The organism is Frankia sp. CcI156 (assembly GCF_001983015.1).
Taxonomy (GTDB): Bacteria; Actinomycetota; Actinomycetes; order Frankiales; family Frankiaceae; genus Frankia; species Frankia casuarinae.
This window is the reverse complement of record NZ_MOMD01000041.1, coordinates 1-57671: the sequence shown is the minus strand read 5'-3', so window position 1 is coordinate 57671 and position 57671 is coordinate 1. Positions and strand designations below refer to the sequence as shown.

Annotated in this window: 44 protein-coding genes and 4 pseudogenes (1 of these 48 running past the window's edge); 22 read left to right on the top strand and 26 right to left on the bottom strand. The window is 69.8% G+C overall.

Annotation, left to right across the window (positions count from 1 at the left end; translation table 11 throughout):
• Positions 1-1921, top strand: the 3' portion of a protein-coding gene (locus CcI156_RS15710) for an ATP-binding protein (protein ID WP_076806501.1). Its footprint begins 644 nt before the window's first position; the window shows 1921 of its 2565 coding nt (coding positions 645-2565); its start codon lies off the left edge, out of view; it ends in the stop codon at positions 1919-1921.
• An 86-nt stretch (positions 1922-2007) separates the two neighbouring features.
• On the opposite strand, the gene CcI156_RS15705 is transcribed toward CcI156_RS15710, so the two are convergent.
• The 7 genes from CcI156_RS15705 to CcI156_RS15675 all read right to left on the bottom strand — a co-directional run bounded on the left by CcI156_RS15705 (position 2008) and on the right by CcI156_RS15675 (position 9927).
• A complete protein-coding gene (locus CcI156_RS15705) occupies positions 2008-2706 on the bottom strand; it encodes a response regulator (protein WP_076806499.1) in 699 nt (232 codons plus the stop codon).
• A 208-nt stretch (positions 2707-2914) separates the two neighbouring features.
• Positions 2915-3811 (bottom strand): potassium-transporting ATPase subunit C, encoded by an 897-nt coding sequence (locus CcI156_RS15700; RefSeq protein WP_011437669.1) that lies wholly within the window; start codon positions 3809-3811, stop codon positions 2915-2917.
• Positions 3812-3813: 2 nt separating this feature from the next.
• The gene (gene kdpB / locus CcI156_RS15695) at positions 3814-5976 is read right to left on the bottom strand and encodes a potassium-transporting ATPase subunit KdpB (RefSeq protein ID WP_076806497.1); all 2163 of its coding nucleotides are present in this window, start codon (positions 5974-5976) and stop codon (positions 3814-3816) included.
• Positions 5977-7638, bottom strand: a complete 1662-nt coding sequence (gene kdpA, locus CcI156_RS15690) for a potassium-transporting ATPase subunit KdpA (protein ID WP_076806490.1) — start codon at positions 7636-7638, stop codon at positions 5977-5979.
• On the bottom strand, positions 7639-7728 hold the full coding sequence (gene kdpF / locus CcI156_RS15685) for a K(+)-transporting ATPase subunit F (protein WP_023840421.1): 90 nt from the start codon (positions 7726-7728) through the stop codon (positions 7639-7641). It lies immediately after the preceding gene.
• A gap of 486 nt (positions 7729-8214) precedes the next feature.
• Complete coding sequence (locus CcI156_RS15680) at positions 8215-8979, bottom strand: response regulator (RefSeq protein ID WP_035733253.1); 765 nt, start codon at positions 8977-8979, stop codon at positions 8215-8217.
• A 96-nt stretch (positions 8980-9075) separates the two neighbouring features.
• Positions 9076-9927: a DUF72 domain-containing protein gene (locus tag CcI156_RS15675; protein WP_011437673.1), complete on the bottom strand. Its 852-nt coding sequence runs from the start codon at positions 9925-9927 to the stop codon at positions 9076-9078.
• Positions 9928-10979: 1052 nt separating this feature from the next.
• Between CcI156_RS15675 and CcI156_RS15665 the strand changes: the two genes are divergently transcribed.
• Both CcI156_RS15665 and CcI156_RS15660 read left to right on the top strand, forming a co-directional pair.
• Positions 10980-11216: an AbrB/MazE/SpoVT family DNA-binding domain-containing protein gene (locus tag CcI156_RS15665; protein ID WP_035733247.1), complete on the top strand. Its 237-nt coding sequence runs from the start codon at positions 10980-10982 to the stop codon at positions 11214-11216.
• On the top strand, positions 11213-11620 hold the full coding sequence (locus CcI156_RS15660; RefSeq protein WP_011437676.1) for a type II toxin-antitoxin system VapC family toxin: 408 nt from the start codon (positions 11213-11215) through the stop codon (positions 11618-11620). Before CcI156_RS15665 ends, CcI156_RS15660 begins: the two co-directional genes overlap by 4 nt.
• A 388-nt stretch (positions 11621-12008) precedes the next feature.
• Here the strand turns inward: CcI156_RS15660 and CcI156_RS15650 are convergent, their stop codons facing one another.
• On the bottom strand, positions 12009-12368 hold the full coding sequence (locus CcI156_RS15650) for a helix-turn-helix domain-containing protein (RefSeq protein ID WP_076806488.1): 360 nt from the start codon (positions 12366-12368) through the stop codon (positions 12009-12011).
• A gap of 143 nt (positions 12369-12511) precedes the next feature.
• Between CcI156_RS15650 and CcI156_RS15645 the strand changes: the two genes are divergently transcribed.
• From CcI156_RS15645 to CcI156_RS27805, 6 genes and pseudogenes are all read left to right on the top strand, one after another.
• A complete protein-coding gene (locus tag CcI156_RS15645) occupies positions 12512-12907 on the top strand; it encodes an NAD(P)-binding domain-containing protein (RefSeq protein WP_076806486.1) in 396 nt (131 codons plus the stop codon).
• The gene (locus CcI156_RS15640) at positions 12904-13812 is read left to right on the top strand and encodes an NAD(P)-dependent oxidoreductase (RefSeq protein ID WP_076806485.1); all 909 of its coding nucleotides are present in this window, start codon (positions 12904-12906) and stop codon (positions 13810-13812) included. Before CcI156_RS15645 ends, CcI156_RS15640 begins: the two co-directional genes overlap by 4 nt.
• Positions 13813-14322: 510 nt before the next feature.
• Positions 14323-15771 carry an ATP-binding protein gene (locus tag CcI156_RS15635; RefSeq protein ID WP_254847454.1) on the top strand — a complete coding sequence of 483 codons (1449 nt, stop codon included), beginning with the start codon at positions 14323-14325 and terminating at the stop codon, positions 15769-15771.
• Between the two features lie 992 nt (positions 15772-16763).
• Entirely contained in the window at positions 16764-17384 is a 621-nt protein-coding gene (locus CcI156_RS15630; RefSeq protein ID WP_254847453.1) for a Uma2 family endonuclease, read from the top strand.
• Positions 17368-18039 (top strand): annotated as a pseudogene (locus CcI156_RS27810) (alcohol dehydrogenase catalytic domain-containing protein); the annotation flags it as partial. The gene CcI156_RS15630 and the pseudogene CcI156_RS27810, both read left to right, overlap by 17 nt.
• Before the next feature lie 538 nt (positions 18040-18577).
• Positions 18578-19256: pseudogene (locus CcI156_RS27805) on the top strand (uracil-DNA glycosylase).
• 117 nt (positions 19257-19373) lie between these two features.
• Here CcI156_RS27805 and CcI156_RS15610 read toward each other — a convergent pair.
• The 3 genes and pseudogenes from CcI156_RS15610 to CcI156_RS26245 form a co-directional block, all read right to left on the bottom strand.
• Positions 19374-20536, bottom strand: a pseudogene (locus CcI156_RS15610) (benzoate/H(+) symporter BenE family transporter).
• A 583-nt stretch (positions 20537-21119) separates the two neighbouring features.
• A complete protein-coding gene (locus tag CcI156_RS15605) occupies positions 21120-22271 on the bottom strand; it encodes an epoxide hydrolase family protein (RefSeq protein WP_011437737.1) in 1152 nt (383 codons plus the stop codon).
• The gene (locus tag CcI156_RS26245; RefSeq protein ID WP_217697704.1) at positions 22265-23251 is read right to left on the bottom strand and encodes a radical SAM protein; all 987 of its coding nucleotides are present in this window, start codon (positions 23249-23251) and stop codon (positions 22265-22267) included. The genes CcI156_RS15605 and CcI156_RS26245 overlap by 7 nt, the downstream gene beginning before the upstream one ends.
• Before the next feature lie 412 nt (positions 23252-23663).
• On the opposite strand from CcI156_RS26245, the gene CcI156_RS15595 reads away from it, so the two are divergent.
• The 4 genes and pseudogenes from CcI156_RS15595 (at position 23664) to CcI156_RS15580 (ending at position 27096) form a co-directional block, all read left to right on the top strand.
• Positions 23664-25670 (top strand): hypothetical protein, encoded by a 2007-nt coding sequence (locus CcI156_RS15595; protein ID WP_076806479.1) that lies wholly within the window; start codon positions 23664-23666, stop codon positions 25668-25670.
• 68 nt (positions 25671-25738) lie between these two features.
• Positions 25739-25906, top strand: a pseudogene (locus CcI156_RS27005) (MFS transporter); the annotation flags it as partial.
• Between the two features lie 489 nt (positions 25907-26395).
• Complete coding sequence (locus CcI156_RS15585) at positions 26396-26704, top strand: energy transducer TonB (RefSeq protein WP_076806477.1); 309 nt, start codon at positions 26396-26398, stop codon at positions 26702-26704.
• Positions 26704-27096, top strand: coding sequence for a hypothetical protein (locus tag CcI156_RS15580; protein ID WP_011438519.1), 393 nt, complete (start codon positions 26704-26706; stop codon positions 27094-27096). The genes CcI156_RS15585 and CcI156_RS15580 overlap by 1 nt, the downstream gene beginning before the upstream one ends.
• 633 nt (positions 27097-27729) lie before the next feature.
• Here CcI156_RS15580 and CcI156_RS15575 read toward each other — a convergent pair.
• Complete coding sequence (locus CcI156_RS15575) at positions 27730-29097, bottom strand: hypothetical protein (RefSeq protein WP_076806475.1); 1368 nt, start codon at positions 29095-29097, stop codon at positions 27730-27732.
• Positions 29098-29929: 832 nt separating this feature from the next.
• Between CcI156_RS15575 and CcI156_RS15565 the strand changes: the two genes are divergently transcribed.
• The 6 genes from CcI156_RS15565 (at position 29930) to CcI156_RS15545 (ending at position 35956) form a co-directional block, all read left to right on the top strand.
• Positions 29930-30304: a hypothetical protein gene (locus CcI156_RS15565; RefSeq protein WP_236701522.1), complete on the top strand. Its 375-nt coding sequence runs from the start codon at positions 29930-29932 to the stop codon at positions 30302-30304.
• 136 nt (positions 30305-30440) lie between these two features.
• A complete protein-coding gene (locus tag CcI156_RS24970; RefSeq protein WP_023841791.1) occupies positions 30441-30584 on the top strand; it encodes an albusnodin family lasso peptide in 144 nt (47 codons plus the stop codon).
• 69 nt (positions 30585-30653) lie between these two features.
• The gene (locus CcI156_RS15560; protein ID WP_371681812.1) at positions 30654-32483 is read left to right on the top strand and encodes an albusnodin/ikarugamycin family macrolactam cyclase; all 1830 of its coding nucleotides are present in this window, start codon (positions 30654-30656) and stop codon (positions 32481-32483) included.
• Positions 32483-33244, top strand: a complete 762-nt coding sequence (locus CcI156_RS15555) for a lasso peptide biosynthesis B2 protein (RefSeq protein ID WP_076806471.1) — start codon at positions 32483-32485, stop codon at positions 33242-33244. The genes CcI156_RS15560 and CcI156_RS15555 overlap by 1 nt, the downstream gene beginning before the upstream one ends.
• Positions 33237-33818, top strand: coding sequence for a GNAT family N-acetyltransferase (locus CcI156_RS15550; protein WP_076806469.1), 582 nt, complete (start codon positions 33237-33239; stop codon positions 33816-33818). The genes CcI156_RS15555 and CcI156_RS15550 overlap by 8 nt, the downstream gene beginning before the upstream one ends.
• 701 nt (positions 33819-34519) lie before the next feature.
• Positions 34520-35956 (top strand): replication initiator, encoded by a 1437-nt coding sequence (locus tag CcI156_RS15545; RefSeq protein WP_076806466.1) that lies wholly within the window; start codon positions 34520-34522, stop codon positions 35954-35956.
• Positions 35957-36458: 502 nt separating this feature from the next.
• Here CcI156_RS15545 and CcI156_RS15540 read toward each other — a convergent pair.
• Positions 36459-37964, bottom strand: coding sequence for a recombinase family protein (locus CcI156_RS15540; protein ID WP_076806464.1), 1506 nt, complete (start codon positions 37962-37964; stop codon positions 36459-36461).
• A 31-nt stretch (positions 37965-37995) separates the two neighbouring features.
• Here CcI156_RS15540 and CcI156_RS27000 point away from each other — a divergent pair, with 31 nt between their 5' ends.
• Both CcI156_RS27000 and CcI156_RS15530 read left to right on the top strand, forming a co-directional pair.
• Complete coding sequence (locus CcI156_RS27000; RefSeq protein ID WP_371681813.1) at positions 37996-41094, top strand: MFS transporter; 3099 nt, start codon at positions 37996-37998, stop codon at positions 41092-41094.
• An 8-nt stretch (positions 41095-41102) separates the two neighbouring features.
• Positions 41103-42740 carry a GMC oxidoreductase gene (locus tag CcI156_RS15530; protein WP_011437741.1) on the top strand — a complete coding sequence of 546 codons (1638 nt, stop codon included), beginning with the start codon at positions 41103-41105 and terminating at the stop codon, positions 42738-42740.
• Here CcI156_RS15530 and CcI156_RS15525 read toward each other — a convergent pair.
• The 11 genes from CcI156_RS15525 to CcI156_RS15475 are packed head-to-tail and all read right to left on the bottom strand — an operon-like array spanning position 42665 to position 55277.
• Positions 42665-43582, bottom strand: a complete 918-nt coding sequence (locus CcI156_RS15525) for a hypothetical protein (protein ID WP_076806459.1) — start codon at positions 43580-43582, stop codon at positions 42665-42667. The two genes, CcI156_RS15530 and CcI156_RS15525, sit on opposite strands and share 76 nt — an antisense overlap.
• Positions 43579-44880, bottom strand: a complete 1302-nt coding sequence (locus tag CcI156_RS15520; RefSeq protein ID WP_076806458.1) for a glycosyltransferase family 4 protein — start codon at positions 44878-44880, stop codon at positions 43579-43581. Before CcI156_RS15520 ends, CcI156_RS15525 begins: the two co-directional genes overlap by 4 nt.
• On the bottom strand, positions 44881-46152 hold the full coding sequence (locus CcI156_RS15515) for a DegT/DnrJ/EryC1/StrS family aminotransferase (protein WP_076806456.1): 1272 nt from the start codon (positions 46150-46152) through the stop codon (positions 44881-44883). It abuts the gene before it with no gap.
• Entirely contained in the window at positions 46149-47189 is a 1041-nt protein-coding gene (locus CcI156_RS15510; protein ID WP_023841786.1) for a zinc-binding dehydrogenase, read from the bottom strand. The genes CcI156_RS15515 and CcI156_RS15510 overlap by 4 nt, the downstream gene beginning before the upstream one ends.
• Positions 47190-47191: 2 nt before the next feature.
• Positions 47192-47932 (bottom strand): TylF/MycF/NovP-related O-methyltransferase, encoded by a 741-nt coding sequence (locus CcI156_RS15505; protein ID WP_139341519.1) that lies wholly within the window; start codon positions 47930-47932, stop codon positions 47192-47194.
• Between the two features lie 22 nt (positions 47933-47954).
• On the bottom strand, positions 47955-49079 hold the full coding sequence (locus tag CcI156_RS15500; protein WP_076806451.1) for a radical SAM protein: 1125 nt from the start codon (positions 49077-49079) through the stop codon (positions 47955-47957).
• Positions 49076-49822 carry a PIG-L deacetylase family protein gene (locus CcI156_RS15495; RefSeq protein WP_011437748.1) on the bottom strand — a complete coding sequence of 249 codons (747 nt, stop codon included), beginning with the start codon at positions 49820-49822 and terminating at the stop codon, positions 49076-49078. Before CcI156_RS15495 ends, CcI156_RS15500 begins: the two co-directional genes overlap by 4 nt.
• Positions 49822-50628, bottom strand: a complete 807-nt coding sequence (locus CcI156_RS15490; RefSeq protein ID WP_175637601.1) for an APH(3') family aminoglycoside O-phosphotransferase — start codon at positions 50626-50628, stop codon at positions 49822-49824. Before CcI156_RS15490 ends, CcI156_RS15495 begins: the two co-directional genes overlap by 1 nt.
• Positions 50621-51955, bottom strand: a complete 1335-nt coding sequence (locus tag CcI156_RS15485) for an aminotransferase class III-fold pyridoxal phosphate-dependent enzyme (protein ID WP_076806449.1) — start codon at positions 51953-51955, stop codon at positions 50621-50623. Before CcI156_RS15485 ends, CcI156_RS15490 begins: the two co-directional genes overlap by 8 nt.
• Positions 51952-53808 (bottom strand): B12-binding domain-containing radical SAM protein, encoded by a 1857-nt coding sequence (locus CcI156_RS15480; RefSeq protein WP_076806446.1) that lies wholly within the window; start codon positions 53806-53808, stop codon positions 51952-51954. Before CcI156_RS15480 ends, CcI156_RS15485 begins: the two co-directional genes overlap by 4 nt.
• A gap of 2 nt (positions 53809-53810) precedes the next feature.
• Positions 53811-55277 carry an FAD-binding oxidoreductase gene (locus tag CcI156_RS15475; RefSeq protein ID WP_076806445.1) on the bottom strand — a complete coding sequence of 489 codons (1467 nt, stop codon included), beginning with the start codon at positions 55275-55277 and terminating at the stop codon, positions 53811-53813.
• Between the two features lie 121 nt (positions 55278-55398).
• Here CcI156_RS15475 and CcI156_RS15470 point away from each other — a divergent pair, with 121 nt between their 5' ends.
• Complete coding sequence (locus CcI156_RS15470) at positions 55399-56253, top strand: Rmt family 16S rRNA (guanine(1405)-N(7))-methyltransferase (RefSeq protein ID WP_011437753.1); 855 nt, start codon at positions 55399-55401, stop codon at positions 56251-56253.
• Positions 56254-56363: 110 nt separating this feature from the next.
• On the opposite strand, the gene CcI156_RS26240 is transcribed toward CcI156_RS15470, so the two are convergent.
• Both CcI156_RS26240 and CcI156_RS15460 read right to left on the bottom strand, forming a co-directional pair.
• The gene (locus CcI156_RS26240; protein WP_011437754.1) at positions 56364-57164 is read right to left on the bottom strand and encodes a class I SAM-dependent methyltransferase; all 801 of its coding nucleotides are present in this window, start codon (positions 57162-57164) and stop codon (positions 56364-56366) included.
• Positions 57161-57671 (bottom strand): Gfo/Idh/MocA family oxidoreductase (locus CcI156_RS15460; RefSeq protein WP_254847452.1); only part of this gene is annotated, 511 nt, incomplete at its 5' end. The genes CcI156_RS15460 and CcI156_RS26240, both read right to left, overlap by 4 nt.

Here is a 57671-nt window from a genome sequence, read left to right as displayed (position 1 = left end):
CGATCACTACCGCACCGAGCACCAGATCTCYGGCATCTGGGAGACGCGGGAGCGGGTGGTTGTCGCACTGACCGGCGGCCCTGAGGGCGACACGCTGATCCGCCGGGCGGCGCGGATCGCGGATCGCGCCAAGGGTGCGGACCTGCTCGCGGTCCACGTCACCCGATCCGATGGCCTGGCCGGTGCGTCGCCCGCGCACCTGGCCCGGCAGCGGGTGTTGGTGGAGAGCCTGGGCGGCAGCTACCACCAGGTGGTCGGGGACGACATTCCCATYGCGCTGCTTGAATTCGCCCGAGCGGAGAACGCGACCCAGCTCGTGCTAGGCGCGAGCCGGCGCGGCCGGCTGGCCCACATGATCGACCCTGGTATCGGCGTCACGACAACGAAACTGTCCGGGCCGATCGACGTGCACCTGGTCACCCATGAGGAGGTGGGCAAGGGGCGGCTGCTGCCCCGCCGGGCCCGTGGGCTGACCCTCCGGCGGCGGCTTGCCGGTGTCCTGGCCGCGGTCGTGCTGCTGCCGCTGCTGACCCTTGCGTTGACGCACCAGCGGACCGGTCTCAACCTGACCAGCAACGTGCTGGGGTTCCTGATCGTGGTGGTCGCTGTGGCGCTGGTGGGCGGCCTGCTGCCGGCACTGCTGGCCGCGGTCGGCGGCTTGCTGCTGCTGAACTACTACTTCATCCAACCAGTACACCGCTTCATCGTCGCTGAGAGTAACAACGTTCTCGCGCTCCTGGCGTTCCTGGCGGTTGCGGTGATGGTGAGCAGCGTGGTCGACCTGGYCGCCCGGCGGACCAGCCAGGCGGTACGCGCCACCGCGGAGGCGGAGATGCTCTCGACCCTGGCCGGGAGCGTGCTGCGCGGCGAGCAGGCACTGCCGGCGCTGCTCACGCAGGTGCGGGAGACGTTCGGGCTGACCTCGGTCGCCCTGCTCGAACGCGCGGCCGAGGGCGGTCAGAACGGCGCCCGCAAGGCAGACCGCCACGGCTGGCGGGTGGTCGACAGCGCYGGGCCCGACCCATGCCTGCGGCCGGACGAGGCCGACACGGAGGTACCGGTCAGCGAGAACCTGACGTTGGTCCTGCGGGGCCGGCCGCTGCCCGCGGCGGACCGCCGGGTACTCACCGCCTTCGCCGCGCAGGCCGCGGTCGCCCTCGAACAGCGACGGCTGGCCCAGGTGGCAGCGGAAGCCGGGCCACTCGCCGAAGCGGACCGCACCCGCCGCGCCCTGCTCACTGCCGTCAGCCACGACCTGCGCAGCCCGCTCGCCACGGCCTCGGCGGCAGTCGCGAACCTGCGCGGCAACGAGGTCGAGTGGAGCGCCGAGGAGCAGGCGGAACTGCTCGCCACCGCTGAGGAAGCGTTGGACCACCTGGCCCGGCTGGTGGAGAACCTGCTCGACATGAGCCGGTTGCAGGCTGGACGCCTGAGCGTGTTCCCCGCCCCGGTCGGGCTCGACGACGTGATTCCCGGCGTGCTGCGCGACCTGGGCCCGGCGGCTCGCGACGTGGCTGTGACGGTCCCGGACGACCTTCCGCTGGCCTACGYCGACCCGGCGCTGCTGGAACGGGTGATCGCCAACCTGCTGTCCAACGCGGYCCGCTACTCACCCCCGGGCCAGCCCCCGCTGATCACCGCCAGTGCGTTGCACGACCGGATCCAGCTGCGGGTCATCGACCGCGGGCCTGGACTGCCCGCGGAGGACCGTGACCAGGCGTTCACGCCGTTCCAGCGGCTGGGCGACACCGACAACGCCAGCGGCATCGGGCTGGGCCTCGCGCTCTCCCGAGGCCTGACGGAGGCGATGGGCGGCACCCTGACACCGGAGGACACCCCCGGCGGGGGCCTGACCATGGTGGTAGCGCTGCCGGTCGCGACGGTCGGCGATTCTACCCAGCCGGCGGACGGTGCGGCCTGAGATCGCGGGACGGTCAACAGACAACGAGGTCATAGTTTGACAACAAGGTCATAACTGGACAACAAGGTCATGACTGGATAACAAGGTCATGGTTGGAACCGGTAGCCCATGCCTGGCTCGGTGATGAGGTGGCGGGGCTGTGCCGGGTTGAGTTCAAGTTTGTGGCGCAGCCGGCCGATGTACTGGCGCAGGTAGTGGCTCTGCTCCTTGGGTGCGGGCCCGCCGGCCCGGGRCAGCAGATCCCGGTAGGTCAGTAGCTTTTCGGGGTGGCGGACCAGGACGTCGAGCAGGTGCCATTCCGTGGGGGTGAGCCGGACCTCGGCGGGGCCGTCCGGGCGGGCGCTGTCGGGTTTGCGGGTGACGCGCCGTGCGTCGAGGTCGATCAGATAGTCGCCCAGGGCGACGGTGAGCGGTTCGGTGGGCGGCGGGGTGCGCCGGACGACGGCGCGCAGCCGGGCGAGCAGTTCGTCGACCCGGAAGGGCTTGGTGACGTAGTCGTCGGCACCGGCGTCCAACGCTGCGATCTTATCGCTGCTGCCGGCGCGTCCGGAGAGCACGATGACCGGGGCGGCGGTCCAGCCGCGCAGGGCGTGGATGACGTCAACGCCGTCGAGGTCGGGAAGCCCGAGGTCGAGCAGGATGATATCGGGTTCGTGTTCGGCGGCGGCGGCGAGCGCGCGGCTTCCGTCCGCGGCGACGGTGACCTGGTAGCCGCGGGCGCGCAGGGTGATGTGTAGCGCGCGGAGCAGCCGTGGGTCGTCGTCCACCACGAGTACGCTGGTCACGCGTCGTCTCCCGGCAGTGAACCGAGCGGTACGGCGGGCAGGGTGCGAACCATCGTGAGGCCTCCGCCGGGGTGTCCTCGGGGCTGAGCGTTCCGTCCATAGCTTCGACCCGGGAGTTTGTCTGGGAAAGTGCCCCGGCCGCAGTGGGCGGTGCGCGGGACGGGTCCTGCGCACCGCCCCCGGGCCAGCGTCACCCGGGCCAGTCCAGCTACCTGGTCGTCCTGTCGAGGGCCAGGTTCAGGGTGAGGACGTTGACCGTGGGTTCGCCCATGAAGCCCAGCGCCCGACCGTCTTCGTGGTCGTGGACCAGCGCGTGGACCGTGGCCGGGTCGAGACCGCGTTCCTTCGCGACCCGGTTCACCTGCAGGTAGGCGTAGGCCGGGGAGATGTCGGGGTCGAGGCCGCTGCCGGAAGCGGTGACCGCGTCCGGCGGGACCGGGTTGTCCGTGCCCTTACCCGGCCCCTTGACCGGCGCAGTGACGCCGGCCGAGTAGTCCTCGCCGAACCTGGCGCACTCGACCTTGACGCCTTGGTACGTGGCGACGAAGGGCGCGGCCGGGCACTCCTCGTTGATGCTGACGACCCGGGTGACCGGTCCGGTGGTGCCGCCGGTCCGGAACACCGACAGGACCGCGCCGACGCCGTTCGCGGTGCAGAAGGGACGCCGGCCGTCGACCCCTTCCAGGTCACCGATGGCCTTGCTGCGGGCGCAGACCTGGGTGAGCAGGCTCTGGCTGCTTTCGTCCTCGTCCTTGGTGGCCGGGTCGTCGAAACTGTCGACGATGTTTTCCGGGCCGAGGTTGGACGCGGACGTCGACGTCGGGTCGTACCCGTCGCCGGCCGCCGAGGGGCGGGACTGGAAGTATTTGGGAATCGGGTTGCCCTTGTCGTCGGTGAACAGTTGGCCGATCTCGGCTGAGCCGACGATCTGGCCGCTGGCGTTCGTGACGAACGAGCCGTTCGCCTTATCCTTCAGCCCGGGAAGCTGCGCGATGGCCGTGATGACCAGCGGATAGGCGATGCCGGTCAGCACGGTCAGCACGAGCAGTGCGCGGAAGGCGGCGAGGTGCTGCCGCACGAAGGAGGGAAGTCGGGTCGCAGGCATGGTTACCGGGCTCCCGGGATGAACTGGATGACAAGGTCGATGAGTTTGATCCCGACGAACGGGATGATCAGACCGCCGACGCCGTAGATGTAGAGGTTGCGACGCAGCATCGCCGACGCGCTGGACGGGGTGTAACGGACGCCGCGCAGCGCCAGCGGGATCAGGGCGACGATGACGAGCGCGTTGAAGATGACGGCGGAGAGGATCGCCGACTGCGGGCTGTGCAGCCGCATGAGGTTGAGCGCGTCCAGCCCGGGGTAGATCGCCGCGAACATCGCCGGGATGATCGCGAAGTACTTGGCGATGTCGTTGGCGATCGAGAAGGTGGTCAGCGCCCCGCGGGTGATGAGCAGCTGCTTCCCGATCTCGACGATCTCGATCAGCTTCGTCGGGTTGGAGTCGAGGTCGACCATGTTGCCGGCCTCCTTGGCGGCCGACGTGCCGGTGTTCATCGCCACGCCGACATCGGCCTGGGCGAGCGCAGGGGCGTCGTTGGTGCCGTCGCCGGTCATTGCGACGAGCTTGCCGCCGGCCTGCTCTCGTTTGATCAGGGCCATCTTGTCTTCGGGCGTGGCCTCGGCGAGGAAGTCGTCGACGCCCGCCTCCTCGGCGATCGACCGGGCGGTCAGCGGATTGTCACCGGTGATCATAATGGTGCGGATGCCCATCCGGCGCATCTCGTCGAACCGCTCACGCATGCCCTGCTTGACGACGTCCTTGAGCTGGATCACGCCCAGGACGCGGGCCAGGCCGCCATCGGTGGCCTCGGCGACGACCAGCGGGGTGCCACCGGAAGCGGAGATGCCGTCCACGATCTCCCCGGTCTCCGCGGGCACGGCGCCACCAAGATCGYGCACCCAGGTGATCACCGCGCTGGCCGCTCCCTTGCGCACCTGCCGGTTCGCCCCCCCGTCGATCRCATCGAGGTCGACCCCGGACATCCGGGTCTGGGCGGTGAACGCCACGAACCGGGCGTGGCTGAGCTCGCCGGGACCGCGCTCCCGCAGGCCGTAGGTGTTCTTCGCGTGCACGACGATGGAGCGGCCCTCGGGGGTCTCGTCCGCGAGCGAGGACAGCTGGGCCGCGCTGGCCAGGTCATTCTCCGATGTGCCGCCGACCGGGACGAAGGCCCGTGCCTCCCGGTTGCCAATGGTGATCGTCCCGGTCTTGTCGAGCAGGAGGGTATTGACATCGCCGGCGGCCTCGACGGCCCGGCCGGACATGGCCAGCACGTTGCGTTGGACCAGCCGGTCCATGCCGGCGATGCCGATCGCGGACAGCAACGCGCCGATTGTCGTCGGAATCAGGCAGACCAGCAGTGACACCATCACGATCCCGGACAGGCCGTCGCCGTTCAGCGCACCGGTGTCCGGCACGCCCGGCAGCTGCGCCTTCGAGAAGATCGCCAACGGCTGCAGGGTCGCGACAGCGAGCAGAAAGGTGAGCGTCAGGGCGGCCAGCAGGATGTTCAGCGCGATCTCGTTCRGGGTCTTCTGCCGATTCGCCCCCTCCACCAGCGCAATCATCCGGTCGATGAAGCTCTCGCCCGGTTTCTGAGTGATCCGCACGACGATCCGGTCCGACAGCACCCGGGTGCCGCCGGTCACCGAACTGCGATCACCGCCGKACTCCCGGATCACCGGCGCGGACTCACCGGTGATGGCCGACTCGTCAACGCTGRCAATCCCCTCGATGACGTCRCCGTCCCCGGGGATGAACTGACCGGCCTCGACGACGACGGTGTCGCCCTGCCGCAGCCGCGGCGCGGGCACCTCCTCAAGCCGGCCGTCGTCGCGCAGYCGGTGGGCGATCGTGTCAGTCTTGGTGCGGCGTAGCGCGTCCGCCTGGGCCCTGCCGCGGCCCTCCGCAACCGCTTCGGCGAGGTTGGCGAACAGCACGGTCAGCCAGAGCCAGACCGTGATCAGCCAGCTGAACGCGGTCTCGTCCCGAATCGCCAGGACGGTGGTGAACACCGCGCCGATCTCCACGATGAACATCACCGGGTTGCGCCACAGCGTGCGCGGGTCGAGCTTGCGCAGCGCGCCCGGYGTCGACCGCAGGAGCATCGTCGGGTCGAGCAGCCCCCCCTGCACTCGCCGGGGAGCCGGCGGCGGGGTCGGCGCGGGCGCCGGAACCGGCGTACCCGCAATGGTCKAGGTGKACATCTAGTGCAAACCCTCCGCAAGCGGCCCGAGCGCGAGCGCCGGGAAGAAGGTCAGAGCGACGATGATCACGGTAACGCCGGTTAGCATGCCGACGAACTGCGGGCGATGCGTCGGTAGTGTTCCCGCGGTTTCCGGCACCGGCTGCTGTTTCGCCAACGATCCGGCCAGCCCCAACACGAAGACCATCGGCAGGAACCGCCCGAACGCCATCGCGAGGCCGAGCGCGGTGTTGTACCAGTCGGTGTTCACCGTGATGCCGGCGAACGCCGAGCCGTTGTTGTTCGCCGCCGAGGTGAAGGCGTAGAGCACCTCGGACAGGCCGTGCGGCYCGCTGTTGAGCATCCCCGCCCGTTCCCCCGGCAGCGCCATCGCCAGGCCGGTGCCGACCAGCACGATGACCGGCATCGTGAGGAAATACAGCGAGGCGAACTTGATCTCTCGACTACCGATCTTCTTGCCCAGGTACTCCGGCGTTCGTCCGATCATCAAACCCGCGACGAACACCGTGATCACTGCAAGGACCAGGATGCCGTAGAGTCCCGATCCGGTGCCGCCGGGCGCGACCTCGCCGAGCATCATGTTGAACAGCAGCGTCGCGCCACCCAGGCTGGTGTACGAGTCATGGAACGAGTCGACGGACCCGGTTGACGTCAGCGTCGTCCCCGTGGCGAACAGCGCCGAATCCGGCACACCGAACCGGGTCTCCGTAGCCTCGCGGGCCGCCCCGACCGCTGTCGGCACCGTGCCGTGGTGGATCGCCTGGAACACCTCGTTGGCTCCCAGACTGCCCAGCGCCAGCACCGCCATCACCGCGACGATCGCCAGCCCCTGCCGGGTGCTGCCGACCATCTTGCCGAACGTCCGCGGCAACGCGAACCCGATCGACAGCAGCAGGTAGATCTCGAACCAGTTCGTCCAGGAGGTCGGGTTCTCGAAGGGATGCGAGGAGTTGGCGTTGTAGAAGCCGCCGCCGTTGGTGCCGAAGTCCTTGATGGCCTCCTGGCTGGCGACCGGACCCCCGGTGACCGCCTGCTCCCCCCCGGCCAGGGTGGGGACCGTGGTGTTCCCGTGGAAGTTCTGGATCGCGCCGCCGACGATCAGCACGATCGCCGCGAGCGCGCAGACCGGCAGCAGGATCCGCACGACGGTGCGGACCAGGTCCACCCAGAAGTTTCCCAGCTGGTCGGTCTTCTTCCGGGCGAAGCCGCGCACCACCGCGATCGCCACCGCGATGCCTACCGCGGCGGACACGAAGTTCTGCACCGCCAGACCGGACATCTGGACCAGATGGCCCATCGTCGACTCACCCGAATAGGCCTGCCAGTTCGTGTTCGTGGYGAAACTGACCGCCGTGTTCCACGCCAGGTCCGGCTTGRCCGCCGGCAGGCCCAGCGCCAGCCACAGGTGGTTCTGCACCCGCTGGAACAGGTACAGGAACAGCACCGATACGAGCGAGAACGCCAGCACGCTGCGTGCATACACCGACCAGCRCTGCTCGGCGTCCGGATCCACCCCGACCAGCCGGTAGATACCGCGTTCCACCCGCAGGTGCTTCCCGCTCATATACACCCGGGCCATATAGTCGCCAAATGGCCGGTAAGTCAGGGCAAGAGCCAGCACCATCGAGACGATGAAGATGACGCCTGCGGCGTTCGTGCCCATCTAGAACCGCTCCGGGGACAGCAGAGCCGCCACGAGGAAGATCGTGAGAGCTACGGCAAGGATCAGGCCGGCGATGTTCTCCACGCTCACAGCTTCTCCACCGCCTTGAGGGTTAGCCCGAGTACCGCGAACACCGCAAGGGTCAGCAGTACGAAGACAACGTCACGCACGGAACTCCTGCCTTCTACTTTGGATGAGATCGGATCTGGATGAGATCGGAACAAATGTCGCCGCCTTGGCCGGTGTCCTGGCCTGATGGMAGGTGCCAGTATCGAGCCCTTGYCGCCAGCGGACCAGCGAAGCTAACGGTCCAATGACGCCCAATCCCGAAAATTCAACACGGCGCTCACACGGCATCCGACCCGGACGAGATCCKCACCCGCGTAAAACTCGGTGTGCACAACCCGGATGAGACGCAGAACACCTCTCGGTGGTCCACGGACAGCCGCCCGGGCGGGGACCAGGCCGGTCCGCCCCGCCCTGTCCAGGTGATCCCCGCGAAGGGTGTCCAGACGCCGGGKTGTYCGGACGCCGGGGTGTCCGGACGCMACCGTGAGTGCCAATGAGGCGTGGTGGTTACGGCTGGTAGCGGTAGCCCAGGCCCGGTTCGGTGGTCAGGTAGCGGGGTCGGGTCGGGTCGGGTTCGAGTTTGCGACGCAGTTTGTTGATGTAGAGGCGGAGCGAGGAGCTGTCGTCCGCCACGCCGGGACCCCAGACCTGGCTGATCAGCTGCTGATGGCTGACGAGCTTGCCGGGGTGGCGTACCAGTGCTTCCAGCAGCCGCCATTCCGTCGGGGTGAGGCGTGGACCGTCCGGCTTGTCCTCTCCACCGGTCGCGGATGGATCCTCATGACCGCTGCCCGCGTCGGCGTCGGCGTCGGCGTCGGCGTCGGCGTCGGCGCTGTCTCGTGAGCTGATTCGCTTTTCGCCGAGGTCGATCCGGTACCGGCCGAGGTCGACAACGGTCACCGATTCCGCGCTGGTGGCGCGGCGGGTCACGGCCCGGACCCGGGCCAGCAACTCGTCGATCGAGAACGGCTTCGTGACGTAGTCGTCGGCGCCGGCGTCGAGCGCGGCCACCTTGTCGTGGCCCGAGGCGCGACCGGACAACACGATGATGGGAACCCCGGTCCAAGCCCGTAGCCCCTGGATGACCTCAACGCCGTCCATGTCGGGCAAGCCAAGATCCAGAATGACCAGGTCGGGTGGGCACGACGCCGCCTCCGACAGCGCGTGCCGGCCGTCCAGCGCTGTGCGTACCTCGAACCCCCGAGCGCGCAGGGTGATTCGCATGGCCCGCAGCAGCTGCGGTTCGTCCTCCACGAACAGAAGACGGGTCATATCCGCCCCGTCCCCTCCAGCCACCTCCGGACCGGCGGCGCCTCCTACCCTGGCATCATCCCTCATCCTCGCCCCCTGYGCCTTCGCCCGTCCGGATCAGAAGAGGGTCAGGGGCTCGGTCGGTATCGGCTGAGGCAGTGCATCGAGCTCAGGCACCCGTACCCGTACGTCATCGTGGAAGCAGCGGGCGAGTAGTAGCGCGTCGGCGTTGTCCGGGGTGTGAATAAACACGGTGGGTGATCGACCCTCGCGCAGCCACTCGATGGCAGTGTCAATCCAACGCTGCCAGCCTTTGATCGTCTGCGTGGAGGCGTCGCGGCCGAGGTAGCGGACGATCGGCCGGTCGGTCAACGCGAGCGATCGGAGCGGCACGCGCGGTTTCCTGGTCCAGGCTTCTCGTTCGGCATCGCTGCCTGGCGGGCTTTGAAAGAATGTGGTGGTGTCGAATGGAATCCATTCGGCGGTCGCGGCGGCAAGGACTCCTTCGAGAAGTCGCGCTGCGCGAGGGTCGTTGAAGAATGCGGGGTGGCGGACCTCCACAGCGTACCGGTGGGACCTGGTGAGCCGGCGCAGAAAGCGGGCAAGCACGGGGACGTCGGCCGGGGTGAACGATCCTGGTAGCTGTATCCAGAGGGCATGGGCCCGTGGGCCGAGTGGCTCGATCGCTTCCAGGAAGGCGTGTAACGCTTCGTCGACGCCCGTCAGGCGGCGTTCGTGCGTGATGGTTTTTGGCAGCTTGATCACGAATCGGAAGTCGGCGTCGGTCTGCTGCGCCCACGAGGCCACGGCGCTCCTGGCCGGAGTCGCATAGAACGTTGCATTCCCTTCGACCGCGTTGCACCAGCTGGCGTAGTTTCGCAGGCGTTCGTGAGGCGGGAGCGGATGCGCCAGAAAGCGCCCTTGCCATGACTTGTGAGCCCACATCGCGCACCCCACATGAAGACGCATGACCCAAGCCCTCCATGAACAAACTGCTCCCGAGGCAGCCGGAACCGAGTTCGCCCGCCAAGTCGCGACCGTGCCACAGGTACTGTAGTCCGGGCGTCGAGTCCGCCCCCGGCGTCCGGTGCGCCGCGGGCCGACAGCCCGCGCTCCAGCGATCCACTATCCTTTCCGTACTGGCGAAGTCTAGTTGACCTACGGATCTGGAGCCCTTCAAGCTCCGGAGCTGGAGGGCCCGCAGCCACGGATCCGGCAACTTGGACGAGAGAACTGATACCGCCGGGCTGCTGGGCTTCTCCGAGCGCGACAGCTTTCCTGTGACCGGGTCCAGGCGTCGGCACCATCACCGACCCGCCTCAAACGCCCTGACCGGAGACGGTTCGCCGAGGTACTGGGCAACGGCGGCTTCGGATGACATCCGCTGACATCCGCGGTTGCACCGCCGACGAGAGACCGAGCGTATGCGGCGACTGCTCGACGACGTCTTGGGGATCGGCGGCCTTGGGGAACGGCGGCCTGTTCGTGCGGCGGTGCGTGGAGACCGCCACCGCATGAGGGCCACACAGACTGGTCGGACCCGGGGGCCGTTCGTCAACCGCGGGCCTCGATCGTGGTGTGTGGGTGCTGGGCGATGCTGGTCTGGCTGAACCTGACTATTCTTCGKCGGGACTTCCGCGACGTCCCCCTGTGGCGCCAGGCGGTCAGCGAGATGCTCCGTCTTGCTCTCCAGGGTCCCGAGGACCCGGTGATCGCGCCGATGACCATCCTCGATTCCGACCTGCTCGCCGAGCTGACGGCCTCGACCCGCGCCGCCGGACACCGCGCCGCCGGACACCGCGCCGCCGGACACCGCATCGCCGGACACCGCGCCTCTCATGTCACGCTTCTTGCCGACCGCACGACAATGATCCGCCGCATCCACCGACGCGGGGATGCGGACGCCGGAGTCGCGATCATCTCGCCCGGCCTTGTGGGGGGCGAGGTTCCAGACCCGGAGGAACATCGCGCCCTGGCTGGCGAGGCCTCCGGCGATGGGATCACAATGGTATCGTTTTCCCATGGAAGCCGTTGTCGATCAGGCGGGCCGGATCGTGTTGCCCAAGCTCCTCCGCGAGGCGCTGGGCCTGTTCCCGGGAACGAAGGTGGACATCTCGCCCTATGGCGCCGGTGTCCAGATCGTGCCTGCCGGCAGGACCGCGCGCCTCGTCGAGGAGGATGGTGTGCTCGTGTCAGCCGGCGATACGCCCGTCGACGACGACATCCTGTTCGGCCTCATTGACGCAGGCCGCAGGTGACCATTGCGGTCGACACGAGTGTCGCGGTTCCGCTCCTGGTACGTTCGCACACGCACCACGCGGATGTGGTGCAATGGTGGGGCGGGCGGGAGCTTGCGCTGAGTGGGTATGCGCTGGTGGAGACCTATTCGGTACTCACCAGAATGCCCGGCGACGCGAGACTGTCCGGGCCGGACGCCGCGCGTCTGCTCGACGTGCGCTTCACTGCACCGTTAACGTTGAGCGGACCGCATGCGCGGAAGGTTCACGCGACGTTGAGTCGCGTCGGTATTGTTGGGGGCGCCGTCTACGATGGGCTGGTGGCTTTGGCTGCCAAGGAGCACGGCCTGGCCCTCGCGACGAGGGATGCTCGCGCACGCGGGACCTATGACGCGCTTGGAGTCAAGGTCATTGTTGTCGCTTGAGGTGGCTCACGACTCCGAGTACGTTTCACTTCCCGATCCTCACGGACGCGCCGCGTAATCAATTGATGCATCCGACTTTCCGGTAGTTCCGCGACGTCGTCCAATATCCGATCTTGGAAGCTACGATCGGCCGTCCATACACCCTCTACACCCATGGCGACAGCGACACGACCGGAGCGGTCCGCGGGGTCAGCAGGGACGCCGCCCAGATGGGTCCTGAAATCATCATTCGCCCGTCGGGACCCGGGCGCCGACCAGCGGCGGTGCCCGATGACCGCCCAGCCGGCACCATCCGTATCCGAGTCGAACGTGCGTTCCGCAAACCTGGTGGTTCCGGCGGCTCCGGTCCGCCTCGTCACCATGATCGTGGGGATCGAGGCGCGGCCGGTTACGCGGATTCGAGCGCGTCCTCGACGGCGAGGCGCTCGCAACGTCGTTTCCCCCATTCGCCTAGCGGGCGGAGGGCCTCGTTGAGTGAGATGCCATGCTCGGTGAGGGAGTACTCGACCCGGGGCGGGACCTGGCGATACACCTCGCGGTGGACCAGGCCGTCCTCCTCCATCTCGCGCAGGTGCTGGATGRGCATCTTCTCGCTGACACCGGGAAGGCCGCGCCGCAGCTCTCCGAACCGCCGGGTTCCGTGGTTGTTCAGCTCCCAGAGGATCAGCGACTTCCACTTCCCTGACACCACGTCCATACCGGCGTCTATGCCGCAGACGTAGGGACCGCGCCTCGCGCTCGTCGCCATCAGACCCTCAAYCTCGCCTCAGCTGGCCACTTACTTCCTGGTAAGTATTGAACAAAATTGTAGGTACTTGCCGGCGGGGAAGGTTCGGGCGGAGAGTCGGGACGGCACGCCAGTCAGACCACCGAGCGGAGCGAGGGCAATCCATGACGACCTGTACGACCTTCCTGGGCTTGGGCGCGATGGGCAGCGCGCTCGCCGCCGCGACCCTCGACGCCGGCCGACCAACCGTGGTGTGGAACCGCACTCCAGRCAGAGCACGGGCTCTCGGCGATCGTGGCGCCACCGTCGCCGAGACCGTCGAGGAGGCGATCATCGGCGGCGGGGTGGTCGTCGCCTGCCTGCTTGACCATCGGTCGGTGCACTCTGTGGTCGAGTTCACCGAAGCCGCGCTGGAATCGCTGGTGACGGCCAGCCTGGACCAGGGCGTCAATGTCGAGATGCTGCGGCCMGTCCACGACATCGTGCGCCGGCAGATCACCGCCGGATACGGCCAGCAGGGCACCGCCCGCATCTTCGAAGAGCTCAGGAGCTCCCGATGAGCGGCGAGGGCGGTCCGTCTCCTGTGACGGTCGTCGGCCTTGGCCCGATGGGTCGGGCAATGGCCGCGTCCCTGTTGCGGTCCGGCCATCCGGTGACAGTGTGGAACCGCACCGAGGGGCGCGCCGACGACCTCATCGTCAGGGGCGCCACGCTGGCACCCACAGCGACAGCCGCGGTCGCCGCCAGCGAGCTGACCATCCTCAGCCTCACCGACTACCAGGCGATGTACGACATCCTCGACCCGGTCGCCGAAAGTTCGCGACCCTCCGCTGTCCTTGCCGGCAAGGTCCTGGTCAACCTCAGTTCGGACACCCCCGATGCCTCCCGGGATGCGGCGGGATGGGCGGCCAGACACGGAGCGAGCTTCGTGACAGGAGGCGTCATGGTGCCCGCTCCCGCCGTCGGCGGTCCAGGGGCACATGTGTTCTACAGCGGGCCCCGCGCGGTATTCGACATACACGAACCGACGCTCAGACTGATCGGCGAGCCCCGGTACCTCGKKGAGGACCCAGGCCTGGCCCAGCTCTTTTACCAGGCGCACCTCGACGTCTTCCTCACCGCCCTGTCAAGCCTGCTCCACGCCACCGCGCTCGTCACCGCCGCCGGTGTCCCGGCCGCCGACTTCCTACCCGGCGCGCTGAACACCCTCACCGACATCCCGACGATGATCGGAGACGGATGGGACCTGGCCCGGCGCCTGGAGGCCGGCGAACACCCCGGCGACCTCAGCACGGCACGGATGATGGGCGCCACAGCGAACCACATCGTGTGGACGAGTGAGAAGRCCGGCATCGACACACAGCTGCCCAAAGCCGTCAAGGCGCACTACGACCAGGMCGTCACCGCGGGCCGCGGCACCGAGAACTGGACCGTTCTCTACGAGATGCTCAAAGGCTGCGACTGAGGAACGACCAGAACCACGGTCCTACCACCGGGCCACGCAAGCTGCGTACCTGGCACAGGGTAGCTGTTCACGTCGGTTGCGCGGCGGCCTTGTAGATCTTGTTTGGTGATCGTGTGGCGTTCGCGGGCCGGTGGGTGATGATCGGATAGCGTCACGAGTCGTGGAGTCAACCGGCCGCCCGACGTACCCGGATCATCCGCAATCCGGCAAGGGGCGTGCGGCTCCCACCGGCCCGGATCCCGGACAAGCTCTTCCTCGTCTACGCCGGGCGGTTCCGCCCGTTTCCAGGCCGCCCGTTTCCAGACCGCCCGATGATCGTGACCGCTGGGCGTCGTGGTCGCGTCGACCTTCCTGCGATCGAGGGGAGGGCGGCCGGTCGGTACCCCTCGCAGCCAGTGTCGACCGTCCCGCCGTCGATCTTCCATGTTCTCCGATCTTGGGGCGCGAGCCACAACCGCCAAATGTAACCGCCACACGCCAAATGTAACTCCGWCGTGGTTACATTTGGGTGTGCCACGTGACGTGAGCCAGACGATCGCCTTCCTGCGCGCGGCGGGAGGCGACACCACCGAGGTGGAGGTCAAGTCTGCCGCCGGCGGGTTACCCGCCTCGTTGACCTCTACGCTGAGCGCGCTGGCGAATCAGCCCGGGGGCGGGACCATCATCCTGGGACTCGACGAGCGGGCCGGGTTCCGCCCCGTCGAGCTCAGCGACCCGCAGGTACTCAAGCAGGGCCTGGCTGCCAGGGCCCGGGCATTCACACCGCCGGTCCGTCTCACGATCGAAGACGGGGAGGTTGACGGGGCCGCGGTCGTGGTTGCGCAGGTCCAGGAGTGCGACCGGTCGACCAAGYCCTGTCGCGTCACCGCGACCGGCAGGGCGTACCTACGTGGCTACGACGGCGACTACGCCCTGTCTGACGTGGAGGAACAGGGGTTCCTGGCCGCTCGCCAGCCACCGCTGTTCGACCGTTCACCTGTCGAGGACGCCACCATCGACGAGCTGGACACCGAACTCGTCGATGCTTTTCTACTCGCTGTCCGCGAACGCGACCCGGCCGGGCTCGGCCGTTTTCCCGACGACACCGAGCTCCTACGCCGGGCTGGGGTCACGATGGATGGCGGGCAGCCAACTGTCGCGGGACTGCTCGCTCTCGGGGTCCATCCCCAACAGTGGTTCCCTCGCTACGTCATCCAAGCCGCCGCGCAGCCCTTGCCCACCGGCTCCGCCGCAACGCGGGCCCGCAACCAGGTCACCATCAGCGGACCGGTCCCKCGGATGCTCGACGCGGCGCTGCTCTGGGCCCGACATACCTTCGACACCGCCATCGTCGCCGAGATGGACGGCAGCGTTCGTGACCGTCCGATCTACCCACTCGTCGCCTTCCGTGAGCTGGTCGCCAACGCGCTGATCCACCGCKACCTCGATCACTGGTCCGCCGGGCTGGCCGTCGAAGTGCGGCTTCTGCGGGACCGCCTGGTAGTGACCAATCCCGGCGGCCTGTACGGCATCACCGTCGACCGGCTCGGACGCGACGCGGTGACCTCCGCCCGCAACGCCAGCCTGGTCGCGATCTGCCAGCACGTCCGCTCTGCGCAGACCGGAGCTCGGGTTATCGAAGCCCTCGCCAGCGGGATTCCCACCGTCACCGAGGCTCTCGCCGACTGTGGCCTGCCGTCAGCCCACTACGTGGACAGCGGCATCCGGTTCACCGTCATCCTCCACCAGTTCGCGACCGCCACGCCCGTGGCAACCGCCGAGCCCCCGCTGGGCGCCACGGAGCGTCGCGTCTACCAGGCCCTGACCCGTCAGGGACGAACAGTCAGCGACCTCGCCGAAGAGCTCGGGCTGTCCGCTCCGAACATCCGCAAGGCCCTGCGAAACCTGCGCGGCCGCGGGCTGATCCTTCAACTCGGCGGCAGAGGCAGGGCCACCACCTACCAGCGGACGGAMTCATAGCCGATCGATCCTTACCCGCCAACCACTACACGCCCTGGACCATGCCTGGCCCATCCCCATGTTCCACCCGGCCAGATGACGCCGAGTCCACCGCGCGAGCCAGATGAATCACGTCACCGCCGCTGGTCACGGTGAGAAGCATCGGCGCCCCATGCGTGGTCCTTTGATGTGCCCCGAAAGCCACGCATGGGGCGAAACGGCCTGCACTCCGCGTGGTGTGGCCGCGCGATCAGTCGAGCCACAGCGACGGAACTCGTGGACGCCGATGTACACGCAGAGTCATCAGAGGATGAGTGGGTTCATGGCCTGCCGCAGGCATCTGACGACCCTGCACGGGCACGCTCCGTGATCCCCGCGCCGACCTTGGACGGCGGGTGACCTTGACGGAGGGATCCACTTCCCGGTCTCGAGTGCGGGCGCGGCGGCGCGGGATGACCTTGCTCGACAGAAGCCCCGGCGGCCCTAGATCTGGGCATCTACCTGCGGGTTTGGTCGTCCAGGCGGGGCTCGGACCACCTGTCGAGGTCCTGACCAGGATCGTTCCACAGCCCTGGATCTCAAAGGGATAGATCGTAAACCGCATCCACCCAGGTCGGAGGAATGATCAAAAAATTGGTGGGGCTCGAACCCACGACCGGAGGATTATGAGGACTATCCGGCTATGCGGTGTGCTGAGCTGCATCGACGCACGTCACGCGCGACCGTGAACGTCGAATACTCCTCTGTACAGAGATCCGTCTGGTTRCAATCCTGTCGAGGAGATCACACCACCCAGYGGTGGTCACAGACCGGCGCGGCCGTGGCCGGTCCGGGGCACGGCCCTGCCGCGGAGGGGCGCCCCGACGGCGGCTGCGGCTTCGACGCGGTCGCGTTGCCTTGYGATGCGCGTCCACGCGAGCCCAGGATCTACGCTGGGATCGGATGGTCGCGTCCCACCGACGTCTTGGACGCGTGACGACTCATCCGCCCGGGAGGCGATGGTGACGACGGCCTTGCCAGAGGACAGCTGGCTGCGCGACCTGCGCCCGCAGCCCGCGCGCGTGACGGCAGCCGAGTACGAGGCGCTGTCGGAGGAGATCGCCCGGTCGATCGAGATCGTCGACGGTTACATCATCTTCTGTGAGGCTCCCGCCCCGGACCACCAGACCGCGGGACGGCGGCTCGCCAACCTGCTGGAGCGGCACGCCCGGAACGCCGTGAAGTCAGGCCGGTACGGCTGCCTGACGGTCAACAACGACGTCGACCTGCGGCTCCGCGACAYCCCCCTGCTCAACCGCCGGCCCGACGTCATCCYTTACCGCTGCCTCGATCGTGACCGCGGCGAACGGCTCCGCGCCGAACACGCCCTGCTCGTCATCGAGATCGTCTCGCCCGGCTCAGAGACCCAGGACACCACCGACAAGCTCGGCGAATACGCCCGCGCCGGCATCCAGCACTACTGGATCATCCGACTCGACAACGACGGCGTCACCAGCATCGAACGCTACGCCCTCGACCGCGCCAGCATGCTCTACAAACACCTCGGYACCCTCATGAAAGACGAGGCCGGCGGACCACCGGAAATCACCAACCCCATCCCGATCACCATCACCTGGGATGACCTGGCTTTCTGAGCGTCCCGACAGGTCGACAGGACCAATTTTGGCCCTCCCAGTCATTTGTTACAAGCCGTGCGAGACGATCTTGGCACGGTTGGATGTCGCGGATCAGCGTGGCGCCATCGCTTCACTCGTCCCGGGGGTGCGGGAGTTCGGCCCGCCGGGGGTCCCGCGGGTCGAGGAAATCGAGGATCCCAAGCCGTCGGTCGGCGAGGTGCTGGTCGCTGTCGAGGTGGCCGGGGTCGGCTACGGCGACGTCATCGTGCGGTCCGGCCGGTATCCGTTTCCGAAGCCGTACATCCCGGGCCTGGAGGTTGGCGGCCGGGTCGCCGCCGTCGGACCGGACGTCGATTCGTCGCTGACCGGCAAGCGGGTGGTGGCGAGCACGGCTGGGATGACCGGCGGGTACGCGGAGCTGGCCCTGGCCGAGGCCGACAGCGTCTACGAGGTGCCCGAGGGGCTCACCCTCGGGTCCGCTGTGGCGGTGTTCCAGGCCGGCGCCATCGCCGTCGGCCTGGTGTCGGCCATCCAGGTCCGGCCCGACGAGTCCGCTCTGATCACTGCGGCGGCGGGCAGGATCGGCTCGCTTCTGGTGCAGCGGGCCAAGGCTGCCGGGGCCGCGACCGTGATTGCTGCCGTGGGCAGTCCCGCGAAGGCGGACGTCGCGGTCGAGTTCGGGGCCGATGCCGTCGTCGACTACACGACGCCCGGCTGGGTGGCGAAGGTGCGCTGGGCGGTCCGGGCTGACCCTGGAGTCGGCCAGGACATACCCGATGGCCGGAACTGCCCTGGTCGGCTTCGCCTACGAGGGTGTCGCGTCGAAACCGGCCTGACGGCCGGCGGCGGGAAACGCGCCCACGTCGAGGACCCGGCCTTTGCGACCCGGCCCCCGCGGACCCGGCCTTTGCGACCCGGCCCCCGCGGACCCGGCCTCTGCGACCCGGCCTCTGCGACCCGGCCCCCGCGGGGACAGCCGGCACCGCCGAGYGCCACCACGCCCGACGGCGCCACCCGGCCGACGGCGCAGCGGGCCTCCCCGGGCCCCGGGACAGCACGGGACACCCGCCGCCTCATCGGCCACCACGCCACCGGCCACCACGCCACCACGCCATCGGCCATCGGCCATCGGCGACATTCCCGGCTGGAAGTTCGGCCGCGGTGGGGCGTAGGCAGGGGCGGTCGGTGGTGCGCAGTAGGCATGGCCGGCCATGCCGGCGCAACCACTGCGGGACCTTGTCGAGCCAGGCTGGGCGCATGCCCTCGAACCGGTGGCGGGGCAGATCAGCGCCATGGGCGACTTCCTGCGGGCGGAGATCGCCGCCGGGCGCGGCTACCTGCCGGCCGGCCCGCATGTCCTGCGGGCCTTCCAGCAGCCGTTCGACGACGTGCGGGTGCTGATCGTCGGACAGGATCCCTACCCGACCCCGGGAATGGCCATCGGCTACAGCTTTGCGGTGGCACCCGAGGTGCGCCGGCTGCCGGGCAGTCTGCTGAACATCTTCCAGGAGCTGTGCGCGGACGTCGGCGTGCCGAGGCCCTCGACCGGCGACCTGACCGGCTGGACGCGCCAGGGGGTGCTGCTGCTGAACCGGGCGCTGACGACGGCGCCGCGCCAGCCCGGGCTCGCACCGGGGCAAAGGCTGGGAGCCGGTCACCGAACAGGCCATCCGGGCGCTGGCCGGGCGGGGCAGGCCGCTGGTCGCGATCCTGTGGGGTGCCGAGGCCCGCAGCCTGCGGCCGTTCCTGGACGGTGCCGCGACCATCGAGTCCGCCCACCCGTCACCGCGGTCGGCCGACCGGGGCTTCTTCGGGTCCCGGCCGTTCAGCCGGGCCAACGACCTCCCGCGCCGCCAGGGTGCCGAGCCGGTCGACTGGAGCCTCCCGTGACCCGCCCGCCGCTCGGCCCGGAAGCTCCGGGACACGGCGCCTGACCGTGGCCGACACCGGCGCCCCGGCAGACGTGAGATGCCCTGCCCCGCGGGCTGCGGTCCGGGAGGGTGCCGGTCAGCGTTGCGCGGGGGCACCGGCGGGGGTGGGGCCGCGGCGCAGGGCGGCGCGGACGAGGAGGCCGGCGGCGAGGGCCCAGAAGGCGGCGCCGACGCGGGCGAGGGTGACGCCGCTGGCCGCGACGACGAAGGTGACGACCGCGGCCTGCCGCTCGGCCGGGTCGGCCAGGGCCGACGTCAGCGCCGAGGCGAGTGTGCCGACGAGGGCGAGGCCCGCGAGGGCCGTGGTGACGCCGGTGGGGGCGGCGGCCGCGACCGTCACCAGGAGCGTGGACAGCAGGGCGAGGGCGAGGAAGGTCCAGGCGGCGAGGTGGGCGACGACCCAGCGTCGTCGCGGGTCGGGGTGCGCGTCGGGGCTCGCGGCGAGCGCCGCGGTGATCGCGGCCAGGTTGATCGCGTGGCCGCCGGCGAACGCGCCGAGAACGGTGCCGACCCCGGTCACCGTCATCGCCTCCCGCCAGGGGACCGCATACCCGTAGGAGGACAGCACCGCGACACCCGGCACGTTCTGCGAGGCCATCGTGACGACGTAGAGCGGAACCGCGAGCGAGAGCATCGACGCCCAGTTCAGCGTCGGTGCCGTCAGCGCGACCCGGGGCAGCAGCGGCCTGTCGGGCCCGCCGTGCCGGCCGAACCAGATCCCGACCGCCACCACCGCGGCGGCGAACGCCGCCGGCACCGCCCAGCGCGGCGCGACCCGCAGCAGCACCAGCCACACCACGACCTCCGGCGCGACGAGCGCCGGATGGTCCACCAGCCCGTGGACGGGCACGAGGCACAGCGAGAGCAGGACACCGGCGAGCATCGCCTGCGCGATCGGCGCTGGGATCGCGGCGATGAGCGTCCCGAGGCGGGGCCACAGCGCGGTCAGCAGGATCAGGCCGCCGAGACCGCGAAGGCCCCGACCGCCGCCGCCCAGCCACCGTCGACCGCGCCGGTCGAGGCGAGTAGCGCCGCGCCCGGCGTCGACCAGGCGAGCAGGATCGGCATCCGGTGCCGGCGGCTGAGCCACAGCGTCCCGAGCGCCTGGGTGACGGTGACGGCAAGCAGGCCCGAGGCTGCCTGCGCGGGGTCCGCCCCGACCGCCCGCAGCCCGGCCAGCACCACGACGGCCGTGCTCGCGAACCCGACCAGCGCCGTGACGGCGCCTGCGCTGACCAGATGGGTGCCCCGAACCCCCGAAGCCGCCTCGCCGTCCGCGGGATCCGGCGGATCCGACCGGCCTGAACCGCCGTCGCTCACGGTGACAGCGGGATCGGCGCCGACGGTAGGTCCGGAAGGTCACGATCGCGCTGTTCCATCCCCGGAACACTACTGTCGGCCGTTCGGCGGCGGACCATGAAAACGGACCGCGGATACGGCACCCGTCACGAGGCCACGGCCGCCACCGGCACCCGGCCGCGGGTGACCAGCCCGGCCCCGGGCTCTCCCGGGGCGCGAGCGGTGGGGGTGTGGGGCGGCGGGATCGTCCGCTCACAYGAAGTTCCCGTCTCCACAACCTGGCGCCCTGGAAGGTGCTGCCCGACGGACGTTCGCCGGACAGYGTCACGACCGGGCGTCCCCACCCCTCCGATGCCCAGGCCCGCCGGGAGGCGCTGCACGTCCTGTCACTGCACGTCCTGTCACTGCACGGCCTGTCACTGCACGGCCTGTAGTGGGAGGATGCCGCGGTCCGGACGCGGGAAGGTGGTGCGCYGGGCCGCCGGGCCGGGCCATCCGGTCATCCCCGCGCGGGATCCGAGGGTCAGCATTCGGCGAAGAAGGCGAGCATGTCGGCGGCGAGCCGGTCGGGAACCTCCACCGCGGGGAAGTGCCCGCCCTCGTCGTGCACCGTGGAGCGCACCACGCGGCACAGCCGTCCGACGAACTCGGGCGGGGGCGGGCGAAGGTCATCCAGGCCGTTCCCGAAACGCCCGAACGCGGTGGGGGCGAGGACCCGGTCACCGACCGTCATGCCCTCCTGGACCTGGCGGTTGTCGTGGAAGTCGCGCAGCGTGCTCCCGACGCAACCGGTGGCCCAGTAGAGCGTGAGCGTGGTCAGCAGGAACTCCCGGGACACTCGGGGCACCCGGCCTTCGGCGCAGTCCGACCAGGCACGCCACTTCTCCAGCAGCCATGCGGCCAGCCCGGCGGGCGAGTCGGTCAGCCCGTACGCGAGGGTCTGGGGCCGGGTGGACGCGATCGCGTGATAGCCGCCTTCGGTCAGCGACCACCGTTCGCCGGCGTCCAGATACGCACGCTCGGCCGGGGACAGCGGTGTCGGGTCGACGGCCGGGTCCAGGACGGGGTCGAGTTCGAGATCGGTCAGGTACAGCCCGGCCACCGTGTCGGGATGGTCGAGTGCCAGGAAGGTGCTGACCCCGGAACCGAAGTCGCTGCCCGCGGCCAGGTACCGGGGATAGCCGAGCCCGGTCATCAGGTCGTGCCAGACACGCGCGGTGTCCCGCAGCGTGTGTTCCCCGGCCGGACGCTCGGAGAAGGGATACCCGGGCAGGGACACGGCGACGACATCCCGCGCGGGAGCGTCGATGCCGTACGCCGCGGGGTCGCGCAGGCGGTCGACGAGCGGGAGCATCTCCACGAAGCTGCTCGGCCAGCCGTGGGTCAGGATGACCGGCGGACCGTCGGCCCCCGGCACCCGATGATGGACGTAGTGCACCCGCAGCCCGGACACCTCGGCGACGAACTGGTCGTACCCGCCGTTGATTCTCTCCTCGGCCGCACGCCAGTCGAAGGTGGCCCAGTCGGCGAGCATTCCCTGGAGGAACGCCAGGTCGGTGCCCTGGGACCAGGCCGGGCCGGGGGCCGGTTGCGGCCAGCGCACCCGCGCGATCCGCTGCCGCAGTCCGGTCAGGACGTCCTCGGGCACCCGGATCCGGGACGGTGTGATCAGCACGCGGTCCGTCCGGCCCGGGCGAGCACCCGTTCCAGGGCCGCCACCCGGGCCGGGTCGCTCAGGGCCCGCAGGCAGAAATCGCAGATGTTGGTGAACCGCGCGTCGGCGAGGTCCYGGAACTGCGGATCCTCGGCGACCATGGTCCGGAAGTAGGCTGGGGACTGCGGGTCGTGGAAGGCGTGCACGAGCCGTTCCCGCCGGGCCTGCTCCGCCGGGTCCGATCCCGGGCCGCGCACGGGCCCCAGGAACACCGGCGTCCGCTTCATGTCGTCGACGCCGATGTCGAGCTGGCAGCATGCATAGGCGTCACCGGTGGCGTGCACGGTGGTGGTCAGATCGTCGCAGTCGGGCAGCTCGGTGACCGGACGTCCCCGCCAGATCCGGTGCATCTCCCGGGCGCGGCCCCGATCGAGYAGCTCGAGCACCACGAACGGCTCGCCGGCCGCGATCAGGGCCGCCCTGATCTGCTCGTCGGCCTGTTCGTCGGCCGAGGTGCAGAACTGGATCTCGGTGGCCAGGCCGCTGGCCCGGGCCGCCCGGGCGGCGTTGATCGGTCGCTCCACGGGGAAGTACCGCATGTGGTGGACGTCCGCGCTGAGGGACAGGCCGTGGATGCCGGCCTCGACGAAGGGCCGCAGTCTGGCCTCGGCCTGGGCGGGGTTGCGGGCCCAGAAGGCGTTGGACTCCACGTCGACGACATAGCCGAGCCGGACGCCGTGGGCGATGGCCTGGCACATGACCTGTGGGTAGAGGAAGACCTCGCCCCCGCTGAAGGTGACGTGTCGCTTCCCGGTGCGCTGCCCCTGCTCGAGTACGGACCGGACCTCGTCGAGGGTCAGCCGCTCCCGGCGGGTCGGATTCGACTCCACAATGCAGTGATCGCACGCAAGATTGCAGGTCAGAGTGTAGTTGATGACCATTCTCTGGGTCGGGGGGAAACGGTCCCAGATCGCGATGCCGCCGGCCACATCGGCCCCCACGTCATTCTTGGCCCCCGTGTCATTGGCGCTCCGTGTCATTGCCCCCCACGTCGGTCCACCCGAAGCACGTCCTTCTCCTTTGGCACGGTAGCCAGCGGGGAGCGAAACGTCCACCATTTTTTCTCCTGCAACCATCTCGGGTCGGGACTGATGCGCTCGGGCATCATGGTGGCACCGGCCCGAACGTCGGCTGAAAGAGCCTGGTGGGCGGGCGGGATCGGTAGGGTCCCGGTGTCGCGTAGAAGACGGCGCCCTTGACGTTCGATTCGAGGCGTAGGTACCGTCGGGACCAAGTTGGCTGGGGCGGACCGGTTGGCGGTAAACGCTCCACGGACCTTCTGGCTGTCGGCCGTCCGTGGAGGCGCGCTCCGCGCTCTTGAACCTCGATCTGGCAGATTGTCATGGAGGAATTATGGGCGTGGACGTTCGTCGTGTCCTGAACTCTTTTGTTCCCCGGCGGCAGGCCTGGGCCCGGCTGGACGAGACCGTCCAGGACACGGGCCTGGCCGATGACACCACCGGAGTCCTCAATCCCGACTTCCTGGCCCTCGGCCTGGGCGCCACCAACATGATGGGAATGCTCTGGTCGCTGGCCCTGGGCCGGCGGGTGGTGGGCGTCGAGCTGCGGGGTGACCCCTCGCTGGGCGTGCACTGGAACATTCGCGAGGACCTTTACCACCACCTCGGCCTGATCGACCAGATGATGCTCGAGCGCTACGGCGAGGCGGGTATCCCCCGCCGGGGCGACGGGAGCCTGTTCATCCTGGCCGAGTGCTTCTACCGGCCGGACACGCCCGCCGGCGCCGTCACGGCCGACGAGGTGGTCAGCGGATTCCTGGACGCGCTGGTCGGCGAGCCCGCGCGGATCGGCGGCCGGATCTTCCACACCGAGTTCATCGACGACCGTTGGAAGGACGGGAAGCCGCACCGCACGGTGACCGTGCTGACGCCGCCGGAGCCCCCGCGCCGGCCCGACCCCACCCGGGTGGGGCGCAGCACCCTCGAGGCGCTGGAGGGGCCCTCCACGTTCCAGAGCGCGGCCTCCGAGGTGATGGTGCTGATGCGCCGCTACCTCGAAGGGGTCGAGCGGATGGACCTGGCCCGGGGCGTCACGCCGCGGGTGCGGTTGTTCCTGTCCCACCGGGTGGTCACCACCGGGACCGGGAGCGACGCGGGCTATCTGAAGTGGCTGCGCCGCGAGGAGGGATTCGGGGACGCCTCCGGCGGTCGCAAGTCCATCCGCATCGAGCAGGTAAGGGAGCTGGACTACAACGGCAGGTTCCACCGCGTGCGGGTGCCGGGCAGCAAGGTGATCGACATCGGGATTCCCGAGCTGTTCATGATCGCGCAGGGTTTCAACAGCACCGACGCCGACCGCCTAGGCTTCAGGCAGGAGGACGTGCTGGTGGACCACCACGACGGCCGCGGGCCGGTCGTGGCGCAGGCCGACTACCTCGCCGGCCTGCTGGAGGTGCTGGTCGACGRCCGGCTGCGGCGCAGGATCGCCTCCGACTTCGACAAGGAGGGCAACGAGTACTGGGTGCGGCAGATCGCGGTGGGGCATGAGGACGACGCCGAGGTCGGCTGGATCCTGGTGCAGGTTCCCGACTACAAGACGTTCGACCCGATCCTGTCCGGCCTGGTGCCGCCCGGTACCTACCGCAAGTCCAAGCAGTACCGGGCCGGCGTGCAGCACCTGATGCGGGAGTTCTACCTGGACCAGGTCTCGCAGATCTGCGAGATGCCGGTGTCGGAACTGGAGAGGATCCAGATGCCGTACGGTCCGAAGCTGTTCAGCCTGGTCGAGCGGGCCGGGGTGGACGCCCAGGTCGCGGCCAACGGGGTCRTCGCCGGGGACACCTTCGGCAACGGCCATTTCCTCACCAGCGGCGGCGCCATCACGGGCATGATCGGTCACGGGCACCGCGTCAAGCTGTACTGGGAGGCCCGGGACGCCGGAGTGCCCCACGAGCAGGCCATACGCGGCCTRGCCGACGGCATCAAGCAGGACACCGACGACTGGTTCGCGGTGAGCGCGCAGGAGTTCAGCACCGCCCTGCCGATCAACTTCGGCTCCGAACGGATCGCCACGATCGAGGCGGCCGGCGGACACCGGTCGTCCGCCCGGGCGACCACGATCGACGCCACCCGCCGTCACCGGCACACCCTGGTGCYGCTCGACCCGTCGGACTGGCGCCGGTTGCTGGTGCGCAGCGGGCGGATGCACGCCCTGGCCCTGCCCCCGATCCCGATGACCCACCCGGTCGTGCGCGGCGGTGGTGGGCTGCCTGATCCTGCCGACGCCCAGCAGGACGGTGCTACGGCCGGGATGGGGGCCGGGATGGGCGGTTGCATGGTCCAGCCGGGCGGTGCCATGGGCGGGATGGACGGTGYGATGGCCGAGGTGGCAGCTCAGTGAGCATCTTCCAGCCGAAGGGCGACTCGTTCGGGAGCCTGAACGAGACCGTCCAGTCGCGGCGCCTGATCGTGAGCCGCTACCGCAGCCTGCGTGAACGGCAGTGGGCCCTGCTGGTGCTCTGCACCGGCGCCCTCGCCATCGTGATCGACACCTCCATCGTGAACGTGGCCCTGCCCTCCATCGGCCAGGACCTGGGGTTCTCCGCCGCCGGGCTCTCGTGGGTGGTGAACGCCTACGCAAGTAGTACGTCGTAGCAACGCCTGATCTGCACGTTCATCCCGCTTGCACCTGCAAGCAGGCTTCCGCGTCAGCCTGGGGCGAGGGAGACGTGTGCCTTTTCTCCACCGGAGAACAGTGATCTGCACCACAAAAGGTGGGTGGGGTGCGCCGTCTCCTTGCCGGGCGGCCAGCGTCGCGCGGGGCCGCGCTCCGGTCCGGCTCGTCCTGGCCGTCCCGGCGGGCGTTCCGCTCCGGGAAGCGGGGCCAACGCGGACGGCGGTCGTATTCTTTACTACTCCCCGGAAAACCTGGCCCACGCTCGCAGGAAATAGACGTGACTGTTTCTCGTGAAACATTCCGGCTCGTACGAAATGCCGGCATGGCGTGGATCGACGGGGTATTATGGGCGGTGGAAGGTAAGTGAATAGGGCGGCCCGGAGTGGTGTTACCAGCACCATCCCCGGGCCTTGATCCCAAATCCTGCTACGAACAGGAGTGTGGAACCCATGGCCATGGTGCCATATGGGCCGGCCGGTGCCGGTAGCCGGTCGGTGACGAGTGTGGATCTCCAGGTGCATCCGGCGGAGTCGGCGGATGTGCATCTTCCGATGCCGGGACCTCGGTTCTCGGTGATGCGTCCGACCCTGCTGCTTCCGGCCGGGGTGCGGGTGAGCGTGGCCAGTGACATRCCGTACGACGTGGCGGCGCGCTGGTGGGACTCGCTGACGGTCGCGGGGTCGGCGGCGAGCCAGTGGTACACCGCCCAGGTCAACGGCTGGCCCGGTGGCAAGGATCGTCGGGACGGGGGCCGGTGATGGCGGGCTCGCTGCGGGCGTTGCACTTCATCCGCCAGGATGCCGGCAGYTACGGCGACCTGGCAGACCAGCGGGCGGTGTTCGCGGTGGCATGTACGGCGCGCGGCTGGCAGGCCGGAGGTGCGGTCCGTCAGATCGGGTCGGGTCCGCACGCCTGGTCGGCGGTCGTCCGGCTCGTCGGGTCGGGGGCGTACGGCGTGGTCGTGGTCGACACGGTGGAACGGCTCGCGGCCACCGAAACCGGGCGGATGGCGGTCCTGGGCCTGCTGCGCCGGACGGGGGTGCGGCTGCTGGTCGCACGCGAACCCCTCGACACCGGCGATGCGATCGGCCGTGCCCTCGCCGATTCCCTGCTCGACCCGGAGGAACAGCGGACACCGCTCGCGGCATGACCTGACCCACGGCTGATCAAACCCGGGTTCGGGGGCTTCCACGCCACCCGACCCGGGTTTTGATCTTTCACAGAGTTCGGGCTGAGCTGATCTCCTCCGTCGGTCGGGCGGCGTAGCCCTACCCCGGGTTCTCCTGGCCGGGCAAGGGCGCCGACGGCCCGTACCATGCTGGGTGCGGTGCGTCCCTTGCGCGGGTGGGAGGTTCCGGGGTAGCCCTTCAGGGGTCCGGGCGGCGGAGGCGATCAGCGGACGTACGCGGCCTCTCCCCCTCCTCCAGAGTGAGGGCCGGGGTTTGGGGCGGAGCCCCAACAACCAGCAGCGGCACCGTCCTCGCGGACGTCGCGCGGCTCCTGGAGCACCGGCGTGGACCAGCGGCATCAGCATCGCCGATCGTCACGGTCGTCACGGACCCTCTGGCGGGGGGCCTGACGCTCCGACACGCCGACGGGCCGACGCGCCCACGGGGCGACGCTCCGGCCGGGGTGCCGACCGGAGGGAGGCGGGGCCCCGGCCGGGTGCGGCGATCCCGTAGGCGCGGCGCGCACGGGGCGACGCGCGGCGCGTGCGGCAGGCCCCCCGCGGCGGCCGAAGGCCGCCCTTGAAACGGTACAGAACATTAGCGACGATCTTGAACTACTCGGGGATCCGGGTTGTCGGGGTCACCTGGCAGTAGTTCTCGACCTCGGCTGCAATGTCGAGTGCCTGCGGCGATCGTCCGTACCGCTGGTCGGTCAGCGCACCTTGAATGCGCTGCATGAGGGTGCGGATCCCGTGGTTGCGGCGCTGGGCTGGGATGGCTAGGACGGGCCGGAGGGCGTCTTGGGCGCCGTCGACGTCACCCCGGCGGGTGCGAGCCAGAGCGAGGTTGATGTGGGCCCCGGCTCGGCTGCCGTAGCTGGCGTTACCTGCGGCGGCGAAGGCTTCCACGGCGTCCATGGCTGCCTGCTCGGCGCGTGGGTCCTCGGGGAGTCGGGTAAGGGCATCGGATGCGATGAACAGTTGGACGGCTACCGGGGTGGAGAGTTCACCCCCGATCTCGTCCAGGTCGTCGGGACGGGTCCGCTCGCGGAGGTCTACGGCTCGCGTGATGGCGGCATGGGCCTGTGCGCTGTCGCCGAGTGCCGCATGGGCAYGGGCTGCCTGTACGGCGGTCTCTATCGCTGCCGTGCCGTGAACGAGGTGGACGTCTGCTTCGGCTGCYTCGATGTAGCGCAGTGCCTCGTGTGGTGCCCCTGTCCAGTAGGCGGCGCGGGCCTGTTCGGTGCGTACCCAGATGCGCAGGCCGGGATGATCTGCCCGGTCGGCGCACAGGTAGGCGACGCGGGCGTAGATGTCGGCGGTTGTGTGCTGGCTGAGGTCGACTCCTGCGCGGGCGAGGAGGCCGGAGGTGATTGCTGCGAGAAAGTAGAGGTCCCGGGCCTGGTCTGGCGGAGTTGGGCCGTCCAGGAGTCTGAAGGCGACGCGCTGTGCGTCGAGTAGCGGGCCTACAAGGTTCGTCGCCTCGGTCGGGAACGCGATGGCGAGGCTGCGTACCTGTTGGTGGAGGAAGTCGAGAACTTCCGGTCGAGCCGCGGCCCGTTCGGCGTTGACCAGGAAGTTAAACGCCTCTTCTGATTCGGTCATGATCCGCCTCTCCGGCCCGTCGGTATCGGGCGGGCGTGAAGCGGTGTACCCGCCGATGTCTCCAGAGTAAGGCGGCGGAGAGGACGCGGCCCGGTCACTGGGAGAGTCGGCCTGCTGCGGAGTCGTCTGGGCGTGCTCGGCGGGGAGCCGGTGGCGGAATCCCAGGTCGGCGTCTCCAGTGCCGAAGATGTGCCGGTAGCTGGCGCGGTAGTCGGCGCCGGGGTAGGTCTGCCCGCGTTCGTGCTTGCCGATGACTTCGGCGGTCGCCAGTGGCGGGGTGAAGCTTCGTTCACGGGCGCTGTCGACGTCGATATTGCGGATGCGTTCGGCGAGCGTGGGAAGGGTGAGCCCGTACTGAAGCCGATGCCGGCGGAGCATAGAGGGGTTCCATCCGGGGTGCTCTGTCGCGCGATGTGGCGTCACGGGTGCCTCCCAGAACAAGGGGTTGCACGAAGCGTAGCGGCCCATGTTCGGTGGCGGACCGGGCGGCAGGGAAGYCACCGTGGATTCGGCTGGTCGACTGATCATTTGACCTGCGATTCGACTGGTCACGTCAACCGGACAACGGCTCTGATCGCCGGACGGGCCGTCGGTGACAGCCGGTTACTTGACGTGGCATCTGTCCTTGGGCACGTGCGGAATCCGCGTTGAACTTCTCGTAGCGGCCCTGGTCGGGCTTGGGGCCGTCCCCCCCGGCCGGTGCCGTTGGGGGCCTGGGGTGCCGTGGCTGGAGTGCGCAGCATTCTTGGTCCCACAGGTACCGGGGGTTCGCGGTCTGACGGATGCGGTCGGTAGAGGTGGGAGCGATGAAGGACGAGGACAGGTACGACGTCGACGATGACGACTGGGAGTGGGATGACGAGAACGGGTATTCCTACGGGGCTCGCGCGAATGGTGAACCTCCGGGACGTGATGACCCCGTCGGGAGCCTTCGCGCTGGTAGTGCCGGGCGCTCAGGTGGTCGCCCCATTCGCGGATCTGCGGTCGATGGCGAACTATGCCCACCGGCACGGGATCACGATTCCGGGATACCRTGCGCTTCCGTTCCTGGACTTGGGGATGATCGCGAGCCTTTGAGGGATCTGGCTCTGGCTCTTCGTCCGGGGCCCGAGTAATGGCGAGTGGGGCGGTCACGGCCACGGGGTGGGAATTTCACACGGGCCAGCTCCCGGAGTTCGTGCCCTGGCACCGCGACGGTTTGATCATCGGCATGCTGCCAGAGCCGTTGCGGGCGGACAGCGAGGCACAGGAGATGCTGCTGTCCGACCAGTTGGCGGTGGACGAGGAAATCATGGTGGGGGCAAGTATTGGGATTGCCCAGCTTGCTCCGGTGGGGCTCGTACTGATGCACCGCAGGTTCACGTCGCTGATGGAATCCCGGGTGGCGTGGGCGGTCGGTATCCGGCTGCGGCGACAGAGGATCATGGCAGGTGAGTTGCCCCGGATCGTAATGGCGGGATCGAGACCGAACCCGGATGTGACACCGGACGGAGTGACGTTCAGTTTGCATCGGGTGCGCCTGCGCGACCACGAAGTGGTGTTGCCGATCGACGTCTGGGAGATCCATTTCCCTGCTCTGATTTGAAGGTCGACGCTGCGTCATAGTCAAGAATGACGCTCCGGTGAGCCTTCACCCAGATCCCCCGACGCGGAATCGGCCGCTGTCGGGTACCCAGGCGCGGTATTGGCCGCGCAAACACCAGGAAAGGTAGGGCGGAAAAATGGTGACGGTTGACCTCCAGTCGCACGAGGGTCCGGCGGAAAAGGATCCGGTGCTGCTGGTGTGCCTCGGTGAGGCGTCGATGGTGACACTCGGCCAGGGCAAGGGCAGCGCGGAGGACAAGCGGAAGGCGTATAACAGCTAGTCCGCGTCCTGCTGGTGCCTGGTTCCGCATGGGGCCAGGCACCAGTACGTTCAGGAAAGGACGAAAGGGATGGGAGACATGCGCTGGTTCGGGGGCTTCAGTAGCGCCGCAACGCCACCGCGGACCCCTGCCAACAGTGCGGAGGTGTGGCCGACCATTCCCGGATGCTGGACGGTCGGCCGATGGGACGGGCACGAGGTCCGCACGACGCACAGCGACCACCGAATGGTTGCGGTGATCGGCCCCTGCGCCATCACTCGGAATTCTTTGACGCGACTCGGAACGCACGGGGTTCCGGACGACGTGGCCTGGCAGTGGGCGGGTAGTTACACCACTGTGGAAGTCACCGACAGCCTTACCCGCATCTGGACCGACCTCGGTGGAGCATGGCCCATCTACACAGCCTCGCTGGACGGCGGGGTGTACTGGTCTTCCAGCTCACGCGCGTTGGCTGCGCTGACCGGTGCCGGGCCGGATCTGGATCGGTTGGCGATGTGGCTTTTGGCTCCGTCGGTGCCTGTCCTGTTTGCGGGGCGGTCCGCGTTCAAGGGCGTAGGGCTTGTACCCGCCGGACATCGCCTGACCCTGATCCGCTCGGGGGCGGTGCGGGCGGAACGGATGTGGTCGCCTCGACCATGCGCAGATTCACCCGGCAGGCGACTGCGGGCGGAACTGGCAGCGGCGGTGGCCGTGCGGGCAGTCAACGCGACAGCGCTGACAGCGGATATGTCAGGCGGGTTCGACTCGACATCTCTTGCTTTGCTAGCCCATGCGTCGTCCGGCACTTCGCGGCCGGTGACCGGGGTGACGGTGCATCCAGTCGGCCGTGCCACGGGTGGGGACGTGGACTATGCGCGGCTCGCGGCCAGACATTCCGGAATCGTTCATCGCCTCATGCCGCTGGGCGCGGAGCACGCGCCGTATTCTGCGTTGGATGTTGTCCCGGTAACAGACGAACCGGCGCCGTCCACGATCGCGCATGCCCGATTTTCCGGTCAACTCGCCTGGATGCGGAGAACCTTCGACACTGATTGCCATTTGACTGGCGATGGCGGGGATAGCCTGCTGTGTTCTCCACCAATCATTCTGGCAGATTTGTTCGCGATCGGGCATAGCCGGCGGGCAGTGGTCGAAACGATCCGATGGGCGCGGTTGCGTAGGCTTCCCRTGTGGCCGCTGCTGCGGTCGGCTCACCGTGTCTCGCGAGAACGTCGCGCGGCAGCGCTGGCGGCGCTGGCCACGGAGTTGGGTGGAGGTTCCTCACGAAGTACCGCCGATGGCGATATCGGCTGGTGCGGGATCGAACCTCTTCCCTCATGGGCGACGTTGCAGGCACGGGAACKGGCACGGACTGTCGCCTCGGCGGTAGCTGAACGCACGGATGAWCCCACCCCCGGTTCGTTTGCCACGGTCATGACCGGTGAAGGAATGGCGGAGGTGGGGCGCTCCGCGCGCGCCGATATTCAGCTTGCCGAAGCGGCCGGGGTAGCGCTRCACAACCCATTCACGGATTCTCGCGTGGTGGATACCTATCTGTCGGTTTCCCTGGGTGACCGTCCCGGCCCCGCCGACTACAAGCCCGTGTTGCGGGCTGCGATGGCGAACCTGTTCCCTGCCAGGCTGGCAGAGCGCACTACCAAGGGCGATTTCAATCCTGACCACTACCAGGGGATGCGCACGAACCTGGCTTCGCTCCATGCCCTGGCTGACGGCCGGTTGGCCGCTCTGGGCCTCGTCGAGYCCGGCGAGTTCCGACAGACGTTGACGATGATGGCCGCAGGGCTCCCTGTCCCGTTCGCCACCGTGSAGCCGGCTTTGGCGGCGGAGGTATGGCTACGGGCCCTGGGTGACACATCCGATGTGGCGTGGATTCCAAGAACCACGGAGAGCGATAGATAATGTCATGTGAGTACATCAGCGTCCCCGAACACGTTCGTGCGCTCGATGTCGGCCMGGCCACCGTGATCGTCAACTACCGCAACGGCCGTGCTGATGTACTGACCGGGCCGGCCGCGCGCTGGTGGGAGGCGGCAACGACCAGCGGGTACGGCGACCCGTCAGGGCTGCTGGACACCCAGTCCGCGCGGGCCCTGCGTGAACAGCTCCTTACGGCAGAACTGATCATGGAGACCCTTCGACATCGGGCGGGCCAACCGACGGCGGTCGGGCCGTCGTGGGTGCCAAGCTGGGGAACRCAGGAGATGCAGGCCGGGCGCACGACGGCCGGATCCGCATCCTGCGGGATGACCTTGCGTGCGGGTGTGGCCCTACTCGTCGTGCTCGGCGCGCTCTCGGCCGGACAAGGTCGCAGCCGGATGGCGCGGCTACTTCGTCTGCTGACGTGGGCCACGCGACGCACCAGGGTCAACKCCTCAGCTGATCACCTCATGGAAGCGGTCAACGCCGTCCGGCGGGCAGGAACGGTCATGCCGGGTCGTGTTGCCTGCCTCGAAGAATCATCAGCGGCGTTCCTCCTGCTGGCCATGGGCCGGAAGCGGGTGACGTGGTGCCACGGCGCAGCAGCCGACCCTGTCCGGCTCCATGCCTGGGTGGAGACTGACGACGGACAGCGGGTTGCCGAACCGTCGTCAACCGCACGGTTCGGCGTCCTGCGCGCCGTACCCGAACGCGACAACGGAAGCGAGAACAGGCGTGCATGAACCGATCGTGTGGATCCGGGGCGAACGCGCTGGGCTCGGCCCGTTCTCCAGCAACCTCGTCGATCTTTACTGGCAGTGGGAGCAGGATCCTGGCGTCCTGGTCGGCTACGGTCGCCAGACACCGGACTCGCTGGAAAACCGGCGAGAGGGGTTCCAGCATCAGGCGCGCGGMACGGACGATCAGCTGAGGTTCACCGTCTACGACGTGACCACGGATCCGCCGACCCCCGCTGGCACCACCGCCGTTCTCATCGACCATCACGTGCGAACCGGGGAGTTCGTGATCCAGCTCGGCCCGGCCAGCCGTGGCAACGGTATCGGTACCGAAGCGACGCGGCTCACACTCGACTACGCCTTTCACGTGACGAACCTGCGATGCGTCCACCTATCGGTACTCTCTCCGAACCTGGCTGCGATCCGGGCCTACGAGAAAGCTGGTTTCCGCAGGATCGGGGAGCGTCGAAACTCCGGATACTGGCTGGGTGAGCTTGCCAACGAAACGCTGWTGGACGCGATACCCGCCGACTTCCCGGGGCCGTCTGCGGTACGGCAGGCMGTCGAGTCGGACCGGTAGAGCAACGATTCTCGCGGAACTATCCCTACCGATCCACCCCCGCCAGGCGACCCCGCGGCCTTCCCGACCCTTCCCCTCGGGTGGAKGTGCCCCGGGGTCGTCGCCATGCCCCCTGGCACCCAATGCGCCGGGGTGGTATCGTCAATGACGGCATTCGAGGGTTCTGAACCCTGYGCCACGATGATCTTTTTCTTGTACGGCAGTACGCCACATTGTCGGGCTGTCCACATGTGAGCCGCCTCGGAGCGGCACGGACCGGGCTCGGGCTGCTGCACCGTGGGTCGCCGTCGGTGGCCTGCGTCCAGTCGTGTTGATGTTCCGTCTGGGGTGCGCATGTGCCGTGTTCTGCTGCTGTCCTGGGTTGCTGCTGCCTGTGGGGTGAGCGGGTAGCCGGGGGCGGCTGAGCCTGCGCGGGGTTTCCGCGCGTTCACCTGTTCCCCGTGCCGGTGCCGGTCTGGTGCCGGTCGCGCTGCCGTTTCGTGTGCCATTAGCGCTGCCGACTATGGGCGTGTTTTTGTGTGTGGCATTGTGCCGGCGTTTCGGTGTGGGATGGCTGTACGGCGGAAGGCCCGTCGGGTTCGGTTTCCGTTCCGGTTCTCCTGTTCTCATTCCTGCTTTCTTTCTTCGCGCTCTCCGCTGGTCTGACCTGTGGTTTTCCGGGTCTGGGCTGGTGGGGGCGTGTGCGAGTGAAAGGGCGCGGTGTGTTTTCCGTGGATGTGGGCGTGAGCCTGCCCGAAAACCGGCCGGTCGCGGGTGGCTGTTCCCGTCCGATCCGCCTGTCCGGCCATGTCGATCATGTGGATGTCGGGACCGGTGAGATCCGCCGTGCGCTGTCCGGGAAGGATCTGCCGGGCGGGGTGCTGCATGTGCGGTGCGGCAACCGGCGGGAGTCCGCGTGCCCGGCCTGTTCGGCGGTGTACAAGCGGGACGCCCGGCGGCTGGTCCTGGCCGGGCTCGCGGGCGGCAAAGGCGTACCAGAGACCGTCACGACGCATCCGGCGTGGTTCGTGACGTTGACCGCTCCGACCTTCGGGCCGGTGCATTCCCGCCGTCAGCAGGGCGGTAAGGGCGGTCCGGTGCGGGCCTGCCACCCCCRGCGGGGGCTCTGCCCCCATGGCCGTCCGGCAGGCTGTCATGAGCGGCACCGCGAGGATGATTCCCGGCTCGGTTCCCCGATCTGCCCGGACTGCTACCAGTACGGCCGGGCCGTGACGTGGAACGCGCTGGTACCTCGGCTCTGGAAAACGACACGCGACGCGACGGAATCCGCGGTCGCGGCTGCTGCGGGTCTGACGGTGGCGGGGCTACGCCGCTCGGCGCGGCTGAGCTTCGTCAAGGTCGCGGAAATGCAGGCGCGGGGCGTGGTGCATCTGCATGTGGTGGTCCGGGTCGAYGGGCCGGACGGGCCTGGCTCGTCTCCTCCTGGCTGGGCGGATGGTGATCTGGTCGCGGACGCGCTGCGGGACGTCGTCGGGTCGGTCGCGGTAGCTGCTCCGGATCCGGACATGGGCACCCTCGACGGCACCGCATCGRCTGACGGGTGGGCGGTGCGCTGGGGTGTCCAGGTCGACATCCGGCGCATCGCGCTCGACGGACCCACCGATGTCGGACGGATCAGTAACTATCTGGCGAAGTACCTCACCAAGTCGGCGGCGGCCGGCGGGGCGCTGGATCATCCGGTGCGGTCGCTGGCCGCGCTGGGCCGGCTGATCCTGGCGCCGCATGTGCGCCGTCTGGTGGAGACCTGCTGGCGGCTCGGCCATGATCCGGTGTTCACCGCGGCGTTGGATGCGGCACTCGGCCGGGATTCCGGCGATATCCCACGGCTACTGCGGTGGGCGCATCAGATGGGGTTCGGTGGCCACTGGCTGACGAAATCGCGGACCTACTCGACGACGTTCACCGCGCTACGGACGGTACGGCGGGTGTGGTCGCGCACGATCGGCGCGGCGATGGCGGGCCGTGTCCCGGTGGACGCCTTCGGCCGGGCTGAGGGCGATGAGAACACGATCGTTCTCGGGGCGTGGACGTATACGGGCCGGGGGCTAGACCTCGGCGGACACGGGGCTGACCCTCCCGAGTTGCGGTCGTCGCGGACGGCTGGTAGCCCGGTGGGCAATGGGCCGGCTGAGAGATGAGTACCGGGTCGGTTCAGCCGTCGCTGTTCGATGACCTCGACGACTCCGGTTCGGGCCCGGCGGAGCTGGGTGGGCAGGTGGCTGGCCCGGAGACGAGCACCGAAGGTGCCGATTGTTCGTCGTCGTTGCTCACGGACACGGCCGGTGAGCGCTCGTGTGAGACGACAGTGGCGTGGGTGGGCGGKTGGGCTGCACCTCGACCGGCGTTGGCGCGGGGCGGTCTGCGGGATATCGGGGCTGATCGGGTGATGTCGTGTGAGTCGGAGACGGATGGTGGTCGTGGGCCTGGTGCTGCTGGGCGGCGGCGTGGTCGGTCCTCGGGCAGGTCGGTCTCCAGGTCGGCGGCTGGCCCTCCTGATGCCGGCCGTGAGGCTGAGTTGGAGGCGGATGCGCGGTGGATAGCGGCTCARCTCGCGCGGGCTCCGGAACCATCGGCGCTGATGGCGGCGGCGATCGTGACCGCACTTGCACCGAAACCCGCGCGGAACGTCGACAGCGGCGGTCAGGCAGGTCCGGGATAGCGCCATTGCGGGTCCAGCCGTTCCCGCAACGGAAGATCCTTCCCGGGAACCACAATGATCTTCACCATGATCGTTGACAGGACACGGCGTTTCTCCGTGAGGGTGCCTCCGCGCCAGAGTCGGAGCGCTTCCGCTCCGTCCAGGACGGTCACGAGACGCGCGCGGCGGGCCAGTTCGGCGTCGATCTCCCGTAGCYGGGTCTCGTACTGGGCCTCGAGCTGGCCACCCAGCCGCAGGCTGATCTCCTTGGCGGCGATCGCGCGGGGAAGATCGGCCAGTTCGCGTTCCTTCTCGGTCCGCTCGGCCTTCAGCTCGTCACCGTCCGCGACGTCGCCGGTCTTCTCCCAGTCTCGGCGGCGTAGGTAGGCGTCAACCAGGCGGGTCATCAGGTCGTCCGCGTCGGCGGCGTTGATGTGGAACGACTGGTCACACTCGAAGTGTTCACGGCTCTTCCCGAGACGATGCCGCCACAGGGCGTACGCGCGGGGAGAGTTCCGGACCAGGGAACGCCTGCACTTGTGGCACACGTAGTACCCGGCGAACGTGTGCTTGACGGCCGTACCCGTGCCCTTGCGGGTCGTGACCGCTTCCAGCGCCGCGCATGTCTCCCGCCACTCCTCCTCGGTGAGGATCGCGGGGAAGTTCGCCATCGGGCCCTTCACGGTCCAGCCCGTGTGAACGTTTCCCGTCGCGAACAGACCAGCGATCCTCGGGTTACGCAGCATCGCGGAGAGGCTGGCGCGCGTCAGGCTGCCGCTCTTCATCGTGTCGCCCGGGTGCGTGCGCCGGTGCGGGATCCGAAGCCCACGGTCGTAGAAATCATCCGAGACCTTGAGAACGGCCTCACCTTCGCGGATACGCCGCGCGGCCTCGCGTAGCCAGCGGGCCTGCTCCTCGTCGACGGACCACACCGTCACGATCTTCTTACCTGACCGGGTGATCGTCTGGGACCACCCGAACCCCACGGGGCCACCCAGGAACTCCAGGGCTTCGCGCTTCGCGTCCAACTTCCGCTTGACCAGCTCGGACTTCAAACCCGAATCACTGACGGACTTCCCCACCGCGCCATGCCATGAGTCACGGTCGCGCTGCCGGCGGAAATCGTAGGTCGTGGCCTTCTCCCCATCGGTCACGATGAGGCGGCCCCCGATCCGCTGCATGATCTTGCCGAACTCGGCTCCGACCACCGGATCACGGGTGATCCGGCTTTCCTCCCACGCCACGACCAGCCGATACTTCCCGGCGCGCAAGACGGACAGGAACCGCTCGAACTCAGGCCGAACGACGTCTTCCCGCCACGCTGAGACGCCGTCATCGGCCCATGCCCCGGCGATCCAGTATTCGCCGGTCAGGGCGGCGTACTTCTGCCCTCGGGCGAACTGATCCGGGATACGGGCATCCTTGTCGAGATCGGACATCCGTCCGTACCACAGGGCGGGGTCGGCATCGGGCCATTGGGGCAAGGGGCTCAACGGCGGAAATTCCATACCATGATGCTACGACGTTTTAAACACCTATCTGATCCCGTTCGGCGGACTGCTCCTGTTCGCCGGACGGCTGGGCGACCTGGTCGGCGCCAAGCGGATGTTCCTCGCCGGAATCGCGCTGTTCACGCCGGCCTCCCTCGTCTGCGGCCTGGCCCAGAACCCGGAGACGCTGGTCGCCGCCCGTTTCGTTCAGGGGGTGGGGGGTGCGCTGGCGGCGGCTGTCGTGCTCGGTCTGGTCGTCTCCACCTTCCCCAACGCGATCGAGCAGGCCAAGGCGATCGGCCTGTACGCGTTCGTCTCCTCCGCCGGTGCCGCCCTGGGGCTGCTGCTCGGGGCCTGGATCACCGAGGCGCTGAGCTGGCACTGGACCTTCTTCATCAACGTTCCGTTGGGCCTGCTGGTCCTGCCGCTCGGCGCGCGGCTGGTGGACGACGAACGAGTGGTGCTCGACGACCGCAGCATCGACGTCCCGGGCGTCCTGCTGATCACGAGCGGACTGATGCTCACGGTCTACACGATCGTGCGCTTCGCCGACGGCGCGACACCGCTGACCTGGGCGCTGGTGGGGATCAGCGCAGCCCTGCTGGCGGCCTTCGTCGTGCGGCAGCGGACGGCCCGCAATCCGCTCGTCCCGTTGTCGATCTTCCGGGCGCGGAACGTCGCCTGGGCCAACATGGTGCAGGCGCTGATGATCGCCGGCATGGGCGGCATGTTCTTCCTCGGGACCCTATACCTGCGCCAGGTGCTGGGGCTCAGCGCCATGGAGGTCGGGCTGGYCTTCCTGCCCACCGCCCTCATGGTGGCCGTGATCTCCCTCAAGGCGACGCCGCGACTGATGGAGAAGATCGACCCCAAGACCGTGCTGGTGCCCGGCCTCCTGCTCATCACCGCGGGCCTCGCCCTGCTGGCCGTTGCTCCGGCGGACGGTGACTACTGGCGCGACGTCCTGCCCGCCATGGTGCTTCTGGGCGCCGGCGCCGGCCTCGGGTACCCGTCCTCCCTGACCATGGTGATGGCCGATGCCACCGCCGCCGACCGGGGACTGCGCTCCGGGCTTGTCAACACCACCCAGCAGGTCGGACCGGCGATCGGCCTGGCCGTCCTGGCGACCGTGGCCGCCGACCGCACCACGACGCTCGTCTCGCGGGGGAGCACGCACGCCGAGGCCCTGACCGGCGGATATCACCTGGCCTTCTGGATMGGGAGCGGGGCCAGCCTGGTCGCGCTGGTGCTGACGGTGCTGTTCCTCAGGCCGGCGGTGCCGACGAGCGTACCGAAGACCCTCGACCGGGCCCGGGCCTCGCAGCGTCTGACCCAGGACCACACCGGCCTGTCCGACCCGGATTTCCTGGCTCTGGGCCTGGGCGGAACCAACATGATGGCCATGCTCTGGTCGGTGGCCATGGGCAGGCGTGCAGTGGGAGTGGAACTGCGCGGCTCGCCCTACGTGTCGGTGATGCGCTGGACGATGCGCGAGGAGATCTACCACCACCTCGCGATGATCGATTCGATGATGCTGGAGCGGTACGGCGAGGATCTGCTGCCGCGCCTCGGCGACGGCCGGCCGTTCAGACTGGCCGACTGCTTCTTCTCCCGGCACACCAGGGCAGGATCCGTGCGGGGCGACGAGGTGGTGACCGGCTTCGAGTCGGACGCGCACATCGGCGGTCTCGCCCGGCACTACGAGACCATCGACGACCGCTACCGGGAGGGCCGGGCGCATCGTGAGATCAACGTCCTCGACCCCCTGGAGGGCCCGGAGGGGCTCGACCCCGCGGCGTTGGAGCACGACCTCTCGGACGTGCTGGGCAGCCAGTCGATGTTCCAGGTCGGGGCCGAGGAACTGCTCGTCATGCTCCGCCGGTACCTGGAGGGGCTGGAACAGATCGACCGGGACCGGGGCGAAGCCCTGCCGCGGGTGCGCGTCCTGCCCTACCACCGGGTCGCCACGTCGGAGTCCTCCGACCGCGAGCGCCGGTGGCTGCCCTCGGCGCTGCGCCGGACCCCGGTCGCGGAACGGGGCTTCGAGCGCACGGCGGACGGCCGGGTGCGGGTCCGGGTCGAGGCCGTGCGCGAGCTGGACTACCGGGGTGCCTTCCGCCGTGTGCGGGTGCCGTACAGCGAGACGGTCGACCTCGGCACCCCCGGGCTGATCATGATTGCCGAGGGGCTGGACAGCCCGGACGCGGCCCGGCTGGGATTCCGTCAGGAGACGGTGTGCGTGGACCGGGGCGACGGGCGRGGCCCTGTGCCGGCCGAGGCCGACTTCCTGGTCGGCAACGTCGACATCTACCTCGCCGACCGGATCCGTGTCCGTCGCGCGTCGGAGTTCGACCAGGCGGGCAACGAGTACTGGGTCCACCAGCGGTGCGTGGGGCACGAGGAGGACGCGCAGATCGGCTGGACGATGCTGGAGGTCCCGCCGTACAAGACGTTCGACCCGATCCAGGCCGGCCTGGTCCCGGCCGGGACGCCGAAGGACTCCAAGCCCTACTTCGCCGGGCATCAGTTCCTGCTCCGGCGCTACTTCCTGGACCAGACGGCACAGCTGACGGAGATCCCACGCCGGGCCATCGAGTACAACCAGCTCTCCTACGGCCCCAAGCTCTTCACCGTGACGGAGCGGATCGGGCTCGACGCCCTGGTGGCCGCGAACGCGGTCGTGGCCGGTGACTCCTTCGGCAACTCCCACCACCTGACCAGCGGCGGCATCAACACCGGCATGCTCGGTCACGGCCTGCGGGTGCTGCGTTACTGGCAGGCCAGGGAGTCCGGTAGCAGCGCCAGCGACGCGGCGCGTGACCTGGCCGACGGGATCAGGGCGGACACCCGGGCGCTGATCGACCTGTGCGAGCAGGACTTCCGAGCGGCGCCGCCCGCGGCGCCCCCGAGGAAGCAGCAGCGACTGCTGGCGGGAGCCACCCGTCAGCGGCGTTCGATCTTCCCGCAGCGCTACCCGGACGAGTGGAGCCGCATCCAGCTCCGCACCGGCAAGATCTTCGCCTACAACCTGCCCATGCTCGATCCCGAGCACCCCGACACCCGCGAGGCCCAGCCGGTCGGCGCCATGTCGGGTGCCCCGCCGTCCGCCAGCGAGCGGAAGGACCCGCTCGGCGCGGCTCGGGCATGAGGCGAGGCATGGTCCCACCGGGCTACGGACCGGCTCCCACCCCGCAGGAGCTGGCGGACGAGTACGACATCTGCGTGGTGGGCAGCGGGGCGGCGGGTTCGGTCGTCGCCTGGCTGCTCGCCCGGGCCGGGCTGTCGGTGGCCGTGGTGGAGCAGGGTGGGTTCGTCACGGACGAGGACAGCTACGACGACGTGCTGGCCGCGGGGGAGTCCGCCTGGGTRCGGCAGGAGAACGGCACCTGGGCCAAGGTGGGCTCACCCTGGACGACCTGCAACGTGGGTGGCGGCACGCTGTTCTTCGGGGGGGTCCTGTTCCGCCACCGCCCGCTCGACTTCGACCCGGAGACCGTTCTGGGCCGGGCCGACCTGCCGCTGCGCTGGCCGCTTGAGCCGGCGGAGCTGACGGACTACTACGACGCCGTCGAGGATCTGATCGGCGTCGCGGGTGTCGCGGACGGCGACCCCAGCCTGCCGGTCCGGTCCAGGCCGTATCCGCTGCCCCCGGTGGCCACCACGGCGGAGGGGCGGCGGCTGACGGAGGCCGCGAGGTCCATGGGCTGGGCACCGTTTCCCACCCCCCTGGGCGTCAACAGCATCGAGTACCGCGGTCGCCCGGTGTGCGCCGCGGATGCCCCCTGCATCTCACGGCGCTGCCCGATCCACGCCAAGGGGGACGCGCTGGACCGCTTCCTGCGGCCGGCGATGGCCGCGGGCGCACGCCTGTTCACCGGGCTGAAGGCGGAGGCCCTGCTCGGGGACGCGCGTCGCGACGCCACCGCGTTGCGGTGCGTCCGGATGCCGGACGGCGAGCGCGTCGTCCTGCGGGCCCGGCACTTCGTGCTGTGCGCGAACGCCGTGCAGACTGCCGCGCTGCTGCTGCGTTCGACCACCGTGCGGCATCCGGCCGGGCTGGGCAACTCACACGACATGGTCGGCCGGGGGCTCTGCTTCAAGATCGGTGAATATCTGGTCGGGTACTGCCACGAGCCGACCTCGGCGCCCGCCCGCAGCCGGCTGATGGGCCTGGGACCCATCTCCACCTGCTGCGTGACCGACCTCTACCAGGACCCGGCGGCGCCGGGCGGGCTGGGTGGCCTGCTCTACGAGAACCGGCCCGAGCGGACCTACCGGTTACGGGACACCGAACACCTGCTGCGGATCGAGGCGCTGGTACCGGACGAACCCCAACCGGGCAACCGGGTCCGGCTGGGGCCGGGGACCGACGCCCACGGCGTGCCCGACGTCCTGATGGACTACCAGGCCCATCCGCGCGACCTCGCCCGCTCCGAGTACATGCTCGGGCAGGGCGAGGCGCTGCTGCGGGCCGCCGGCTGCGACGTCATCGTGCGGGAGGCGTCCGGGTGGGCGCTCGGCAGCGGGCACCTGCACGGCACCTGCCGCATGGGTGAGGACCCGGCCACCAGCGTGACCGGGCCCGACGGCCGCCTGCACGACGCGGACAACGTCTTCGTAGCCGACGGCGGCCTGTTGCCGTTCCCCGGCGGGGTCAATCCGACGCTGACCATCCAGGCGCTCGCGCTACGGGTGGCCCATCGGCTCCTCGCGGAGCGCTACGCCACCGGTCGCGTCCCGATCGGGGAACTGGTCGGGCCGAGCGTGACCGCGGCGAACCGGTCGCCGAGGTAGTCCGCCACCTGCTCCAGACGGGCGACCTGGTACGGATGCCGCCGGGCGCCGACCACCACCGTGCGGGGGGAACAGCCGAGTCGGTCCGGGAGATCCCGGTACACCCGGTGCACCAGATGTCCCGACCGTCCCTCCGCCTCGGTCAGCGGAAACCGCAGCACGCCGACGGCGTCCAGCCCGCCGTCCTGCACCGACCAGGCCAGTACCCCGGCGAGCAGGACGTCGATCCAGTAGCGCTGGAAGGTCCGCCGTAACAGCGGCACGTGCGATCCCCACCGGGCCGCCAGTACCGTGGTGTCGCCGTGCACCACCTCCTCGCCGACCCGCACGTGGGTCCGCCCGCCGTGGGCCTGGAAGAGATAGGCGTAACGGGCGGCCAGGTCACTTTGCAGGCCGGCCAGGTAGAGGGTGTCCCCGTGCCRGACGCCGTAGCAGTAGCCGAGGAAGCCGTCCCGGCCGGCGTCCATGAAGTTCCAGTCGGCGGCCTCCAGCATCCCCCGGGGCAGCAGCCCCGGGGGGTCGAGGAAGCAGCGCAGCGTCACCGGGCTGCCGAAGCGGGGAAAGCGCCCGCCCACGATGTCGTCGCACACCCCCGCCATGCCGACGACGGCGTAGCCGGTGCGCCGGTAGCCGAAGCGGACCGGCTCCTGCAGCGGGGCGGTGTCGTTGAACGAGTACAGCAGTCGTCCGAGCGGGACAGCCAGGCGGGCAGCGATCTCCTCGCGGTCCGTCGGATCGTCCAGCCACCGCGCCAGCAGCGCCTGCCGTGCGCCCAGCCACGGGTTGCGCGCGACGAACCGGCCGAGGAAGTCCTCGTCCGGGGGATGGATGAACGCGCTCATCCGCGGCTGTGGGCGAGGACGAGCCGGTAGACGTCGAGCAGGCGGCGCGTGACCGACTCCTGGTCGAACTGGCGCGCCCGGTGCGCCCCGGCCGCACCGAGCCGGGCGCACCGCTGCGGCGAGTCGAGCAGCTCCGCGACCGCCTCGGCCAGGGCCGGGGGATCGCAGGGAGGCACGATGATGCCGGCCATGCCGTGGCCGACCACGGTCGGCAGTCCGCCGACGTCGGTCACCACGACCGGCCTGCCGGCCGCCATGGCCTCGATGACCGTGCCACCCATCTCCTCGTGCCGGGACGGGATGACGACCACGGCCGCCTCCCGGACGACGTCGGGGAGGCGGGAGCGATCCAGATGACCCGGCAGTTCGATGCGATCGGCGATGCCGAGCCGGCGTGCGCGGGCCCGGCAGCGTTCCAGCTCGTTGCCGTCGCCGCACATCACGAAGCGGGCCGGGACGCCCTTGGCGACGATCAGGGCCGCGGCGTCGACGAAGTCGGCCCATCCCTTCTCCGGAGCGAACCGGCCGCAGTACAGCACGACCGGCGGTTCCGAGGGCGGTTCGGACGGCGCTTCGGCCCCCGGGCGCTGGAAGTCGGCCAGGTGAACGCCGTCGGTGACCACGTGCACCCGGTCCGGCCCGGTCAGGCCGCGCTCCAGGTAGGCCCGCCGGACCCGGTCGGTGAGCACCACCACCGCGTCGGCCCGCCGGACGGCGTGCCGTTCGAAGAACCGGGCCGGGCCGATCAGCACCCAGCCGAGGGGCGTCTCCGGATGGAAGGTCGCGATGGCGCTGCAGTGCACGGTGAGCACCAGCGGCCGCCCCAGGAGCAGCCTGGYCAGCACGGCGAACAGGAAGGTCCAGGGCAGCTCGCTGCAGTGGACGTGGATCAGGGAGTACTGGCGACGAGTCCCGCGCAGTCGCTTGCCGACGCAGGCGACGACGACGGCGAGTCCCCAGGAGACGAGTAACCCGATGTAGCCCTTGGAACGGGTGGGAATCGGCGCCACCGGCAGGGTGAGCAGTTCCAGCCGGGTGCGCGGGTCGAGCATCAGCGAGCGGGGCATCCCCGGCCGGCGGGGCAGCAGCACGGACTGGCGCACGCCGAGCGCCGACATCTGCTCGGTGGTCTGCATGATCTGGACCTGCATGCCGCCGATCGGCTCGTACTGCAGCTCCCGATGGGTGAGCTCCCGGTCGGCGAGGAAGTAGTAGGGCGTCAGCCGCAGAACGTGCGGCGGACTCCCACCGTCGGGTCCGGCCGCTGCCTGCCGGGGCCCGGTCGTCCGGGTGGTCACTCAGAGGTCCGGGTGGCGGTCGCGCACCTTGGCCAGAGCGGCCACGATGTCGTCCGCGTCGGTCGAGTCCCCGAGCAGCGCCGAGTGATGGAACAGGAGGGTGGTCTCGCAGTAGCGGCGCGCGCCGCCGAAGTCACGGGAGAACGCCCGGTCGCGGGCGGCCTCGGTCCAGGCGGCCGCGAAGCGGCGCTTGGTGTGCGGGCGCAGCATCACGCTGCGGTGCAGGGGAGCGTCCGGTGGATACCAGGTCATGCCCAGCTCGGCCGTCAGGGCCTGGGCCACCCGGTCCAGCGGCACCGCGCCGAAGGTTCCCGCGGGGAAACGGACCCCGTACTCGTAGATCGAACGCAGTTGTACCTGCTCGGGCACGGGGATGGGGCCGAACCCCCCGAGCCGGGCCAGCCCCTGCTCGAGGTCGGCGGCGGTCTTCGCCCGGTGCCGGTGCTGGTCCTGCAACCGGGGAAGCTGGTCGAGCAGGAGGGCGGCCGTCAGCTCCGACATGCAGTAGTTCGCCCCCATCACCTCGCCGTCCTCGACCAGTTCGAGGGTGCCGGCCACCGGGGGGCCGGGGTGATAGCGGCGCGAGTCGGCCCGCAGCTGCTGGGCGCGCCGGTACAGCCGCTCGTCGGCGGTGATGACGGYGCCGCCCTCGCCGCCGGCCAGGACCTTTCCGTTCTGGAAGCTGAACGCTCCGATCGCCCCGAAGGAGCCGACGGCCCGGTCCCCCCAGCGCGCACCGTGCGCCTGCGCACAGTCCTCGATCAGGTGGATGCCGGCGTCCTCGGTCAGGGCGGTGATGGCGGGCAGGTCGGCGACCGTCGCGGCCAGGTGGACGACGATCACCGCCTTCGTCCGGGGGCCCATGGCGTCCCGAATGCTCTGCGCGGTCAGGCAGCCGGTCTCGGGGTCGCTGTCGGMGAGCACGGGCAGCGCCCCCACCCGCAGCACGGCCGTCACCGGGGCGACCCAGGTCAGCGTGGGCACCACGACCTCGTCGCCGGGACCGATGTCCAACGCCTCCAGCGCCACCACGAGGGCGCTGGACCCGTGGTCGACACTCACCCCGTAGGGAACGTCGCTGTAGGCGGCGAAGGCCTCGGCGAACCGCCGCTCACAGGCGTGGGTGCCGTCGCTGGCCCAGCTCACCGCCCACCGGCGGGATCGCAGCGCGTCGAGCAGAGCCTGTTCGCTGGCCGCGTCGTACTGGGGCCACTTCGGCCAGGGACGGTCCCGCCGGACCGGCGTACCACCGAGAAGGGCCAGTTCACTCATGCCGTTACCCCCTGCTCCTGGCTGGTGGCGCCGGCCGTCCGGTCGCCGCCGACGTGGAAGAAGAGGCGCAACGGTGCCGGTCCGTCGCGCTCGAGCACACTGCGGTACGAGGTCAGCGGGACCGGGTCGCCGGTCAGGGGACCCAGGCGGACCTCGCCGGCAACGACCTTGGCCAGGGCGGTGCGCAGCTGCCCCTGACCGGACAGCACACCCTGCACGGTCAGTTCGCGCAGCATCACCGTGCTCGGTTCGACGGTGACCGCCTCGGCTCCCGAGTAGCCCACGAGCACGTAGACGCCGCCGACCGCGGTCGCCGTCAGGCCACGGGGGAACACGCCGGCCGCTCCGGTGGCGTCGAAGACAACCTCCGGCAGGTCCGGGTGCCAGCCCTCGATACCCGGGTCGGCGTCGACGCCGAGGTCGGCGGCGATCCGCCGGCGGGACTGCAGGGGATCGGCCACCCGTACCCGGGACGCCCCGGCGCCGCGGGCCAGCTGGGCGACGAGCAGGCCGATCGTTCCGGCGCCGATCACGCCGACCGACCGGCCGGACACCGCCCCGGCCCGTTCCACGGCGTGCAGGGCCACGCCGAGCGGCTCCAGCAGGCAGGCCTGGGGGCCCGGGACCTGTGGCGGCAGCGCGACCAGGTTGGCGGCGGGGATGGTGAACAGCTGGGCGAAGGCACCCGGGCGGGTGAAGCCCACCTCGTCGATGTCGGTGCACAGGTTCGGCCGTCCCGCGAGGCAGGCGGGGCACCGGCCGCAGAGCCGGAAGTTGTCGCCCACCACCGCCCGGCCCACCAGCTCGGGGCGGTCGGGGGCCGCCAGCACCGTGCCKGACCACTCGTGCCCGGGAATCACCGGGTACTCGGCGTCGTGCAGGGTCCCGTCCAGCAACCGCAGGTCGGTACCGCACATGGCGGCGAAGTCGGTCGCGACCAGGGCCTCGCCCGGACCGGGCTCGGGCCGGGGACGCCGCTCCAGGCCGTGGTCACGGTGCCCCCGGACCACCAGGGCCAGCATGTCGTCATCGGTCATGATCATGCGTCCGGATTCGGGCTGTCGCCCAGCCGGTGGACGAAGAACGCGCGACCGTGCCATCCATAGCGCAGGAACTCGCTGTAGTCGTAGAACCCGTCGGTGCGGGCGAAACACTCGCGCATGGCCCGTCGCATTCCGAACCGGGGATTCGCGCGGTTGCAGTTGTAGTCGTCCATCAGCAGCACCGCACCGTCGGGCATCAACCGGTGKGTCAACAGGTGGTCGAGCACCTGGGACGTGGACGCGTAGAGGTCGCAGTCCAGGTTGGCGATGGCCACCGGGCGGGTGATGGGTGTGGACAGCAACGTCTCCTCGTACATCCCGCGCACGACGGTCCAGTCCCGGTCGCCGAAACGGGCGGTGAACTCCCGGYGCAGCATCTCCTCGGTGCCGGGTGGGGCCGCGTCCTCCGATTCGCGCCAGTAACCGGTGTCGGCGACCTCGTAGGAGGCGACGTCCACCGGATCGACGCTCTTGGGGAAGCCCGCGAAGGAGTCGTACAGGTACAGATTCCGGGGATGCAGGACGTCGTAGAATTCGTGCATGGCGTTGAACTCCACGAGGAGATCGGCCAGGAGCAGCGAGCTGAATCCCTGGAAGCAGCCGAACTCCGCCACCGCACCGGGGATGTGGCACCCGTAGACGTACTCGAAGGTGGCTCGGAAGGCCTCGCCGTAGATTCTCCGAGCACGATCCTGGTCGTGGTAGGTGGCGTTTTCTATACGGTCGGGCGTTGGCATGTGTTCCACCTCGTCAGATCGCTCACCGGRCCACCGCGTCGTACAGGGTCGGGTCCACGTCKATGTCCATGTTCAACTCGCAGCAGCGGTAGCAGATMGGCTGCAGCCCCTGCCGGAGGGTCTCCCGCATCCGGGTGTAGGTCTCGCCGTGGAACACCTCCCGCAGGGATCCGTCCCGCAGCGACCCCATRACCGTGTCGGCGAACGTGGTGCAGCTCACGACCTGGCCGTTGGGAAGCACCGTGGTCTGGGCCCAGAGCTTCACACAGGTCCGCTCCCGGACGGTCTGGTGCCACCGGGGGGTGAAGAACCTGCTCTTGTCCTCGTTGCTGTAGCRGACGGGGGGGACCAGGACCGACACCGAGTCGGAGGTGTTCATCGCCTCGTCGAGCAGGTCGCGCAGCCGCTGCGGATCGAGGTCGGCGTGCTGGTGTTCGTTGCAGTACCCGGCCCAGGACAGGAAGGGCCGGCCGGTCACGGCCTCGAAGGCGGCCCGGGAACCCTCGCCCTCCGTGCGGGTGAAGAAGCTCGACAGGCCCACCGTGATCTCGGACAGGCCCAGCCGTTCGGTGAGCCGGACCATCTCGGGCAGGTGGGTGTAGTTCATGCCGGTAACCACGAAGTTGATCGCGACCTTCGGCCCCCGGCCGGCGCGCCGCGTCTCCTCCTGCAGGGCGGCCAGGCCCCTCATGGCCCGCCCGAAGGCGTTGCGCCCGCGGATGGGGTCGTTGACCTCGGGAGAGGGGCCGTCGACGGACAGGTAGACGTCGTCGATGCCGCTGGCCACGATGCCGGCCGCATGCCGGTCGAGCAGCGTGCCGTTCGTGCTCATGTCCAGGTTGCAGGACGGCAGCCGTTCCTTGGCGATCCGCATCAGCTCGACCGCGTGATCGTGCATGAGCGGCTCGCCGCCCATCATGGTCAGGTAGGTCGTCTCCGGGGTGCCGGTGTCCGCGGCGAGCTCGTCGACCAGCGCGGTCCACATCTCGAGGCTCATCTGGTCGCGGCGGACGTCCGCCAGCCAGCCGCTCTCGGCGGCCGAGTCCCCGTACATCCAGCACTCACGACAGGTCAGGTTGCACGACCAGTTCACGAACACCGTCACGTACCGGGGCATGGTCCTGACCACCGGGGTCAGTGGAATCATCGCTGGGCTCCGAATCTCGTGTCCGACAGGTCCGCTCGACCGAGCAGGTTGGCCAGGGCCTCGGTCGCCCATGGTTCGTCGGTGCGCAGCCGCTCACCGCCTTCCGCCGCGAGGTACCGGTGCAGGACGGGCAGGTGCTCGCCGGGCAGCTGGGAGGGGTAGTACAGCACCCCGCGCTCGATGGCCCGCCGGTACGGACCGGCCGCCACGAGGGTCCCGGCCCGCGTCGGCGCCGGGCCGGTCGCCGCGGCGTAGGGCAGGTCGGCGTACCAGACCACCGAGGGTTCCGGGACGAGGCAGGGGGCCACCGCGTCCACCGCCCGGCGGACCACCTCGTGATCGACATGGCCGCCGACGGCCATCGGGGCCAGCAGGAACCGCGGCCGCACGGCGGCCGCCAGCGCGGCCAGCCCGTCGGCCACCCGGCGGACCAGCCCGGGGTCGGCGGCAGCACCCATCTCCGTGTCGTCCGTGTACCCGCGCAGGCTGGCGTCCGGTAGCCGCAACGACACCAGGGCGGCGCCGGCATGCCGGTCGGCCCACGCCGCGTCCTCGGCCGTACGCAGCGCGGTGACCGAGGCGGCGTCCCCGTGCGCCGCCGACCCCGGCGCATAGCGGCTGCGCCCGAAGACGGTCACCGCGTGCAGGTCGTGTCCCGCGCCGGCCAGCGTGGCGACGGTCGCACCGACGGACCAGGCGAGGTCGTCCGGGTGCGGGGACACCAGCAGCACCGTCGACCCCATCAGATGAACTCGTCCAGGAGCCGGTAGTAGTGCTCGCGCACGGGATCGGGCTGTCGGCCGCAGCGGGCCAGCAACCGGGCCGYGTGGCCCGGACCGTAGCCCCAGCGGGTGCATTCCTCGCCGATGTTGCGCACCGCCACGGCCAGGTCCAGCCACACGTCGGCGACACCGCAGCGGCCGACGTCGAGCAGCGCGGTCGGGGCCAGGGTGTCCGGGTCGAGCAGCACGTTGTCCAGGCAGAGATCGCCGTGACAGACCACGAGCTGCTCCTGCTCCGGTGCCGGGGTGGCGTCGAGTTCCCGCTGCAGGTCCTGCGCACTCCAGCCGCGGTGGCGTGGTTCCAGGTCGGCCAGGTCGACGGTGCCCGTCCGCACGGCGTGCCGGGCGGCCGGGAGGGTGATCCGCAGGGTGCGGTCGAAGGGACACCGGGCGGCGGGCAGGCCGTGCAAGGCGAGGACGAGTTCGGCCACCGCGTCGATCACCCGGTCGAGCCGGTCCGCCGGCCAGGGTCCCGCCGCGGGGACCCCGGGCACCTCCCGGGTGACCAGCCACATGTGCGTCTCGTCGGCGCCGACGTCGACCACCTCGGGAACCGGAATCCCCTGCCGGGCCAGCCACGAGAGCCGCTCGGCCTCGGCCTCGGCCTGAAAGCGATGGTCCTCGCGCCCGCGTCGCGGCGCCGACTTCAGGTAGTGCCCGTCGAGCCGGTACACCCGGGTGCCGTAGGAGCGGGTCACGACGTGTGCCCAGGCCCGGTCCGGGCCGGGTCCCGGTGCCGCGACGGGTCGGGACGGAGCCTCAACCACAGGACGGATCCAGCCGGCGGGCCAGGGCCGGGTCCCGCTCCACCACCGCCTGCACGGTCTGTTCGATGCGCTGCCGGACCACCTCGTCGTCGAGCTCACCGCCGAACGCCTCGGCACGGAACTGGGCCAGGCGTTCCGGCGACAGCGCGTCCGCCTCGAAGGTGTGCCGTTCGGCGACCTCGCGGGCGCCCTTCTCGAAGGCGGCCAGGGCATGATCCACGTCGGCGTCGGTGAAGGCGGTGGTGACCATGTGGGTCCCGCTGTCCTCGAAGTAGGCGCCGTGGTCGAAGGCGGCCCGGTAGACGTCCCACGAGATCTGCTCGGAGGGCATCACGACGTCGAACATCATCGGCGGGCCGGCGACCACGGCCGGGATACCGACCGCGGCGAGGACGTCGCGCATCCCGTCGCGCAGGACCCCGCCCAGCCGTTCGGCGTTGGCATGGGCCTGCGTGCCGTCGATCTCGTCCAGCACCGCCAGGGCGGCGGCCATCGGCGGTACCTCACGGGTGTACGTGCCCGCGACCCCGGCGGTGTCGTAGGCGTCGATCACGTCCCGCCGGCCCACCACCGACGAGATCGAGTGCCCGTTGCCCAGGCCCTTGCTCATGGTGATGAGATCCGCCGGGACGTTCCCGGTCCCGTTCAGCCCCCGCACCCCCCACCGGAAGGCGGTGATCACCTCGTCGATGATGAACAGGACGCCCTTGCTGGCACACAGCCGCGACAGGCCGCGGTAGTACTCCTCGTCGAACCAGGCCGGCTCCGGTGTGACGATCACCGCGGCCACGTCGTCGCCGAACGCGTCCAGCATCCGGGCCAGGGCGTGCCTGCTGTAGCCGAAGCAGCCGATCCGGTTGCCCGCGTCATAGCCGATGCGCAGGTAGGACAGGTGCCAGTCGTGCCAGCCGTGATAGCCGGAGGTGAGGATGACGTCGCGTCCGGACGCGGCCCGCGCCAGGCGGATGGCCGCCGTGGTCGCCTCCGACCCGGTCTTGCTGAACACGGCCTTCTCCCCGGCCGGGTAGCGCTCRCACAGTCGCTCGGCCAGCTCGATGCGGGGCAGCGAGAGGGTGCTMGCGAAGACKGTGCCRTGCTCGGCGATGCAACGGGTGATCGACTCCACCACCCGCGGATGGCGGTTGCCCAGCAGGAGGGCACCGCTGGCGGCCGTGACGTCGAGGATCCGCCGACCTTCGACGTCCTCCATCCAGGAACCTTGGGCCGAGACGAAGACCGAGGGAAACCGGGTGCCGATGTCGTAGTCCTCCGCGGYGGTGCACCGCCGGGCCCGCTGGATCGTCTCCTGGTTGGTCAGCGCAGTCACCCGAGAACCTCCATGTTCGTTGTCAGCGCCGTTTCCAGTTCGGTGAGCACGGTGGCCGCCACCGCGGCGCCGACCGGATCGGCCAAGGTCGTGCTGATGGTGAAAGCACAGGGGGAACCGGTCCCGGCGTTCTGACGCCCACCGTGCGCGACACCCGTGTGGAGGGTGACGGCCGCGGCGATGACGTCCCCGGTGAAGGTGCAGGAGTCCGCCGGTAGCCGGGCCGGGTCCAGGCGCTGCATGCTGTGGAAGCACCCGTCGGGATGCACGCGCACGGTCTGCCGGTCGACCGCCACCGGCACCGCCGGGACCTCGAGCTCGCCGTGCGGGCCGAACAGGTCACCGCTGTGCTGGACCAGCCGTTCCAGGGCCTGCTCGGTGGTCGCCGCGGCTCCCCGGCGGCGCGCGTGCGCCCCCTCCAGGAGATAGCCGGTCCACTGGGCCATCGCCTGGGTGACCACACAGRCCCAGTACAGCTCGGCCGGGCTGAGCCGGTCCGAACCGATGGCGAAGTTGAACTGGTCGTACAGCGCCAGTTCGGTGGTGGGGGTGATCAGTCCGGTGCGCAGGCAGCGCTCGAAGTCGGGGGAGCCGGGGATCGGGTAGAAGGGGTTGGTCCAGAAACGCACCCCGGCGAGCATGAGGTTGACCGAGTCGCGGGCGAGCTCGCTGCACTCCTGGCCGAGCAGGCCGACGATCAGCGAGGCGCCGACGTCCACCCCCTGTTCCCGGAACAGGGCCGCACCGTCGTTGACCTTCTGCAGCGAGGTGAAACCCTTGCGGATGCGGCGCAGGCGGACGGGGTCGGTGGTCTCCAGGCCCAGGAACAGGCTGCGGAACCCGGCCGACACCATGTCGTCCACCAGGGAGCCGTCCAGGTCGACCACGGTCATCCCGTTGGGCAGGTGCAGTTCGACGTCCAGCCCACGGCGGGTGATCTCGCGGCAGATCTCGCGCACCCTGGGCACGTCGAAGGTGAAGTTGTCGTCCTCGACGAAGAACCGGCGGATGCCGTGGTCGGTCACGTAGTGCTCGATCTCGTCGGCGACGTTGTGCGGGCTGCGGGCCCGGAACTTCCTGCCCACGGTGGCGTGCACCGTGCAGAAGGAGCACGAGAAGGGGCAGCCGCGACTGGTGATCAGCGTCGCGGTGGAGTCGTAGCTGCTCATCTCGAGCAGGTTGACCGCCGGCAGGGGCAGGCCGTCCAGATCGGTGAGGAACTCGGTACGCGGCTGCACGTGGACGCCAGGGCCGCCCGGCGGACACCCGCACAGGCCGGTGCCGCAGCGGTAGGCCACGCCGGCCAGCCCGGTCAGGGGCGCTCCGTCCAGCAGGGCCTGCACGATCTCGACCACGTTCGACTCGGCCTCGCCCAGCACCAGCGCGTCGAAGGCGGGCTCGGTCATGGCGTGCTGGAAGGCGACCGTGGGGTGCTGACCGCCGAGCACGACCCGGGCGTGCGGCAGGATCCGCCTGGCGAGCCGACCGAGTTCGTARGCCGGCTCGTAGTACKGGGTGAACATGCAGGACACGCCGACCAGGTCGTAGCCGCGGCGTAGCTGCTGCTCCAGCCGGTCCCAGCGCGCGCCCCAGTGGACCAGGTGCCCCCAGCGCGGATGTGCGGCGACCTTGGCACGGTCGGCCGCCGTGTAGTCGGCCGGGTCGACCACGTGGTTGTCCTCGGTGTTGGCCAGCGCGTCGAAGATGTCGACCTGCATGCCCGCCGCACGCAGGCGGGACGCCAGGTAGGCCAGGCCGATCGGCATGTGTCGACCGATCTCGATCATGCAGGCCCGGATCGGCGGTTTGATCAGAAGTATCCGAGGGGCCCCCTCGGCGGGCGTCCAGGTCATGGTTACCGATCCTCGGCGGGCGTCGCGGCGTTCTCATGGGCCGCGTAGTACGACAGCAACAGTTCGTGGATGTCCTCGTCGGCGAAGAAGAGCATCTCCGGGGGCGGMACGAACGCCGAGTCGATGCGGTCCAGCATGGTGGTGAAGGCGGAGCGGAAATGCTCCTCGATCATCGGAGGCCAGTCCTCCATGATCTTCCAGTCGTGCTCGTAGGCGGTCCCCATGGTGTGCAGGACGGCGGTCGCCAGGCACTCGTCCCGGGTCATCGCCTGGATCGGTGGCCGGATCGKGGTGAAGACGGACAGGTCCATCCCCACGGCGCCCGGGCCGTCGAGGATCAGGTCCGCCATGTGGGTGGCCAGTAGCGGTGACTGGTGCAGCCCGTCCCGGTAGGTCCCCGTCATGAGCCACAGCCCGGCCAGACCGGTCGAACCGAGCAGCGGGAAACCGYCGAGCGGGATGGGCCGGTTGCCGATCAGGGTGCGCTCGACCCAGCCGGCGTTCAGGTCGGCGCGCAACTGCCGGGTGCCACCGAGGAGCAGGTTGAGCTCGCCGATGGCGGCGGAGGTGCCGKGGTGCCGTTCGACCTCGTTGGTGGCCCCCAGGTAGATCAGGCCGTCGCCGCGCGGGACCACGTGCAGACCGCAGGCGAAGGCCCGGTTGGGCGTGCGGATCACCCCGGTGGGGATCGCCCCGGTGACGGTGCGGACCATCAGGGCGACCCCCCGTCCGGCGACCACCGGCGGGATCAGGGCGCGGACGTCCGGCGGCAGGCAGTCCAGCAGCCCGGTGGTGTGTGCCCCGGCGGCGAGCACCACCTGTCCGGCCGCCACGCTCCGCCCGGAGGCGAGCCTGACTCCGGTGGCCCGGCCGGCGGAGACGACCACCTCGGTGACGAGGTCGTCGATCAGCGTGCCGCCGCGGCGCCGGATCGCCGTCTCCAGAGCGGTCAGCAGGGCCGGGCTGTCGACGGCGTGCTCGCCGGGGATGTGCATCGCCCGCAGGGGACGGGAGGTGGGGACCGGATCGAGCCAGTCGAGCGAGGCCGGATCCACCTCCTCGTAGGGCTCCTTGTACTCCTCCAGCGCGGTCCGGATCGCCTCGTACCCGCCGGTGTCGATGTCGTGGACACCGATCGTGTTCAGGATGACGGTGGTGCCGTGCGCGGTCCGGATCGCGGTCTCGTCGGACTCCTCCAGCAGGGCCTGTTCCCAGTCCGTCCACAGGGCTGTGGCGCGGAAGTCCATCTCCAGCTTGAGCCGGCCGACCTCACTGCGCAGGAGCTGCGGGGTGACCYCCCCGAAGCACCCGTTCATGGCGCCGGCAGCCGCCGACGCGGCCCACGGCCGTGCGGACTCGCCGACCACCGCGACCCTGAGGCTCCGACGGGCGAGCACCAGTCCCAGTGACATGCCGACCGAACCGTTACCGACGACGACGACATCACACGTAGCCGACGGATCGCCCATGACTTCTGCTCCTCTCGCGCAACACTTCTCACCAGTCCGTACCGGTCGGGTCCCGGCGGGGGATCATGTGGGCCGCGGCTATGCTGACCGGTGGCGACCGGGAGCCGGCGTAGGGAGAACAGTGGCGGTCCGTGACGGTGGCGGTTCGGCCCCTGTGGGCTCGCAGGAGCAGGCAGTGGACCGGGTGCGGGAGACCGTGGCCCGCAGCCGCAGGTACGGGGCGGTGGCCCCCGAGACGGTGCGTCGTCTCGCCGAGCGTGCCCTGGTMGCCTCCCGGGGGGACGAGCCGGAGGCGGTGAAGCGCACCAAGCGGTCGCTGCACGAGATCTACGGCGCCTACCTGCCGGAGCGGGCCCCCGGCTACCCGGGGCTGCTGCGCGACATCGGTGCGGCGGTCGGGGGCGGGGATCCGGACGCCGTCGCGGCGGCCGTGTCCCGGGCGATGCGGGTGCACGCCTCCACCCGTGAGCGGCTTCCGTACCTGCGGGAGTTCTACGCCGCGGTGTTCGGCGCCGTTCCCACGCCGGCCGTGGTGCAGGATCTGGCCTGCGGTCTGAACCCGCTGGCCTTCGGATCGATGGGCCTGCCCGCGCAGACCACCTACCTGGCCTCGGACATCGACTCCCAGCAGATGGAGTTCCTGGACCGGGCGCTGGACCTGCTGGAGGTCGAGCACCGGGTCGAGGTGGTCGACCTCGTGTCGGGTGCCGTGCCCGCGCAGCACGCCGACGTGACGCTGGTGCTGAAGACGTTGCCCCTGCTGGAGCGCCAGCGCGCCGGCGCCGGCTGGGAACTCGTCGACGCGCTGAGGTCGCCGTTCGTGGTGGTGAGCTTTCCGACCAGATCGCTGGGGCAGCGTTCGAAGGGCATGTTCCAGACGTACTCGGCCGCCTTCGAGGCGCAGGCGGCCGAGCGGGGCTGGACCTTCGACCAGGCCGAGATCGCCAACGAGCTCATCTACATCGTGCGCAGGTGACCGGCCGGGGATTTCCCGGCCCGCGGCCGGATCGACCCGGCAGGCATCGGCCCGGCAGACACGGCCCCCGGGCGGTCTCCCGGTACTCGGAACAGGTCCACCGACCATGGTCACCGGTCCTCCGGGCGACGCAGCACCATGAGGACGTCCCGCGGACCCGGGCGGGTGGGGGCGCCGCGGCGGGCGGACCACCGGGCGGCGAGCTGCCCGGGGTCGACCGTGCGCAGGAGGCTCGGGTCGAAGGCGGGAAGATCCAGGCGGTAGTCCAGCTCGTGCGTGGCACTCACCTGCACCCAGTCCAGACCGGACCCGAGCGCGGCCTGCACGTAGTCCTCGAAGAACATCCGGTTGACGGTGTCGCTGTCGAACACGTGCCAGACCAGGAGATCGATGAGGTCGGCAGGCAGTGCACTGGCCAGCAACGCCCGCAGCTCGTCCCGGGAGTAGGCGAGATGGGCCCAGGGCGGTAACAGGGTGTCGCGCCAGAAGAGCAGGTCCTGCTCCCGGTAGCGCACGTACTCGAGCTGGTGCCCGTCCACCGCACTCCAGATCGGGCCGAAGTGCGCGTACAGCAGGCCCCCGGGACGCAGGACCCGGTGGACCTCGGCGAGCACGGCGGGTACGTCCACGAACTGGAAGGCGTTGCTGGAGAACACGGCGTCCGCGCCGCCGTCGGGTACCGGCATCTGCTCGGCCGGCACGGGCAGGACACGGTACCGGTCCCGGGCGTCCCCCCGGGCCGGGCGACGGGGGTCGACGGCGACCCAGGAAGCCACGTCGCAGGCCCGTGCGTGGTGGGGGGGAAGAGACCCACCGATCTCGACCACGTCCGCTCCGGCCAGTGGTACCCGGGCGGCGAAGTCGGCGAACACCGCCTCCTCGTCCAGGGCGAGCCCCCCGATGACGCTCATCGGGCTCCCGGTGCGGTGAGCGTCGCGTGCTCCAGGGCCACCGGGCGGCGGCGGAGACGGGACTGGGTCACCGCCTCCGCGATGCGCAGCGCGGCGAGGGCGTCGTCGAGCGTGCAGGGACTGGGACCGCCGGTGCTCACCATGGTCACGAACGCCTCCATCTCGGCCCGGTACGCCGTGGCGAACCGGTCCATGAAGGACGACCAGGGCTGCGCGGCGGGTACCGGCCCGTCGGGTTCGACCGAACGCAGCGGCACCCGGGCGTCGAGGCCCACCGAGATGCTGGCGGAGGTTCCGGCCAGATCCATCCGCACGTCGTAGCCGTGCCCGTTGTAACGGGACGCCTGCAGGGTGGCCAGGGAACAGTCGTCGAGGGTCAGCAGCACCACGGTCTCGTCCACGTCGCCGACGTCACCGAAGTACTCGGCGCCGCGCCGGGCACCTGCGGCGAACGCCTCGACCACCTCGCGTCCGCTCACCCAGCGCAGGGCGTCGAAGTCGTGGATC

Bases quoted from the DNA above. Each gene is read 5' to 3' on its own strand.
- CcI156_RS15680 (WP_035733253.1), bottom strand. From the start codon at position 8,979: ATGACCCGTCTTCTGTTCGTGGAGGACGAACCGCAGCTGCTGCGGGCC.
- CcI156_RS15665 (WP_035733247.1), top strand. From the start codon at position 10,980: ATGGAAGCCGTTGTCGATCAGGCGGGCCGGATCGTGTTGCCCAAGCTC.
- CcI156_RS24970 (WP_023841791.1), top strand. From the start codon at position 30,441: ATGGTGACGGTTGACCTCCAGTCGCACGAGGGTCCGGCGGAAAAGGAT.
- CcI156_RS15495 (WP_011437748.1), bottom strand. From the start codon at position 49,822: ATGGGGTCGACGGTGCTGCTGGTGTCCCCGCACCCGGACGACCTCGCC.
- CcI156_RS26240 (WP_011437754.1), bottom strand. From the start codon at position 57,164: ATGAGCGTCATCGGGGGGCTCGCCCTGGACGAGGAGGCGGTGTTCGCC.
- CcI156_RS15675 (WP_011437673.1), bottom strand. From the start codon at position 9,927: ATGCGTCTTCATGTGGGGTGCGCGATGTGGGCTCACAAGTCATGGCAA.
- CcI156_RS15700 (WP_011437669.1), bottom strand. From the start codon at position 3,811: ATGCCTGCGACCCGACTTCCCTCCTTCGTGCGGCAGCACCTCGCCGCC.
- CcI156_RS15565 (WP_236701522.1), top strand. From the start codon at position 29,930: ATGCTGCCAGAGCCGTTGCGGGCGGACAGCGAGGCACAGGAGATGCTG.